The sequence below is a fragment of the Streptomyces sp. HNM0645 genome, assembly GCF_030056615.1.
GTDB lineage: Bacteria > Actinomycetota > Actinomycetes > Streptomycetales > Streptomycetaceae > Streptomyces > Streptomyces marianii.
Window position 1 is genome coordinate 1 of sequence record NZ_JASHLT010000044.1, and the last position, 57,671, is coordinate 57,671.

Annotated in this window: 42 protein-coding genes, 1 tRNA gene, 1 rRNA gene and 1 pseudogene (1 of these 45 running past the window's edge); 31 read left to right on the plus strand and 14 right to left on the minus strand. The window is 71.5% G+C overall.

Going from position 1 to position 57,671, the window contains the following annotated elements; translation table 11 throughout:
- Positions 1-2 precede the first annotated feature (2 nt).
- Both rrf and QMZ92_RS26565 read left to right on the plus strand, forming a co-directional pair.
- Positions 3-119, plus strand: a 5S ribosomal RNA gene (rrf, locus tag QMZ92_RS26560).
- A gap of 233 nt (positions 120-352) precedes the next feature.
- Positions 353-425, plus strand: a tRNA-Thr gene (locus tag QMZ92_RS26565).
- A gap of 58 nt (positions 426-483) precedes the next feature.
- Here the strand turns inward: QMZ92_RS26565 and QMZ92_RS26570 are convergent.
- Positions 484-3,138 carry a SpoIIE family protein phosphatase gene (locus tag QMZ92_RS26570; protein ID WP_283300030.1) on the minus strand — a complete coding sequence of 885 codons (2,655 nt, stop codon included), beginning with the start codon at positions 3,136-3,138 and terminating at the stop codon, positions 484-486.
- A 407-nt stretch (positions 3,139-3,545) separates the two neighbouring features.
- On the opposite strand from QMZ92_RS26570, the gene QMZ92_RS26575 reads away from it, so the two are divergent.
- From QMZ92_RS26575 to QMZ92_RS26620, 10 genes are all read left to right on the plus strand, one after another.
- Entirely contained in the window at positions 3,546-9,284 is a 5,739-nt protein-coding gene (locus QMZ92_RS26575; RefSeq protein WP_502962146.1) for a HAMP domain-containing protein, read from the plus strand.
- A 306-nt stretch (positions 9,285-9,590) separates the two neighbouring features.
- Positions 9,591-10,271, plus strand: coding sequence for a response regulator (locus tag QMZ92_RS26580; RefSeq protein WP_138052756.1), 681 nt, complete (start codon positions 9,591-9,593; stop codon positions 10,269-10,271).
- 549 nt (positions 10,272-10,820) lie between these two features.
- A complete protein-coding gene (locus tag QMZ92_RS26585) occupies positions 10,821-13,592 on the plus strand; it encodes a DNA translocase FtsK (protein WP_283300032.1) in 2,772 nt (923 codons plus the stop codon).
- A 187-nt stretch (positions 13,593-13,779) separates the two neighbouring features.
- On the plus strand, positions 13,780-14,601 hold the full coding sequence (locus QMZ92_RS26590) for a helix-turn-helix domain-containing protein (RefSeq protein WP_283300033.1): 822 nt from the start codon (positions 13,780-13,782) through the stop codon (positions 14,599-14,601).
- A gap of 105 nt (positions 14,602-14,706) precedes the next feature.
- The gene (rimO, locus tag QMZ92_RS26595) at positions 14,707-16,182 is read left to right on the plus strand and encodes a 30S ribosomal protein S12 methylthiotransferase RimO (RefSeq protein WP_283300034.1); all 1,476 of its coding nucleotides are present in this window, start codon (positions 14,707-14,709) and stop codon (positions 16,180-16,182) included.
- Positions 16,179-16,856, plus strand: a complete 678-nt coding sequence (gene pgsA, locus QMZ92_RS26600) for a CDP-diacylglycerol--glycerol-3-phosphate 3-phosphatidyltransferase (protein WP_283300035.1) — start codon at positions 16,179-16,181, stop codon at positions 16,854-16,856. The genes rimO and pgsA overlap by 4 nt, the downstream gene beginning before the upstream one ends.
- A gap of 16 nt (positions 16,857-16,872) precedes the next feature.
- Complete coding sequence (locus tag QMZ92_RS26605) at positions 16,873-17,385, plus strand: CinA family protein (protein ID WP_283300036.1); 513 nt, start codon at positions 16,873-16,875, stop codon at positions 17,383-17,385.
- A 109-nt stretch (positions 17,386-17,494) separates the two neighbouring features.
- Positions 17,495-17,875, plus strand: coding sequence for a helix-turn-helix domain-containing protein (locus tag QMZ92_RS26610; protein ID WP_017949992.1), 381 nt, complete (start codon positions 17,495-17,497; stop codon positions 17,873-17,875).
- Between the two features lie 120 nt (positions 17,876-17,995).
- The gene (locus tag QMZ92_RS26615; RefSeq protein WP_283300038.1) at positions 17,996-18,466 is read left to right on the plus strand and encodes a Dps family protein; all 471 of its coding nucleotides are present in this window, start codon (positions 17,996-17,998) and stop codon (positions 18,464-18,466) included.
- A 203-nt stretch (positions 18,467-18,669) separates the two neighbouring features.
- A complete protein-coding gene (locus QMZ92_RS26620; RefSeq protein ID WP_283300039.1) occupies positions 18,670-18,924 on the plus strand; it encodes a hypothetical protein in 255 nt (84 codons plus the stop codon).
- Here the strand turns inward: QMZ92_RS26620 and QMZ92_RS26625 are convergent.
- The 3 genes from QMZ92_RS26625 to QMZ92_RS26635 all read right to left on the minus strand — a co-directional run bounded on the left by QMZ92_RS26625 (position 18,872) and on the right by QMZ92_RS26635 (position 25,508).
- Positions 18,872-19,648: an SDR family NAD(P)-dependent oxidoreductase gene (locus QMZ92_RS26625; RefSeq protein ID WP_283300040.1), complete on the minus strand. Its 777-nt coding sequence runs from the start codon at positions 19,646-19,648 to the stop codon at positions 18,872-18,874. The two genes, QMZ92_RS26620 and QMZ92_RS26625, sit on opposite strands and share 53 nt — an antisense overlap.
- A 151-nt stretch (positions 19,649-19,799) precedes the next feature.
- A complete protein-coding gene (locus QMZ92_RS26630) occupies positions 19,800-20,633 on the minus strand; it encodes an Fpg/Nei family DNA glycosylase (RefSeq protein ID WP_283300041.1) in 834 nt (277 codons plus the stop codon).
- Between the two features lie 252 nt (positions 20,634-20,885).
- Positions 20,886-25,508, minus strand: a complete 4,623-nt coding sequence (locus tag QMZ92_RS26635; RefSeq protein WP_283300042.1) for an ATP-dependent helicase — start codon at positions 25,506-25,508, stop codon at positions 20,886-20,888.
- Positions 25,509-25,564: 56 nt separating this feature from the next.
- Between QMZ92_RS26635 and QMZ92_RS26640 the strand changes: the two genes are divergently transcribed.
- The 3 genes from QMZ92_RS26640 (at position 25,565) to QMZ92_RS26650 (ending at position 27,657) form a co-directional block, all read left to right on the plus strand.
- A complete protein-coding gene (locus tag QMZ92_RS26640) occupies positions 25,565-26,398 on the plus strand; it encodes an AraC family transcriptional regulator (RefSeq protein ID WP_283300043.1) in 834 nt (277 codons plus the stop codon).
- A gap of 165 nt (positions 26,399-26,563) precedes the next feature.
- Positions 26,564-27,352 (plus strand): AzlC family ABC transporter permease, encoded by a 789-nt coding sequence (locus QMZ92_RS26645; RefSeq protein WP_502962144.1) that lies wholly within the window; start codon positions 26,564-26,566, stop codon positions 27,350-27,352.
- On the plus strand, positions 27,349-27,657 hold the full coding sequence (locus QMZ92_RS26650) for an AzlD domain-containing protein (protein WP_283300045.1): 309 nt from the start codon (positions 27,349-27,351) through the stop codon (positions 27,655-27,657). Before QMZ92_RS26645 ends, QMZ92_RS26650 begins: the two co-directional genes overlap by 4 nt.
- A 58-nt stretch (positions 27,658-27,715) precedes the next feature.
- On the opposite strand, the gene QMZ92_RS26655 is transcribed toward QMZ92_RS26650, so the two are convergent.
- Positions 27,716-28,621, minus strand: a complete 906-nt coding sequence (locus QMZ92_RS26655; RefSeq protein ID WP_283300046.1) for a hypothetical protein — start codon at positions 28,619-28,621, stop codon at positions 27,716-27,718.
- A 78-nt stretch (positions 28,622-28,699) separates the two neighbouring features.
- Here QMZ92_RS26655 and QMZ92_RS26660 point away from each other — a divergent pair, with 78 nt between their 5' ends.
- The 4 genes and pseudogenes from QMZ92_RS26660 to recX all read left to right on the plus strand — a co-directional run.
- Positions 28,700-28,894: a DUF3046 domain-containing protein gene (locus QMZ92_RS26660; RefSeq protein ID WP_138052742.1), complete on the plus strand. Its 195-nt coding sequence runs from the start codon at positions 28,700-28,702 to the stop codon at positions 28,892-28,894.
- Positions 28,895-29,038: 144 nt separating this feature from the next.
- Positions 29,039-30,379 (plus strand): AI-2E family transporter, encoded by a 1,341-nt coding sequence (locus QMZ92_RS26665; RefSeq protein WP_502962145.1) that lies wholly within the window; start codon positions 29,039-29,041, stop codon positions 30,377-30,379.
- A gap of 283 nt (positions 30,380-30,662) precedes the next feature.
- Positions 30,663-31,799 (plus strand): recombinase RecA, encoded by a 1,137-nt coding sequence (recA, locus tag QMZ92_RS26670; RefSeq protein ID WP_283300047.1) that lies wholly within the window; start codon positions 30,663-30,665, stop codon positions 31,797-31,799.
- Positions 31,709-32,401: pseudogene (gene recX, locus QMZ92_RS26675) on the plus strand (recombination regulator RecX); the annotation flags it as partial. The gene recA and the pseudogene recX, both read left to right, overlap by 91 nt.
- A gap of 695 nt (positions 32,402-33,096) precedes the next feature.
- Here recX and QMZ92_RS26680 read toward each other — a convergent pair.
- The 5 genes from QMZ92_RS26680 to QMZ92_RS26705 form a co-directional block, all read right to left on the minus strand.
- A complete protein-coding gene (locus QMZ92_RS26680; RefSeq protein ID WP_283300048.1) occupies positions 33,097-34,701 on the minus strand; it encodes an FAD-dependent monooxygenase in 1,605 nt (534 codons plus the stop codon).
- A 174-nt stretch (positions 34,702-34,875) separates the two neighbouring features.
- Positions 34,876-35,808, minus strand: coding sequence for an amino acid ABC transporter permease (locus QMZ92_RS26685; RefSeq protein WP_283300049.1), 933 nt, complete (start codon positions 35,806-35,808; stop codon positions 34,876-34,878).
- A 139-nt stretch (positions 35,809-35,947) separates the two neighbouring features.
- Entirely contained in the window at positions 35,948-36,616 is a 669-nt protein-coding gene (locus QMZ92_RS26695; RefSeq protein ID WP_283300051.1) for an amino acid ABC transporter permease, read from the minus strand.
- An 84-nt stretch (positions 36,617-36,700) separates the two neighbouring features.
- A complete protein-coding gene (locus tag QMZ92_RS26700) occupies positions 36,701-37,552 on the minus strand; it encodes a glutamate ABC transporter substrate-binding protein (protein ID WP_283300052.1) in 852 nt (283 codons plus the stop codon).
- Positions 37,553-37,632: 80 nt separating this feature from the next.
- The gene (locus tag QMZ92_RS26705; protein WP_502962147.1) at positions 37,633-38,526 is read right to left on the minus strand and encodes an amino acid ABC transporter ATP-binding protein; all 894 of its coding nucleotides are present in this window, start codon (positions 38,524-38,526) and stop codon (positions 37,633-37,635) included.
- A 294-nt stretch (positions 38,527-38,820) separates the two neighbouring features.
- On the opposite strand from QMZ92_RS26705, the gene QMZ92_RS26710 reads away from it, so the two are divergent.
- Both QMZ92_RS26710 and QMZ92_RS26715 read left to right on the plus strand, forming a co-directional pair.
- Entirely contained in the window at positions 38,821-39,522 is a 702-nt protein-coding gene (locus QMZ92_RS26710; RefSeq protein ID WP_138052732.1) for a response regulator transcription factor, read from the plus strand.
- A gap of 15 nt (positions 39,523-39,537) precedes the next feature.
- A complete protein-coding gene (locus QMZ92_RS26715) occupies positions 39,538-40,932 on the plus strand; it encodes a sensor histidine kinase (RefSeq protein ID WP_283300054.1) in 1,395 nt (464 codons plus the stop codon).
- Between the two features lie 433 nt (positions 40,933-41,365).
- Here QMZ92_RS26715 and QMZ92_RS26720 read toward each other — a convergent pair whose 3' ends face one another.
- On the minus strand, positions 41,366-42,364 hold the full coding sequence (locus tag QMZ92_RS26720; RefSeq protein ID WP_283300055.1) for a TAXI family TRAP transporter solute-binding subunit: 999 nt from the start codon (positions 42,362-42,364) through the stop codon (positions 41,366-41,368).
- Positions 42,365-42,517: 153 nt separating this feature from the next.
- Here QMZ92_RS26720 and miaB point away from each other — a divergent pair, with 153 nt between their 5' ends.
- Together miaB and QMZ92_RS26730 are read left to right on the plus strand one after the other, a co-directional pair.
- Positions 42,518-44,008 (plus strand): tRNA (N6-isopentenyl adenosine(37)-C2)-methylthiotransferase MiaB, encoded by a 1,491-nt coding sequence (miaB, locus tag QMZ92_RS26725; protein ID WP_283300056.1) that lies wholly within the window; start codon positions 42,518-42,520, stop codon positions 44,006-44,008.
- Between the two features lie 192 nt (positions 44,009-44,200).
- A complete protein-coding gene (locus tag QMZ92_RS26730) occupies positions 44,201-44,917 on the plus strand; it encodes a class III extradiol dioxygenase subunit B-like domain-containing protein (RefSeq protein ID WP_283300057.1) in 717 nt (238 codons plus the stop codon).
- 121 nt (positions 44,918-45,038) lie between these two features.
- On the opposite strand, the gene QMZ92_RS26735 is transcribed toward QMZ92_RS26730, so the two are convergent.
- Both QMZ92_RS26735 and QMZ92_RS26740 read right to left on the minus strand, forming a co-directional pair.
- Positions 45,039-45,314: an antitoxin gene (locus QMZ92_RS26735; RefSeq protein ID WP_283300058.1), complete on the minus strand. Its 276-nt coding sequence runs from the start codon at positions 45,312-45,314 to the stop codon at positions 45,039-45,041.
- 23 nt (positions 45,315-45,337) lie between these two features.
- Entirely contained in the window at positions 45,338-45,586 is a 249-nt protein-coding gene (locus QMZ92_RS26740; RefSeq protein WP_283300059.1) for a hypothetical protein, read from the minus strand.
- A gap of 318 nt (positions 45,587-45,904) precedes the next feature.
- Here QMZ92_RS26740 and miaA point away from each other — a divergent pair, with 318 nt between their 5' ends.
- The 6 genes from miaA (at position 45,905) to hflX (ending at position 54,039) form a co-directional block, all read left to right on the plus strand.
- Entirely contained in the window at positions 45,905-46,843 is a 939-nt protein-coding gene (miaA, locus tag QMZ92_RS26745) for a tRNA (adenosine(37)-N6)-dimethylallyltransferase MiaA (RefSeq protein ID WP_283300060.1), read from the plus strand.
- Between the two features lie 105 nt (positions 46,844-46,948).
- Positions 46,949-47,401, plus strand: a complete 453-nt coding sequence (locus tag QMZ92_RS26750) for a hypothetical protein (protein ID WP_283300108.1) — start codon at positions 46,949-46,951, stop codon at positions 47,399-47,401.
- Positions 47,402-47,430: 29 nt separating this feature from the next.
- Positions 47,431-48,327, plus strand: a complete 897-nt coding sequence (gene dapF, locus QMZ92_RS26755) for a diaminopimelate epimerase (protein ID WP_283300061.1) — start codon at positions 47,431-47,433, stop codon at positions 48,325-48,327.
- A gap of 240 nt (positions 48,328-48,567) precedes the next feature.
- Positions 48,568-50,682, plus strand: coding sequence for a RelA/SpoT family protein (locus QMZ92_RS26760; protein ID WP_283300062.1), 2,115 nt, complete (start codon positions 48,568-48,570; stop codon positions 50,680-50,682).
- Positions 50,683-50,805: 123 nt separating this feature from the next.
- Positions 50,806-52,296, plus strand: coding sequence for a M1 family metallopeptidase (locus tag QMZ92_RS26765; RefSeq protein ID WP_283300063.1), 1,491 nt, complete (start codon positions 50,806-50,808; stop codon positions 52,294-52,296).
- 252 nt (positions 52,297-52,548) lie between these two features.
- Positions 52,549-54,039 carry a GTPase HflX gene (hflX, locus tag QMZ92_RS26770; RefSeq protein WP_283300064.1) on the plus strand — a complete coding sequence of 497 codons (1,491 nt, stop codon included), beginning with the start codon at positions 52,549-52,551 and terminating at the stop codon, positions 54,037-54,039.
- 568 nt (positions 54,040-54,607) lie between these two features.
- Here hflX and QMZ92_RS26775 read toward each other — a convergent pair.
- Positions 54,608-55,825 (minus strand): trypsin-like serine peptidase, encoded by a 1,218-nt coding sequence (locus QMZ92_RS26775; protein WP_283300065.1) that lies wholly within the window; start codon positions 55,823-55,825, stop codon positions 54,608-54,610.
- A gap of 384 nt (positions 55,826-56,209) precedes the next feature.
- Between QMZ92_RS26775 and QMZ92_RS26780 the strand changes: the two genes are divergently transcribed.
- Together QMZ92_RS26780 and QMZ92_RS26785 are read left to right on the plus strand one after the other, a co-directional pair.
- Positions 56,210-57,586, plus strand: coding sequence for a diaminobutyrate--2-oxoglutarate transaminase family protein (locus QMZ92_RS26780; protein ID WP_283300067.1), 1,377 nt, complete (start codon positions 56,210-56,212; stop codon positions 57,584-57,586).
- Between the two features lie 28 nt (positions 57,587-57,614).
- On the plus strand, positions 57,615-57,671 hold the 5' portion of the coding sequence (locus QMZ92_RS26785; protein ID WP_283300068.1) for an IucA/IucC family protein. Its footprint extends 1,929 nt past the window's final position; only the first 57 of its 1,986 coding nucleotides appear in the window; the start codon lies at positions 57,615-57,617; the stop codon falls past the right edge of the window.

The following is a 57,671-nucleotide window of genomic DNA, read 5'->3' on the forward strand; positions in this document are numbered from 1 at the left end:
GTTTCGGTGGTCATAGCGTTAGGGAAACGCCCGGTTACATTCCGAACCCGGAAGCTAAGCCTTTCAGCGCCGATGGTACTGCAGGGGGGACCCTGTGGGAGAGTAGGACACCGCCGAACAAATTTTGGGCCTCAACCCCCGAGTGGAAACTCGGGGGTTGAGGCTTTTTTTGCGTTCTGCCACTCCCACACCGTGTCCCCGCACATCCGGAGTCGGCCCTCCGGCCGGCGACGAGGACGCCCTGCAATCGCTGACACATACTCAGGGGCCCACCCGAGGTCGATTAGGAGCACACGTCAGTTCGGGGTATGCTTCACTGCGTTGCCGAGCGGGAGACCGCGAAGAGCAACAGGCCCCTATAGCTCAGTCGGTAGAGCGTCTCCATGGTAAGGAGAAGGTCAACGGTTCGATTCCGTTTGGGGGCTCCGAACGGAAGAAGGCCCCCGCCTCACGGCGGGGGCCTTCTTCGTATGTGCGCTTCCGTCAGCTCGCGTGGGGCTCCGGGACGCGCATCGCGAGGATCGCCATGTCGTCCGAGGCGGGCTCGGCAGCGAAGCGCTCGACAGCGCGGAGAACGCGTGCCGCGACCGCGCCGGCCGTCAGGCCCGTACACGTCGTCAGAACGTCGGTGAGACCGTCGTCGCCGAGCATGCGTGTGCCCTCACGGCGTTCCGTGACACCGTCCGTGACACAGAGGAGGACGTCCCCCGGGTCGAGGGTGACGGTCTGCTCGTACAGTTCCAGGTCGTCCATCACGCCCAGCAGCGGCTGTGGTTCGGCGGCGGGCTCCACGGAGCCGTCCTGGCGCAGCCGCAGCGGCAGCGGGTGTCCGGCGCAGACGACCTTCAGGAGTGCCGAACCGTCCTCCTGGGGCCAGAGCTCACCGTAGAGCAGTGTGAGGAAGCGGCTGCGGGCGCCTTCGTCGAGGATCGCCGCGTTGAGCCGCTCCAGCACCGCCGGACCGCCGAAGCCCTCCCGGGCGAGCAGGCGCAGGGCGTGCCGGGCCAGACCGGTGACCGCGGCGGCCTCCGGGCCCGTTCCGCAGACGTCACCGATGGCGAAGCCGTACGCCCCGTCGCGGATCGGGAAGAGGTCGTAGAAGTCTCCGCCGACCTCGTTGCCCTCGCCGGCTGCGCGGTAGATGACCTCCACCTCCACACCCGGCACCTGGGGCAGGCCCGGCGGCAGCAGACTGCGCTGCAGCGACTGGCTGATGGCCGTGCGCTCCGAGTAGAGCCTGGCGTTGTCCAGGGCGAGGGCGGCCCGGCGGGACAGGTCCTCGGCGAGTTCGAGGATCTCCTGGCGGAAGTGGTCGTCGGACGGCTTGCCGAGCGTCAGCATGCCGATGACGCGGTTCCGGGCGACGAGGGGGAGGACCACGGTCTCGCCGCCGACCGCGGAGGCCGTGGCCAGGGTCGTGCCGATGCCCGACGACACATGGGCGGCGCCGAGGCCGAGTTCACGCATGGAGGTGCGCAGCGCGGCCTGGTGCGCGGCCTCGGCCGGGGCGGTCCACACCCGCGCACCGGGCGTGGGGACCGGGTCCGGCGGGTCGATCTTGGCAAGCAGGGCCTTGAGGCCGTCGATGCGCTCCTCGTCCTCGTGCAGGACGTACGAGAGGTACGGCTCGGAGGACTGGTCGGAGATCGTGTACACGGCACACCAGGTGGCGAGCGTCGGTACTGTCATCTGGGCCATCAGCGCCAGGGTCTGGTCGCGGTCGAGGGTGCCGGCCAGCAGGTCCGAGGCCTCGACGAGGAAGCTGAGGGATCCCCGGCGCAACCTCTCCAGCTCGCCCAGGCGCGCTGACTCGACGGCGAGGGCGATGCGGTCGGCGGCGAACTGCAGGCGCAGCGCCTCCTCGTTTGAGTAGCGGCCCGAGGCCTCGGCGGCGACGCCCAGGGAGCCGGTGAGCCGGCCCTCGACCTTGAGCGGGACGGTGACCACGGAGCGCATGCCGGTGCCGCTGAGGAGGGGGATGGCCCCGGGGACCGCGGTGAGGTCCTCGTGGACGGCGGGCATACGGGCCGAGCCGTAGCGTCCCGTGCCGGCCTCGACCGGGACCCGGGCGAAGCGCTGGCGGGCCGAGGGGAGTCCGGTGCTGGCCCGTACCTCGAGCTCCGTCTCGTCGTCGGTGGCCAGCAGCAGGAACGCGGCGTCACCGTCGAGCATGTCGCGGGCGCGTTCGACCGTGCGCTGGAGGAGGCCGTCGAGGTCGTCGGGCGCCGGGGAGCCGATGAAGACCTCGAAGGGATCGGCGTTGCGGTTGTCGTGGCGAGCGCCGTCCGCGGCGGGTGCGCGCGTCGGCGTCTGGAGCACGGCCCGCTCGTAGTCGCGCACCAGGAGGCAGACGGTGGACGCCTCGCCCTGGGTGTCTCGTACGCGGAGGTGGGAGGCGTATACGGGAACGACGCGGCCGTCCGTGCCGCGGATGCCGTAGCTGCCCTCCCAGCGGGAGAGCTGGAGCGCCTCTGCGAGGCCGGTGCCGGTTCCCGGGGTGTGCGGCCAGGCGGCGAAGTCGCCGAGGGGCTTGCCCAGCACCTGGTCGGCCGCGTACCCGAAGAGGTGCTCGGCGTCGTCGTTCCAGGAGCCGATCGTGCCGTTGCGGTCGATCTGGAGCACCGCCACGCGGACGCGTTCGTCGGCCACGGGAAGCAGATCGGGCGGAAGGACCGGACCGGCGGAGCGGGTGCCCACCGCGCGCTGCGGCAGGTCGAGTTGGAACCAGACGTGCTTGTGGGTCGGTGCGTACTCGACGCCCCAGCGCGAGGCGAGCGCGGCGCAGAGCAGCAGTCCGCGCCCGTTCTCCCGGTCCGGGTGGACGACGGCCCTGGTGCCGCCCTGCATCGGGATCTCGCGTTCCGGATAGCGGTCGGCGACCTCGACCCGTACGCCCTCCCCGGTGCGCAGGCAGAGCACCTCCGCGGCGGTGCCGGCGTGGATCACCGCGTTGGTGACGAGCTCACTGGTGAGGACGACGGCGTCGTCGACGACGTCGGAATGCCCCCAGCCCTGGAGGGTGTCGCGGACGAACGCGCGCGCCGTGGCCACCGACCGGCCCACCGGTTCGAAGCTGGCAGCCGCCCGTGCGGTGATCTCGGAACTCCTCGTACGCGTCTCGACGCCAGGCTCGGCCATGGTCGATGTCCGCCCCTCCCGGTGCCCGGTCTGGTAGTCCTTGCGCCATGCCGCCCCCCGCCGGGCGACCGGGGCGGTTGGACAGCCGGATGCCAGGTTACTTACCTTCGCTGTCCGAGCGGATGCCGGTCACCGCCGTTTCCGCCTTCTAGGGGTGGGGACGCTATGCGAAGCTGCCGAACTGTTATGGCCTGGTTCGGCCGCGGTGAAACACTGGGCAAGCTTCCTGAGACAGCCTGAGCAACATGGTCAACCCCCGCGGGAGGGACACGGTGGAGTCTGGTGCAACGGCGCGTGGCGCCGGCACGCGCGCACAAGGCGGACAGTCCCGGAGGAATCAGTCACGCGGGGGAACGACCGCGGTGGACACCGCGGCTCTGAACCGGCTCCTGGCGGCCCTGTCGGCCATGCGGGACGGGAACTTCCGCAAGCGGCTGACGGTCTCGGGCGACGGCGTCATGGCCGAGATCGCGGCCGTCTTCAACGAGGTCGCGGACCGCAATCTGCATCTCACCGGAGAGCTCGCGCGGGTCCGGCGTGTCGTCGGCCGTGAGGGAAAGCTCACGGAACGGCTGGATCCCGGCGCCTGCGAGGGCTCCTGGGCCGCCGCGATCGAGGCGTCCAACGAGTTGGTGGACGACCTTGCGCGCCCGGTGTCCGAGGTTGGCCGCGTGCTGTCGGCGGTCGCGGAGGGCGATCTGGAGCAGCGCATGGAGCTCCGGTCGCACGCGGAGGACGGCTCGGACGGGGCGGTGCGGCCGCTGCGCGGAGAGTTCCTCAAGGTCGCGCGCACGGTGAACAACCTCGTGGACCAGCTGTCCGCGTTCACCGACGAAGTGACGCGGGTCGCACTCGAGGTCGGTACCGAGGGCAAACTCGGCGGGCAGGCCCAGGTGCGAGGTATGTCCGGTTCATGGAAAGATCTCACGGATTCCGTCAACACGATGGCGTACCGGCTGACGGCTCAGGTGCGTGATATCGCTCTCGTGACGACGGCGGTCGCCAAGGGTGACCTCTCGCGCAAGGTCACCGTGCATGTCGCGGGCGAGATGCTCCAGCTGAAGAACACCGTCAACACGATGGTGGACCAGCTGTCCTCGTTCTCCTCCGAGGTGACCCGGGTCGCCCGTGAGGTGGGCACGGAGGGCGAGCTCGGCGGCCAGGCGGTCGTGCCGGGCGTCGCCGGGGTGTGGAAGGACCTGACCGACTCCGTCAATACGATGGCGGGCAATCTCACCTCGCAGGTGCGGGGCATCGCCGAGGTCACGACGGCCGTCGCGAACGGCGACCTGTCGCAGAAGGTCACGGTGAGCGCGCGCGGCGAGGTCGCCCAGCTCGCCGAGACCATCAATCAGATGACCGAGACACTTCGGACGTTCGCGGACGAAGTGACCCGGGTGGCGAGCGAGGTCGGTGCCGAGGGTCTGCTCGGCGGCCAGGCGCAGGTGCCGGGTGCGGCCGGCACGTGGAAGGACCTGACCGACTCGGTCAACACCGTCTTCCGCAATCTCACCACCCAGGTGCGGGACATCGCGCAGGTGACGACGGCGGTCGCGAACGGCGACCTGTCGCAGAAGGTCACCGTCGACGTGGCCGGCGAGATGCTGGAGTTGAAGAACACCGTCAACACCATGGTGGACCAGCTCCAGTCGTTCGGTTCCGAAGTGACCCGGGTGGCGCGGGAGGTCGGAGTCGAGGGCCGGCTGGGTGGTCAGGCCGAGGTGCCGGGTGCGGCCGGTACGTGGAAGGACCTGACCGACTCGGTGAACACGGCGTTCCGCAACCTCACCGGCCAGGTGCGGGACATCGCGCAGGTGACGACGGCGGTCGCGAACGGCGACCTGTCGCAGAAGGTCACCGTCGACGTGGCCGGCGAGATGCTGGAGTTGAAGAACACCGTCAACACCATGGTGGACCAGCTCCAGTCGTTCGGTTCCGAAGTGACCCGGGTGGCGCGGGAGGTCGGAGTCGAGGGCCGGCTGGGTGGTCAGGCCGAGGTGCCGGGTGCGGCCGGTACGTGGAAGGACCTGACCGACTCGGTGAACACGGCGTTCCGCAACCTCACCGGCCAGGTGCGGGACATCGCGCAGGTGACGACGGCGGTCGCGAACGGCGACCTGTCGCAGAAGGTCACCGTCGACGTGGCCGGCGAGATGCTGGAGTTGAAGAACACCGTCAACACCATGGTGGCGCAGCTGTCCTCGTTCGCCGACCAGGTGACGCGCATGGCCCGGGACGTGGGTACGGAGGGCCGGCTCGGCGGTCAGGCGCGGGTCGACGGAGTCTCGGGCACCTGGAAGGAGCTCACCGACTCCGTCAACTTCATGGCCGGCAATCTGACCTCGCAGGTGCGCCAGATCGCCCAGGTGACGACGGCGGTGGCGCGCGGTGACCTGTCGCAGAAGATCGACGTGGACGCGCGCGGCGAGATCCTGGAGCTGAAGAACACCATCAACACGATGGTGGACCAGCTGTCGGCGTTCGCGGAGCAGGTGACGAGGGTCGCCCGCGAGGTGGGCACGGACGGGCGGCTCGGCGGTCAGGCGCAGGTTCCCGGAGTGGCCGGGGTGTGGCGTGACCTGACCGACTCCGTGAACGGCATGGCCGGGAACCTCACGGCCCAGGTCCGCAACATCGCCCAGGTCGCCACGGCGGTGGCGCGCGGCGATCTGTCGCAGAAGATCGACGTGGACGCGCGCGGCGAGATCCTGGAGCTGAAGAACACCCTCAACACGATGGTGGACCAGCTCTCGAACTTCGCGGAGCAGGTGACCCGGGTGGCCCGTGAGGTGGGCACCGAGGGCATCCTGGGTGGCCAGGCCGAGGTGCAGGGAGTCTCCGGCACCTGGAAGGACCTCACCCAGTCCGTCAACTTCATGGCGAACAACCTCACCAGTCAGGTGCGGAACATCGCCGAGGTGACGACGGCGGTCGCCAAGGGCGATCTGTCGAAGAAGATCACGGTCGACGCCAAGGGCGAGATCCTGGAGCTGGTCACGACCGTCAACACGATGGTGGACCAGCTCTCGAACTTCGCCGACGAGGTCACGCGGGTGGCCCGTGAGGTGGGTACGGAGGGCATCCTGGGGGGTCAGGCCCGGGTACGGGGTGTCACCGGCATCTGGAAGGACCTCAGCGACAACGTCAACCTGATGGCCAACAACCTGACCAGTCAGGTGCGGAACATCTCCAGGGTGTCCTCCGCGGTCGCCAACGGCGACCTGACCAAGAAGGTGACGGTCGAGGCGCGCGGCGAGGTCGCCGAACTCGCCGACACCGTGAACACGATGGTGACGACCCTGTCGTCGTTCGCGGCGGAGGTCACGCGGGTGGCCCGTGAGGTGGGTACGGAGGGCATCCTGGGCGGCCAGGCCCGGGTGCCGGGCGTCGCGGGCACCTGGAAGGACCTCACCGAGTCCGTGAACTCGATGGCGTCCAACCTGACCGGTCAGGTGCGCCAGATCGCGACGGTGACCACGGCCATCGCCAAGGGCGACCTCACCAAGAAGATCGACATCGACGCCCGCGGTGAGATCCAGGACCTCAAGGACACCATCAACACGATGGTCGACCAGCTGTCGTCCTTCGCCGAGGAGGTCACGCGGGTGGCCCGTGAGGTGGGCACGGACGGCATGCTCGGTGGCCAGGCGCGGGTCCGGGACGTCGACGGCACCTGGCGGGACCTGACGGAGTCCGTGAACGAGATGGCCGGGAACCTGACCCGGCAGGTGNTGCTCGGTGGCCAGGCGCGGGTCCGGGACGTCGACGGCACCTGGCGGGACCTGACGGAGTCCGTGAACGAGATGGCCGGGAACCTGACCCGGCAGGTGCGCGCGATCGCGGCCGTCGCCACCGCGGTGACCCGGGGCGACCTCAACCTCAAGATCGACGTGGACGCGGCCGGTGAGATCCAGGTCCTGCAGGACAACATCAACACGATGATCGCCAACCTGCGCGACACCACCCTCGCCAATGAGGAGCAGGACTGGCTGAAGGGCAACCTGGCCCGAATCTCCGGTCTGATGCAGGGCCGGCGGGACCTGGACGACGTCGCCTCGCTGATCATGAGCGAGCTCACGCCGGTGGTCTCGGCGCAGCACGGCGCGTTTTTCCTGGCCATGCCGACGGGCGGCGGGGACGAGCTGGCCCCGGGCGGCGAGAGCGTGTACGAGCTGGTGATGCGCGCCAGTTACGGCTACTCGGCCGGGTTGATGCCCACGTCGTTCCGGCCGGGGGAGACCCTGATCGGCACGGCGGCCGAGGAGAAGCGGACGATCCAGGTCAACGTGCCGCCGGGGTATCTGAAGATCTCGTCGGGGCTGGGCGAGGCCTCGCCGGCGCATGTGATCGTGCTGCCGGTGCTGTTCGAGGGGAAGGTGCTCGGTGTGATCGAGCTGGCGTCGTTCCAGCCGTTCACCCAGATCCAGCGCGACTTCCTGAACCAGATCGCCGAGATGATCGCCACCAGCGTCAACACCATCAGCGTCAACACCAAGACCGAGGTGCTGCTCAAGCAGTCGCAGGAGCTGACCGAGCAGCTGCGGGAGCGTTCGGAGGAGCTGGAGAACCGGCAGAAGGCACTGCAGTCCTCCAACGCCGAACTGGAGGAGAAGGCCGAGCTGCTGGCCCGGCAGAACCGCGACATCGAGGTGAAGAACACCGAGATCGAGGAGGCCCGGCAGGTGCTGGAGGAGCGCGCGGAGCAGCTCGCGGTCTCCATGCGCTACAAGTCCGAGTTCCTGGCGAACATGTCGCACGAGCTGCGGACCCCGCTCAACTCCCTGCTGATCCTCGCCAAGCTGCTGGCGGACAACGCGGACACCAACCTCACGCCGAAGCAGGTGGAGTTCGCCGAGACGATCCACGGGGCCGGATCGGACCTGCTGCAGCTCATCAACGACATCCTCGATCTGTCGAAGGTCGAGGCGGGCAAGATGGACGTCAGCCCGACCCGGATCGCCCTGGTCCAGCTCGTCGACTACGTGGAGGCGACGTTCCGGCCGCTCACGGCGGAGAAGGGGCTCGACTTCTCGGTCCGGGTGTCGCCGGAGCTGCCCGCGACGCTCCACACGGACGAGCAGCGGCTGCTGCAGGTCCTGCGCAATCTGCTGTCGAACGCGGTGAAGTTCACCGACACCGGCGCGGTGGAGCTGGTGATCAGGCCGGCGAACGCCGATGTGCCGCAGTCGATCCGCGAGCAGTTGCTGGAGGCGGGTTCGCTGCGCGACGCCGACGGGGACCTGATCGCCTTCTCGGTCACCGACACCGGCATCGGCATCGCGGCCAGCAAGATGCGGGTGATCTTCGAGGCGTTCAAGCAGGCCGACGGCACGACCAGCCGCAAGTACGGCGGTACGGGCCTGGGGCTGTCGATCAGCCGGGAGATCGCGCGGCTGCTCGGCGGCGAGATCCACGCGGCGAGCGAGCCGGGCCGCGGCTCGACGTTCACGCTGTACCTGCCGCTGCACCCCAGTGAACTGCCGCCGCAGGGCTACCCGCAGCTCGTGCCCGGCTCCGAGACGTCGGCACCCGCGATGGACGACGCGTCGGCGTCCGGGCTGCCGCCGGGGGCGCAGGAGCGGTCGGCGGCCGGGGAGGCGAACAACGCCCCCGGCACGCTCTTCCGGCGCCGCCGGAAGGCGCTGGGGGCCATGGACCTGCGGCACGCCCTGCCCGGGCAGCCCACGGCCGCTTCGGGTTCCGCGCAGGAGTCCTGGACGGGGCAGTCCCCGCAGGAGCCGGGGCCGGAGCCGCGCCGCACCTACGAGTTCCACAGCGAGAAGGTGCTGATCGTCGACGACGACATCCGCAACGTCTTCGCGCTCACCAGCGTGCTGGAGCAGCACGGCCTGTCCGTGCTGTACGCGGAGAACGGGCGGGAGGGGATCGAAGTCCTGGAGCAGCACGACGATGTGACGGTCGTACTGATGGACATCATGATGCCCGAGATGGACGGCTACGCCACGACGACGGCGATCCGCAGGATGCCGCAGTTCGCCGGGCTGCCGATCATCGCGCTCACGGCTAAGGCGATGAAGGGCGACCGGGAGAAGGCGATCGAGTCGGGCGCTTCCGACTACGTCACGAAGCCGGTCGACCCCGATCATCTTCTCTCCGTGATGGAGGAGTGGATGCGCGGAAAGTGACGATGGTTGCCTGCGTGCACATCACAGTCTGATTGCGGACCGTGCGGATTCTTCTGAATTGCTGACTGACTGTGTCCACAGGCGTGTGAGGGGGCGGGATCCGGGGAACCTTCTCGACTCCCACCGCGTTTCTGCTATGTGCACAGTGACATCGCGGTGACAGGGTGTGGCGACGGGCGGGGTGCGGCTACCATGACCGGCACAAGGACGGGCGGCGCAAGGGAGTCGTCCCTCGGGGCGGCGCCCGGTGTTTCCCCCGGCTCATCGAGCTGGGGAGACCCCAAGCCGGGGCGAGGAGGGCGAGGCATGGTGCAGAAGGCCAAGATCCTCCTGGTCGATGACCGGCCGGAGAATCTGCTGGCGCTGGAGGCCATCCTCTCTGCGCTCGATCAGACGCTGGTGCGGGCATCGTCAGGGGAAGAAGCGCTCAAAGCGCTGCTGACGGACGATTTCGCGGTCATTCTGCTGGACGTCCAGATGCCGGGAATGGACGGATTCGAGACCGCTGCGCACATCAAGCGCCGCGAACGGACCAGAGACATCCCGATCATCTTCCTGACGGCGATCAACCACGGCCCGCACCACACCTTCCGCGGTTACGCCGCGGGCGCGGTGGACTACATCTCCAAGCCGTTCGACCCCTGGGTGCTCCGGGCGAAGGTCTCCGTCTTCGTCGAGCTCTACATGAAGAACTGTCAGCTGAGGGAGCAGGCGGCTCTGCTCCGTCTCCAGTTGGAGGGCGGCGGACAAGGCGCGGGCGAGGCCAAGGAGCCGGCGGGCCTCCTCGCCGAACTGTCAGCGCGGCTCGCGGCGGTTGAGGAGCAGGCCGAGGCGCTCTCCAAGCAACTGGACGACGAGTCAGCGGACGCTGCGGCCGTCGCCACGGCGGCCCACCTCGAGCGCAAACTCACCGGACTGCGCAGGGCGCTGGACGCCCTGGAGCCGGGTGCGGGCACCGGTTCGCCGACGCTTCCGTCCCAGAGTTGAGGGCTGTCCCGCAGTCCCTGGGGGATCGGGGCGCGGCGTCGGATGCGGTGCATCGCAAGGCGGGGAGTCGTCCTCGTACTGGGTGTACTCGGATGATTCGACAACGCAGCGAGGCGCCGTAGGTGCCTCGCGCGCCCACCGGGGGTTGCGGGACAGCCCATGGTGCCGCGTCAGACAGCGTTCGTCCCGTCCCGTTGCGACGCCCGGCACGGCCGCTCGCGGCGTTGCCGAGTCAACCGAGTGGGCCCACGACGAGGTCGATGCGGTGCCTTGCCGTCCCTCGCCTCGGCCGGAGGGCCGGGGAGATCCATTGCACCGGCTGCCGCCGCTCGACGGGCGAACCCCGCCCGACACGGCACCAGGTCGTTGCGCAACCGGCGCTGACCGCCCGAAGAGTGGGCCGGGCGGGTGTTCCGCAACACGGCGAAGCTCGGGCAGGCGCCCGCCCACTGATTGGGCGTCAGCTTCCGGGCTCGGCCGGGCCGACACGAACGGGTGAACCGGTGGTCACGCGTGTGCCCCGCCTGTCGCACCGGTAACCTCACCATCATGGCCTCACGTACGTCCGGCAAGGGTTCCCAGGGCACGGCGGGCACCGCGAAGCCGCGCGCCGGCCGTACGACCGGCGCCGCGAAGAAGGCGGCGTCCGCCAAGAAGACCGCGGCGAAGACGCCCGCGGCAGGCAAACGCGTCCCCGCCAAGAAGGCACCCGCACGCAAGTCCGCGGCGAAGAAGACCGCGCCCAGGCCCGCACCGAATCCCACCGGGGGCGTGCTGTGGCTGATCCGTGCCGTGTGGCTCGGTGTCGCCCACGCCCTCGGCGCCATGCTCCGCGGCATAGGACGCGGCGCCAAGGGGCTCGATCCGGTGCACCGCAAGGACGGGCTCGCGCTGCTGCTGCTGGCCCTCTCGCTGATCGTCGCCGCGGGCACCTGGTCCAGTCTGCGCGGCCCGGTGGGCGATCTCGTCGAGATGCTCGTCACCGGCGCGTTCGGCCGGCTCGACCTGCTCGTGCCGATACTGCTCGTCGCGGTCGCCGTACGGCTGATCCTCTATCCCGAGCGGCCCGATGCCAACGGCCGGATCGTCATCGGGCTGACCGCCCTCGTCGTCGGCGTGCTCGGCCAGGTCCACATCGCCTGCGGTTCACCGGGGCGCGAGGACGGCGCCGAGGCCATGCAGGACGCGGGCGGTCTGATCGGCTGGGCCGCCTCCAAGCCGCTGGTCTTCATGATGACCGAGGTCCTCGCCGTACCGCTGCTGGTACTGCTCACGGTCTTCGGTCTGCTCGTCGTCACCGCCACGCCGGTCAACGCCATCCCACAGCGGACGCGCCGGCTCGGGGTCCGGCTCGGGATCCTGGAGGCGCCGCACGAGCCCGGTGAGGACGACACCGGGGAGCCGGGAGAGTACGACGAGTGGCGCGAGGCGCGGCCGGCGCGCCCCCGCACCCCCGCGCGCCGCGACGGCGAGGTGTACGACGCCGACAGGGCGGAGGAGGCGGCGCTGTCCCGGCGCCGACGCCGCGGGCCCTCCGCGCAGCCGGACGCCGGACGGCCGATGGACGCGGTCGACGTCGCCGCGGCCGCCGCGGCGGCCCTGGACGGGGCCGTCCTCAACGGCATGCCGCCGTCACCCGTCGTTGCTGGTCTGACCCGCGACCTCACCGCCGACCGGGAGCGCGCCGCCGGGCCGCTGCCCGGTGCGCGGACCGAGCGGTCCTCGGCCGCTCCGCCCACCGCGGAGGAGAGGCAGTCCCCGTCGGGTTCCGTGCCCGACCTGACCAAGCCCGCTCCCGAGTCGCAACCCCTCCCCCCGCGGGCCGAGCAACTGCAGCTCTCCGGGGACATCACCTACGGGCTGCCCTCGCTGGACCTGCTGGAGCGCGGCGGACCGGGCAAGAGCCGCAGCGCCGCCAACGACGTGATCGTCGCCGCACTCACGAACGTCTTCACGGAGTTCAAGGTCGACGCGGCGGTCACCGGATTCACCCGCGGTCCGACGGTCACCCGCTACGAGGTCGAGCTCGGCCCCGCGGTGAAGGTCGAGCGGATCACCGCGCTGACCAAGAACATCGCCTATGCCGTCGCGAGCCCGGACGTGCGGATCATCTCGCCGATCCCCGGCAAGTCCGCCGTCGGCATCGAGATCCCGAACACCGACCGGGAGATGGTCAATCTCGGCGACGTGCTCCGACTGGCGGACGCGGCCGAGGACGACCACCCGATGCTGGTCGCGCTCGGCAAGGACGTCGAGGGCGGCTACGTCATGGCCAACCTGGCGAAGATGCCGCACATCCTGGTCGCGGGCGCCACCGGCTCCGGAAAGTCCTCCTGCATCAACTGCCTGATCACCTCCGTGATGATGCGGGCCACTCCGGAGGACGTCCGGATGGTCCTCGTCGACCCCAAGCGGGTCGAGCTCACGGCCTACGAGGGCATCCCGCACCTGATCACGCCGATCATCACCAACCCCAAGCGGGCCGCCGAGGCCCTGCAGTGGGTCGTGCGCGAGATGGACCTGCGCTACGACGACCTGGCCGCGTACGGCTTCCGGCACATCGACGACTTCAACCGTGCCGTGCGCGGCGGCCGCGTCAAGGCACCCGAGGGCAGCGAGCGCGAGCTCCAGCCCTATCCGTACCTCCTGGTGATCGTCGACGAGCTCGCGGACCTGATGATGGTCGCCCCGCGCGACGTCGAGGACGCCATCGTCCGGATCACCCAGCTGGCCCGCGCCGCCGGCATCCATCTGGTCCTGGCCACCCAGCGGCCCTCGGTCGACGTCGTCACCGGGCTGATCAAGGCCAATGTGCCCTCGCGGCTCGCCTTCGCCACCTCTTCCCTCGCCGACAGCCGGGTCATCCTGGACCAGCCGGGCGCGGAGAAGCTGATCGGCAAGGGCGACGGCCTGTTCCTGCCCATGGGGGCCGGCAAGCCCACCCGTATGCAGGGCGCCTTCGTGACGGAGGAGGAGGTCGCGGCAGTCGTCCGGCACTGCAAGGAGCAGATGGCCCCCGTCTTCCGGGACGACGTGGTCGTCGGGACGAAGCAGAAGAAGGAGATCGACGAGGACATCGGCGACGACCTCGACCTCCTCTGCCAGGCCGCGGAGCTGGTGGTCACCACCCAGTTCGGGTCGACGTCCATGCTCCAGCGCAAGCTCCGGGTCGGCTTCGCCAAGGCCGGCCGGCTCATGGACCTCATGGAGTCCAGGAACATCGTGGGCCCCAGCGAGGGCTCCAAGGCGCGTGATGTTCTCGTGAAACCCGATGAGCTGGATGGAGTGCTCGCGGTGATCCGTGGGGAGTCTGATTCGTAAGGGAGGGCGGGGCAACCGTTTCCCTTGGTCGTGCGTCAAGTTGGATGGAGGGCGGGACATGCCCCGTGCTCCCGCTGTCCGGCCATTCCGATGGCGTACAAACTGCATCCGCCCGGTTGCCCCACCCTTTCGTACCACCCATAGACTGAACCTCCAGCAGGTGGCTACACGCTCGAAAGGCGCCCCCGTGTCCATCGGCAACTCCCCCGAAGACGCCCGTCCTTCTCTCGAAGACGACGGGCCTTCGATCGGTCGCTCGCTCCAGCAGGCGCGCACCGACGCAGGCCTGACCGTCGACGAGGTCAGTACTTCCACCCGTGTGCGCGTCCCCATCGTGCAGGCGATCGAGCAGGACGACTTCTCGCGCTGCGGTGGCGATGTGTACGCGCGCGGGCACATCAGGACACTGGCGCGCGCCGTGGGGCTGGATCCGGACCCTCTCGTCGCGCGGTACGACGCCGAGCACGGCGGCCGTCCCTCACCGACCCCGGCGGCCCCGCTCTTCGAGGCGGAACGTATCCGCCCCGAGCGCAGGCGCCCCAACTGGACCGCCGCGATGGTGGCGGCGATCGTCGCCGTCATCGGTTTCGTCGGCTTCACCCTCTTCGGCGGCTCCGACGGCACCAACGGCACCAAGCAGGTCGCCGAGGGCTCCGCGCCCGAGAAGACCAGCCCCAAGCCGCCCTCGGCCAAGCCGGTGGCGCCCAAGCCCGACGCCTCCGAGAGCGCGATCGCCGCCGTCCCGCAGGACAAGGTGACGGTGAAACTGACGGCGGTCGACGACAAGAGCTGGATCTCCGCCAAGTCCGCCAACGGCAAGCTGCTCTTCGACGGACTGCTCCTCGCGGGTGAGTCCAAGACCTTCCAGGACGACGAGCGGCTGGACCTCATTCTCGGCAACGCCGGCGCGATCGAGCTGTTCGTGAACGGCAAGAAGATCGAGGACAGGTTCGAGAACGGCCAGGTCGAGCGGCTGTCCTACGCCAAGGGCGACCCCGAGGCCGGCTGATCCGGAAGGGCCGGAACCGGCCGGATATCGACCATCCACCGCCCGTACCCCGGGCGGCAACCCTCGCGGACCGGGCGTGGGCCAGGACAAAGTAGTCTTGAGCCCATGCCCGAACGCCGTACCGTCGCCCTTGTCACTCTTGGCTGCGCCCGTAACGAGGTGGACTCGGAGGAGCTCGCAGGCCGCCTGGCAGCGGACGGCTGGGAGCTCGTCGAGGAAGCCGCCGACGCGGATGTCGCGGTCGTCAACACCTGCGGCTTCGTCGAAGCCGCCAAGAAGGACTCCGTCGACGCCCTGCTCGAGGCCAACGACCTCAAGGACCACGGGAAGACGCAGGCCGTCGTCGCGGTCGGCTGCATGGCCGAGCGCTACGGCAAGGAACTCGCCGAGGCCCTGCCCGAGGCCGACGGCGTGCTGGGCTTCGACGACTACGCCGACATCTCCGACCGCCTCCGGACCATCCTGAGCGGCGGCATCCACGCGTCCCACACGCCGCGCGACCGCCGCAAGCTGCTGCCGATCAGCCCGGCGGACCGCCAGGGCGCCGAAGTGGCCCTCCCCGGGCACGCCCAGGCCCCGCAGGACGCGCCCGCCGACCTCCCCGAGGGCCTGGCGCCCGCCTCCGGGCCGCGCGCCCCCCTCCGCCGCAGGCTCGACACCAGTCCGGTCGCCTCGGTGAAGCTCGCCTCCGGCTGCGACCGGCGCTGCTCGTTCTGCGCGATCCCGTCCTTCCGCGGGTCCTTCGTCTCCCGGCGGCCGAGCGACGTCCTGGGTGAGACCCGCTGGCTCGCCGAACAGGGGGTGAAGGAGATCATGCTGGTCTCCGAGAACAACACCTCGTACGGCAAGGACCTCGGCGACATCCGGCTCCTGGAGACGCTGCTGCCCGAGCTCGCGGCCGTCGACGGCATCGAGCGGGTGCGGGTCAGCTATCTGCAGCCCGCCGAGATGCGCCCCGGGCTGATCGACGTCCTGACGTCCACCGAGAAGGTCGCACCCTATTTCGATCTCTCGTTCCAGCACAGCGCCCCCGGCGTGCTCCGCGCCATGCGGCGTTTCGGCGACACCGAGCGGTTCCTGGAGCTGCTGGAGACCATCCGCGGCAAGGCCCCGGAGGCCGGTGTGCGGTCCAATTTCATCGTCGGGTTCCCGGGCGAGGGCGAGGCGGACTTCGCCGAGCTGGAGCGCTTCCTCACCGAGGCGAGGCTCGACGCCATCGGCGTCTTCGGCTACTCCGACGAGGAGGGCACCGAGGCCGCCGGCTACGAGCGCAAGCTCGACCAGGACGTCGTCGACGCGCGCCTGGCACATCTGTCCCGGCTCGCCGAGGAGCTGACCGCCCAGCGGGCCGAGGAGCGTATGGGGGAGACCCTGCACGTACTCGTCGAGTCCGTGGACGACGAGGACGGCGCCGTGGGCCGTGCCGCGCACCAGGCGCCCGAGACCGACGGGCAGGTGGTCTTCACGAGTGCCGTCGGGTTGGCACCCGGACGTATGGTCGAAGCAAAGGTCGTCGGTACGGAGGGCGTCGACCTCATGGCCGACGTGGTTTCGGAGTGTCGTGAGGAGGCGGGCAGATGACCGGAGCGCCGGCATCCGCAGCGGGCGGGACCGGAAGGCCGGCGCCCGGCGGGAAGCTGGGCGCTGCGGCCGTCGACCAGGCCAGCCTGTGGAACATCGCCAACATCCTCACCATGGTGCGGCTGCTGCTCGTCCCCGGGTTCGTGGTGCTGCTGCTCATGGACGGCGGACACGACCCGGTCTGGCGGGCCTGGGCCTGGGCGGCCTTCGCCGTCGCCATGATCACCGACGTTTTCGACGGGCATCTGGCGCGTACGTACAACCTGGTCACGGACTTCGGGAAGATCGCGGACCCGATCGCCGACAAGGCGATCATGGCCGCCGGCCTGATCTGTCTGTCGGGGCTCGGGGATCTGCCCTGGTGGGTGACCGGAGTGATCCTCTTCCGCGAGCTGGGGATCACCCTGATGCGCTTCTGGGTGATCCGCCACGGAGTGATCCCGGCAAGCCGCGGCGGCAAGCTGAAGACCCTGGCGCAGGGCACCGCGGTCGGCATGTACGTGCTCGTGCTGACCGGGCCGCTGGCCACGCTGCGCTGGTGGGTGATGGCCGCGGCGGTCCTCCTGACCGTCGTGACGGGGCTGGACTACGTGCGTCAGGCGGTGGTCCTGCGGCGTCGGGGCCTCGCGGCCGAGCGGTCCGCCGGGCGGGACCGCGCGGAGTCCTCTCGATGAGTGCGGGGTCGCCGCGATGAGCAGCAGTGCCGCCGAGGTGCTCGCCCTTCTCGGGGAACACGGTGAGACCCTCGCTGTGGCGGAGTCCCTGACGGGCGGACTCGTGGCCGCGGAGCTGACCTCCGTTCCCGGAGCGTCGAAGAGCTTCCTGGGCTCCGTGACGGCCTACGCGACCGGCCTCAAGCGGGATCTCCTGGGGGTCGACGGGGCCCTGCTCGCCGAGTACGGCGCGGTGCACCCGGAGGTCGCGGCCCAGATGGCCGCGGGCGTGCGGGCCCGGATGGAGGCCGCCTGGGGCATCGCGACCACCGGTGTCGCGGGGCCCGACCCCCAGGACGGGCAGCCCGTGGGCACGGTGTTCGTCGCGGTCGTGGGCCCCCGCGGCACCCGGAAAGTGGCGCGGCTGAGATTGAACGGCGGCCGCTCGGAAATCCGTAGAGAGAGTGTCCGGAGCGTGCTGGGACTGCTCGCCGGCGAACTCGCGGGTAAGGGGCGGGCACAGGATACGGAACAGAACGGGGGGAATTGATGTTTGCAGCCCTGAGTGAACACGACATCGCTCCCCGCACGGCCGCAGCGCGAGGCGGTACGGTGGGGCGTGAAGGATGCGGCTACGCGGTCCGAGGAGGGAGCCACCGATGATTCTGCTCCGTCGCCTGCTGGGTGACGTGCTGCGTCGGCAGCGCCAGCGCCAGGGCCGTACTCTGCGCGAAGTCTCCTCGTCCGCCCGAGTCTCTCTCGGCTATCTCTCCGAGGTGGAGCGGGGGCAGAAGGAGGCTTCCTCCGAACTGCTCTCCGCGATCTGCGACGCGCTTGACGTACGGATGTCCGAGCTCATGCGGGAAGTGAGCGACGAGCTGTCGCTCGCCGAGCTGGCCGAGTCGGCAGCGGCGAGCGAGCCGGTGTCGGCGCCGGTGCGGCCGCTCAATTCCGTGTCCGTGACATCGGTCGCGGGCGTGCCGACGGAACGGGTGACGATCAAGGCACCGGCGGAAGCGGTGGACGTCGTCGCCGCCTGATCTCCACGTGTGAGCCCCGGTCGGGTGGGTACCCGACCGGGGCTTCTCTTATTTCCCCGAATAACCGTTTTGTTCCATCTATGCCATGGTGGAGAACGGTGTCACCGAACGGAGGTCGCTATGTCTGCGGTGAAGAGCCCGCTGCCCGAGGACGCGCGCAAGATCACCGGCGAGGCCCTGCAGGGCGCGCTGGTCGACCTGATTGATCTGGGGCTCGTGGCCAAGCAGGTCCACTGGAACGTCGTCGGGCCTCGCTTCCGCTCCGTTCACCTCCAGCTGGACGAGGTCGTGGCCACGGCGCGGCAGCACTCCGACGTCGTGGCCGAGCGCGCCTCCGCCATCGGGGTCGCACCCGACGGCCGTGCCTCGACCGTCGCCTCGGCCAGTGCCCTCGGCAAGGTCCCGGACGGCTGGATCAAGGACACCGACGTGGTCAGCACCATGGTGAAGTCGCTGATCGCGGTGATCGAGCGGATGCGTGAGCGCATCCAGGCCACGGACGAGCCGGATCCGGTGAGTCAGGACATCCTCATCTCGCTCACGGCCGACCTCGAGAAGCACGCGTGGATGTTCCAGGCGGAGAGCGTCTAGCCGTGGGTATACCCGGAGCCTCCTCCGGGGCCGCCGCCGCGGCCGGACGGAACATCACGACGGGGCGGATGCGCGGGCGCACGGTCCGGAGCACGGACCTCTGGGACGTCTGGCGCATACGCTGCGGGCGCGCCGTGTGTGCAACCGGTGCGCCCTCCCGCCGCGTGATCGGTCCGGTCTAGCGTCGACCGGAGGAGGCGGCCATGGTGAGGCGATGGGTCCTGCTGCCGGCGCTCGCACTGGGCGCTCTGTGGTGGTGGGCCGTGCTGCGGCTGGCGCTGGTGCCGGAGCACGCGGGACTCGTCGAGGGGGCAGTGGCGGCAGGCGGGTGGGGGCTCAGCCTGTTGCCGGTGCATGTTGCGTCGCGGTCCGGGGGCGCCGATAGGGCCGGGGGAACGACCACGGCTACCACGGCATCGCGACGCCCCCGTTCGGCCGGAGGATCTGGCCCGTCGTGAACGACGACGCGTCGGAGGCGAGGTGCAGTACCGCATGGGCGATGTCCGCGGGCTCACCGACCCGGCCGAGCGGTGAGATCCTGGCCATGGCCGCCTCCGCCCGCCGTTGCGAGTCGGCGTCGTGGCGGTCCGTCATGGGGGTGCGCACCCAGCCCGGCGCGACGGCGTTGACCCGGATCGCATGCCCGCCGAGTTCGGCGGCGAGGGTCTTGGTGAGCTGGACGACGGCCGCCTTGGCGGCGCTGTAGCAGAGCAGGCCCGGATTCGCGGCGTCGACGGCACCGGACGCCATGGTGATGATCGATCCCGGCACACCGGCGTCGATCATCGAGCGGGCGGCGGCCTGGCAGGCGTACAGAACGCCCTTGAAGTTGACCGCGAGGACCCGGTCGAGGTCCTCTTCCCTGGTCTCCAGGACCGGGCTGGAGTGCATGATGCCGGCGACGGCGGCCAGAACGTGCGGGGGGCCGGAGGTCGAGACGGCGGCCGCCATCGCCGTGTCGAGCGCGGCGCGGTCGCTCACGTCGACGACGTGGGGGTGTGCCGTGCCGCCCGCGTCCTCGATCGCCGTAAGGGTCTGGGTGAGGTCCTTCTCGGCCACGTCCGCACAGTGCACGGTGGCACCCGCCTCGGCGAGCAGAACGGCGGTGGCGCGGCCGATGCCGCTCGCGGCACCGGTGACGAACGCGGTGCGGCCGGTGAGGTCGTACGCGGTGACGGGCATGCCGGGACGGTACGACCGTTCCTGACGGTCCGTCAATTCGCTGCCTGGTGTGGGACCGTGCGTGCGGTGGCGTTCTCGGGCGGCACCGGGCGCCCCGCGCGGGCGGCGGGGCGGTGGTGGGGAGTCACCAGGTGAGGGCGGTGGCGTGCCGTCAGGGTGTGGGCCCGGACTGGCAGCCCGGGCACCAGTAGGAGACCCGGTCGTCCCGGCCGGCCCCGCGGATCGCGGTACCGCAGCGCAGACACGGATGGCCTTGGCGCCCGTACACGAACAGGCGCTGCTCGCCCGGACGCAGCGGGCTACGGCGCCGGTCGTCCCCGGGACCGTCGGCGTTTCCGCCGGGCGTGGTGCGCCGGTCGAAGGTGTCCTTGTTGAGCTCCAGCAGCCGCCGGGCCGTGGTGACGAGGCGCTCGGGAACGCCCGAGGGCAGGTCGCCGATCGGGAGCCACGGAGTGACCCGGGCGAGGAAGGCCAGCTCCGATTTGTAGACGTTGCCGATTCCCGCAAGGTTGCGCTGGTCGAGGAGTGCCTCGCCGATCGGGCGCGCGGGGTCGGCGAGCAGGTTGCGCACGGCCGTCCCCGGATCCCAGTCGGAGCCCAGCAGATCCGGGCCGAGATGGCCCACGGCCCGGTCCTCGTCCCGTGTGCGCAGCAGTTCCAGCACGGGAAGGCGGTAGCCGACGGCCGTGCGGTCGGCATTGGCGAGGACGGCCCGGATCTGGTGGTTCGGTCCGCCGCGCCAGCGCTCGCCTGCGTCGAAGACGCGCCAGGAGCCGTCCATCCGCAGGTGGGAGTGGAGGGTGAGCCCGCCCTCGATGCGTGTGAGCAGATGCTTGCCCCGGGCCGTGACGTCCAGCACCTCCCGGCCGGTGAGATCAGCGGTGGCGAACCGGGGCACCCTGAGGTCGGAGAGGGTCAGCGTCCGTCCGGCCAGGGCGGCGTGCAGCTTCCGGGCGGTCAGCCAGACGGTGTCTCCTTCGGGCATGTCTCCATGATGCGCGACGGGGGTCACGGCGACGCCGCGGCGTCATGGGCCTGCGCTTGTGCCGGCCGCCCGAGCGGGCGGCCCCGGCGGGCCGGGAGCAAGACCGGGCGCTCTCGTCGTGCGCGTGGACGGTGCACGCCGACGGGGGAGCCCGGCGGGTCCGTCCGCCCTTGGCCGTCTTTGTGCGCGGGTCGGAGCCCCCTGGGCAGGCGGCCGTGGCGACCCGGTCCGCCGCGGTGTCCGTATCCGGTGTCAGGCCCGTATGCGCAGGCCGCGGGGAGTGGCGTGGAAGCCGGTCTCCTCCAGCGGGCGGGCGAGCGGCGAGGTCAGTGCCGCCGCGCCGTTGATCCGCTCGACCGTGATCGTGCCGAGCATCCCCGCCCTGCCCGCTTCGGCGAGAGCCTCCGCCGCCGCACGAAGTGCCGGAGCATCCGGATCGGCGGGCCAGGACAGCAGGGTCTTCCCGCCGCGCTCCATGTAGAGCGTGAGCTCCCCGTCGACCAGTACGACGAGTGACCCCGCCTTGCGGCCCGGTTTGTGGCTCGCGCCGTCGGGCGGCTCGGGCCAGGACAGCGCCGCCCCGTACGCGTTGGCCGGGTCGGCGGCCGCCAGGACCAACGCACGCGGAGCGGTGTGTCCGTCGGCGCGCTCGCGGGCGCCGGCCGCGGCCCTCAGCCGGTCCACCGCACCGTCCATCGCGAACTGGGCGGCCCCGAGTCCTTCGACGACGTAGCCGCGCCGGGCCTGCCCGCTGTCCTCGAAGGCGGACAGGATGCGGTACGTCGCCGAGAAACCGCCCTCCACACCCTCCGCGGCGACCGCGCCCCGGGTGACGACGCCATGGCGGTCCAGCAGCGTACGGGCCAGGGCGTGGGCGCGGTGCGTGGGGTCGGGTTCCTGCCCGGGAATCAGGGACCAGCGTCCGGAGACGGTGGGCGGACCGCTTCGCGACGCGGTTCTGGCGGCCGCCGTCAACGAGCCGTACCGTCCGCGCGGCACCGTGCGCCGGGCGCGGTGGGCCGTGGAACCCGCCGTGCGGCCGGAGCCCAGCAGCGAGCGCAGCGGCGCCAGGGTGTCGTTGGTGAGCCGGCCCGACCAGGCCAGGTCCCACAGGGCATCGGCCAGCTCGGGGTCGGTGGCCTCGGGATGCGTCGTCGCCCGCACCCGGTCCGCGATCTGTCGGAAGAACAGGCCGTAGCCTCCGGAGAGGGCCGAGAGCACCGACTCGTGCAGTGCCGCCGGCTCCAGCGGGTGGGGTTGCGGCAGCAGCAGCGGGGCGGTGTCCGCGAGATAGAGCGAGACCCAGCCGTCCTTGCCGGGCAGCGCTCCGGCTCCGGCCCACACCACCTCGCCCGTCGTGGTCAGCTCGTCGAGCATGCCCGGTGAGTACCCGACCACCCGGGACGGGAGGATCACCTTCTCCAGCGCGGAGGCGGGCACGGGGGCGCCCTGGAGCTGCTCGACGGCCCGGGCAAGCCCGTCGATGCCGCGGAGGCTGTTGTTCCCCAGGTGCTGCCACTGGGGCAGGAACGTCGCGAGCGCGGCGGGTGGCACCGGCTCCAGTTCCTCGCGGAGCGCGGCGAGGGAACGGCGCCGCAGCCGACGCAGCACCGCGGCGTCGCACCACTCCTGACCGATGCCCGACGGATGGAACTCGCCCTGGACGACCCGCCCGTCTCCGGCCAGCCGCTGCAGAGCCCCGTCCGTGACGGCCGTGCCCAGCCCGAACCGTGCGGCCGCCTGCGACGAGGTGAACGGCCCGTGTGTGCGGGCGAAACGGGCCAGCAGATCGCCGAGCGGATCCTTCACCGGCTCCGTGAACGCCTCGGGGACGCCCACCGGGAGTGCCGTGCCCAGTGCGTCCCTGAGGCGCCCCGCGTCCTCGACCGCCGCCCAGTGGTCGGCACCGGCGATCCGTACCCGGATGGCGCGGCGGGTCCCGGCGAGCTCCTCGGGCCAGTGGGGGTCGGCGCCGCGTCCGGCCAGCTCCTCGGTCGTGAGCGGCCCGAGCACCCGCAGCAGGTCCGCGACGCCCTCCACGTCCTTGACCCGGCGGTCGTCGGTGAGCCACTGGAGCTCCTGCTCCAGCTCGCTCAGGACGTCCGCGTCGAGCAGTTCGCGCAGTTCCGCCTGGCCCAGCAACTCGGCGAGCAGCCGGGAGTCCAGCGAGAGTGCGGCGGCCCGGCGCTCTGCGAGGGGGGAGTCCCCCTCGTACAGGAACTGGGCCACATAGCCGAAGAGGAGGGAGCGGGCGAAGGGGGACGGCTCGGGGGTGGTGACCTCGACCAGCCGCACCTTGCGGGACTCGATGTCGCCCATCAGCTCCTCGAGCCCGGGGACGTCGAACACGTCCTGGAGGCACTCCCGCACTGCCTCGAGGACGATCGGGAACGAGCCGAACTCACTGGCCACCTGGAGCAGCTGGGCCGCGCGCTGACGCTGCTGCCACAGGGGCGTCCGCTTGCCGGGGTTGCGGCGTGGCAGCAGCAGGGCGCGTGCCGCGCACTCACGGAAGCGGGAGGCGAACAGCGCGGATCCGCCCACCTGGTCGGTGACGATCTGGCCGACCTCGCCCTTGTCGAAAAGGGTGTCGGCGGCGGCGACCGGAGCCTGGTCACCGTCGTACGAGGTGTCGAGGTGGACCGGATCCTGGTCCAGGAGGTCCAGGCCCATCAGCTCGGCGTCGGGGAGGCGCAGCACGATCCCGTCGTCCGCGTGCATGACCTGGGCGTCCATGCCGTACCGCTCGGAGAGGCGTGCACCCAGCGCCAGCGCCCAGGGGGCGTGGACCTGGGCACCGAACGGCGAGTGCACCACGACCCGCCAGTCGCCCAGCTCGTCACGGAACCGCTCGACGACGATCGTGCGGTCGTCGGGCACATGCCCGCAGGCCCGGCGCTGCTCGTCGAGGTACGACAGGACGTTCGCGGCGGCCCACTCGTCGAGGCCGGCGGTCATCAGCCGCAACCGGGCGTCGTCCTCGGGAAGTGATCCGACCTCGCGGAGGAAGGCGCCCACCGCGCGGCCCAGTTCGAGCGGCCGGCCCAGCTGGTCGCCCTTCCAGAACGGCAGCCGGCCGGGAACCCCGGGCGCGGGGGAGACGAGCACCCGGTCGCGGGTGATGTCCTCGATCCGCCAGGAGGTCGTGCCCAGCGTGAAGACGTCGCCCACCCGGGACTCGTAGACCATCTCCTCGTCGAGCTCGCCGACCCGGCCGCCGCCCTTCTTGGGGTCCGCCCCGGCCAGGAACACGCCGAACAGCCCGCGGTCCGGGATCGTGCCGCCCGAGGTGACGGCGAGCCGCTGGGCTCCGGGACGCCCCGTGACCGTCCCGGCGACCCGGTCCCACACCACACGGGGGCGCAGCTCCGCGAACGCATCGGACGGATACCGTCCGGCCAGCATGTCCAGCACCGCTGTGAACGCCGACTCCGGCAGCGAGGCGAAGGGTGCGGCGCGTCGCACCACGGTCAGCAGGTCGTCGAACTGCCAGGTGTCGAGGGCGACCATGGCGACCAGCTGCTGGGCCAGCACGTCCAGCGGATTGGCCGGGATGCGGAGCGACTCGATCGAACCCGTGCGCATCCGCTCGGTGACGACGGCGGCCTGGACCAGATCTCCCCGGTACTTGGGGAAGACGACGCCCGTGGAGACCGCGCCCACCTGATGCCCGGCGCGGCCGACCCGCTGCAGACCGGAGGCGACCGACGGTGGGGACTCGACCTGGACGACCAGATCCACCGCGCCCATGTCGATACCCAGCTCCAGGCTGGACGTCGCGACGACGGCGGGTAGCCGGCCCGCCTTCAGGTCCTCCTCGACGAGGGCACGCTGCTCCTTGGAGACCGAGCCGTGGTGCGCGCGGGCGAGCAGCGGCGGCGCGCCCTGCGCCGCTCCGGACTGCGCCATGATCTCCGCCGGCGGTGCGCCCTCGGGCAGCGGCTCTCCCAGCGCCCGCTCGTACGCGATCTCGTTGAGGCGGTTGCACAGCCGCTCCGCGAGACGCCGGGAGTTCGCGAAGACGATCGTCGAGCGGTGCGCCTGCACCAGATCGGCGATCCGCTCCTCCACCTGAGGCCAGATCGACGGTTTCTCGCCGGGGCCGTCCGGCTGGGATGCCGGGGAACCGCCGAGCTCGCCCATGTCCTCGACCGGGACGACGACGGACAGGTCGAACTCCTTGCCGGACGGCGGCTGGACGATCTCCGCCCTGCGCCGCGGCGACAGATAGCGCGCCACCTCGTCCACCGGCCGGACGGTCGCCGAGAGGCCGATCCGCCGGGCCGGCCGGGGGAGCACCTGGTCCAGCCGCTCCAGGGACAGCGCCAGGTGCGCGCCGCGCTTGGTGCCCGCGACCGCGTGCACCTCGTCCACGATCACCGTCTCGATGCCGCTCAGCGCCTCGCGGGTGGACGACGTGAGCATCAGGAACAGCGACTCGGGGGTGGTGATCAGGATGTCCGGCGGACGGGTCGCCAGCGCCCGCCGCTCGGCCGCGGGTGTGTCACCGGACCGGATGCCGACACGCACCTCGGGCTCGGGCAGCCCGAGCCGCACGGCCTCCTGCCGGATGCCGGTCAGCGGGCTGCGGAGATTGCGCTCGACGTCGACCGCGAGGGCTTTGAGCGGCGACACGTAGAGCACGCGGCAGCGCTTCTTCACGTCCGCCGGCGGTGGGGAGGACGTCAGACCGTCGAGGGCGGCCAGGAACGCGGCGAGGGTCTTGCCGGAACCGGTCGGGGCGACGACCAGCACGTCCGAGCCGCGGCCGATCGCCTGCCACGCACCCTCCTGGGCCGCGGTGGGCGCGCTGAAAGCCCCCCTGAACCAGCCGCGGGTCGCGGGGGCGAAGCTGTCGAGTGCACTGCCGGCCATGACACCCATCGTGCACCGCCCCACTGACAAGTGCCCGGACCTGCGAGAATGTGGACATGGCCGAGGGCGAGTGGGCGCGGTACTGGCAGCATGAGCGCCTGCCGGGAATCGATCTGCTCCGAGCCCGGTACGTACGGCACACCTTCCCCCGCCACAGCCACGAGGGCTACGTCTTCGGGACCATCACGCGCGGCGTCGAGGACGTCGGGCTCCCGGGCGGTGTGGTCCACGCCGGGCCCGGCACGGTCGTGATGATCAATCCGGAGGTCCCGCACACCGCCAGGGCAGGAGCGGCGGAGGGCTGGGTGTACTCGACGCTCTACCCGTCGTCCCGGGTGGTGGCCGAGATAGCGGCGGAGACGACGACGATCAGGGGCACGGCCGGCTTCGCTGAGACCGACGTGGTCGACGAGCAGGCGGCCCGGCTGATCCGCGAGGTGCATCGCGCGGCCGAGGAGGGCAACGCGCTGGCCGCCGACAGCCTGCTGCGGATCATGGTGGCGCGCCTGTTGCGGAGCCATGGGAGCAGCCTCCCGGCGCGCGAACCGCGCACGGCGGGCGCCCGCAACGCGGCACGCGCCCGGGCGGTGCTGGAGGAGCGGATGGAGGACCCGCCCACCCTCCAGACCCTCGCCGCGGAGCTGGGCACCAGCCCCTTCGCCCTGCTGCGGGCCTTCCGCGACCACTACGGAATGCCACCGCACACCTGGCTCACCGACGCCCGCGTCCGCCGGGCCCGGCGGCTGCTGGACGTGGGCGCGCCCCCGGCACAGGCCGCCGCCGCCGTCGGGTTCGCCGATCAGCCGCACCTCAACCGGCACTTCACCCGGATCGTAGGAGTGCCCCCAGGCGCCTACCAGCGGGGACGAGGCGTCGGCGGACGGCGGTGAGGCCGGTCCCGCGGCGGGAGGAGCGGCCGGGCACCGCGACGGGCACGGGCCGCGTCGGCGGGCACGGTGGCGCGGTGAGCGGGAACGGGGATCGCGAGGGGGACGAGGTGGCGGGTGCAAGAACGTACAAGACCTCGAACCCTCCGGTCCCGTACCGTCCCTGACGTGCCAGAACAGACAGCATCAGCAGAAATACCCCTGGACGGCGAATCGTGCGCCGCGGCCGGCGGGACCGGGTCGCGGACGACCGCGGACGCACCGGTGAAGGCCGACTCCGCCGTCGTACGGGACGCCCTCGGCGTGGGCGTCGCCGTCGGCCTGTCCGGCTTCGCCTTCGGCGTGACGGCCGCGGGCGCGGGGCTCGACGTCCTGCAGATCTGCGCCCTCAGCCTGCTCGTGTTCACCGGCGCCTCGCAGTTCGCCCTGGTCGGCGCGCTCGCCGCAGGCGGCAACCCGTTCACCGCGGCGGCCGGCGCCTTCTTCCTCGGGACCCGCAACGCCTTCTACGGCCTGCGGCTCTCCCAGCTCCTCGCGGTGCGCCGCGCCGTGCGGCCGTTCGCCGCCCACTGGGTCATCGACGAGACCACCGCGGTGGCCCTGGCCCAGCCCACCCGCCGTGCCGCCCGCATCGGTTTCACCGTCACCGGACTCACCCTCTACGTGCTGTGGAACCTCACCACACTCCTCGGGGCGCTCGGCGCCGAGGCCATCGGTGACACGAACGCCTGGGGACTGGACGCGGCGGGGCCCGCGGTCTTCCTGGCACTGCTGGCGCCCATGCTGCGCACGACGACCGAACGGGTGGTCGCCGGTGTCGCCGTCGTCCTCGGCCTCGCGCTGCTACCGGTGCTCCCCGCCGGAGTGCCGGTGCTCGTCGCGGCTGTCGCGGCGCCCGCCGTGCTCTGGTGGCAGGGCCGAATGACCGCCATCAGGCGGAAGGGAGCGGAGCGTTGAACATCTGGATCGCGATCGGAGCGACCGCCGCCGCCTGCTACCTGGTCAAACTGGCCGGCCTGCTGGTGCCGGCCGGGGTGCTCGAGCGCCCGCTCGTCCAGCGGCTCGCCGCCCTGCTCCCGGTCGCCCTGTTGGCGGCGCTCACCGCCCAGCAGACGTTCAGCGCGGGCGACGCACTGGTGCTGGACGCCCGGGCAGCAGGACTGGCCGCGGCCGCGGTCGCGCTGCTCCTTCGGGCGCCGTTCCTCGTCGTGGTCGCCGCCGCCGTGGCCGTCACCGCGGGGGTGAGGGCGTTCGGAGGCTGAGCCGGCACGCGCCCTCGCGCCGGACCCCCCATGAGTCCGGCGCGAGGGGCGTCCCGGCTCAGCGCAGCACGCGTCCGTGTGCCCGCAGCGTTCGCAGCGCCTCGACCGTCACGACCGGACGCCACTCCAGGGCGGTGCTCGGCGCCCACTGGCGCCACCGGACCGGCCAGCCGCCGTCCTCCTGCTGCTCACGGGCGAGGTGGTCCAGCGACCGGTCCATCTCCTCGTCCGTGAACCAGCGCCGCGCCAGCGAACCGGGTACGCGGGCGAAGTCGTGGGGGTAGTGGTACTCGCCCGGCGCATAGCCCGCGGCGACCGGGTACTCGTCGGACCGGTCCGGGTCGAGCACCACGAGACGCTGCTCGCGCACCAGTCGCCCGAGCCGGTCGGCGGCCTCCTCGGCACGCGACCGGTCCGGGACGCCGTCCAGGAACGCCACCGCCGCCTGGATCTCGTACGGGTGCGACTTCCGCAGCCCCTCCACCGCCGCCCAGCAGAAGTCGGTCGCGCGGAACAGCCACGCGTGCCACACCTGGTTGCGGTGCAGCAGACCCACCACGGGCCCGGTGGCAAGCAGCTCACTCGGCGGATCCGCCACGATCGGGATGAACGGTGCCGTCGGGTAGCCCCGCTGCGAGGGATGGATCACGGGCAGCGCGCCCTCCCGCGTCGCCACGTTCGTCAGGTAGCGGCAGATCCGCTCCGCCCGCAGCCCGCCGCAGCGCCCGATGGAGTCCAGCACGCGCAAGGCGTGCGCCGTGTGCAGCGGCTGGCTCGCGGGGCCGCGGAGATCGGGCTCCAGGGCGTGGCCGTAGCCGCCGTCCTCATTGAGGTACGCGGTCAGCGCGGCCTCGACCGGCTCCGCCGCCGCACCCAGGAAGTGATACGCGAACCGCCGCTGTTCGAGCACGCGAGCCGTGAGCCAGACGAAGTGCTCGGCGCGTGCCAGAGGTGTTCCAGCCATGCTCCGACGGTAGGGGCGAACGGGCTCCGCACAAGGCCGACGGACGGCTCTCACCCTCAGGGGGCGGATACTGGTGCCATGCGGTTGACGATTTTCTGGGAGCGGATGGAAGAGCACTTCGGTGCGGCGTACGCCGACTCCTTCGCGCGCGACCATGTGATGACGGAACTCGGAGGCCGGACGGTGTACGAGGCGCTGGCCGCCGGCTGGGAGACGAAGGACGTCTGGCGCGGGGTCTGCGCCGCGGTCGGCATCCCGGCGGACCAGCGCTGAGTCCGGGATCCGAGCGGTCGTCCCGCCGGTGGGGACGCCGGGCCGACCCGCGCCGGTGACGCCGGTGCCGTGCAGGTCCGCCCGCCGGCAGGGCGTCGTCCGCAGGCAGTCCCGGTTGTCACCGCGGTAGGCGAGACTTGCTCCGTGGCACCGAATGACGAGACCACCCAGGACCAGAACCGCCCGACCACCCAGTGCGCGGAGGCCGGGCGGCCCGATGACGACGCCGGGGCCGGCCCGGCGGGGGCCGGGGCCCGGTTCAGGGTCCCCGCGCCCGCAACCGCGCCCGACGGCGGCGACGGGGCCGGCGGGACCGCCGTCACGGCGGTCGTGTCAGAACGCATGCCCCGTTGGCTGCCCCGCGCCATGGTGCTGGCGCTGGCGCTCTACGGCTGCTTCCAACTCGGCAGCTGGGCCTTCCACCAGCTGATCGGTCTGCTGATCAACGTGCTGATCGCGTTCTTCCTGGCGCTCGCGGTCGAACCGGCGGTGGGGCGGATGGCGGCCCGCGGAGTGCGGCGCGGCATCGCCACGTTCCTCGTCTTCATCGCGGTGCTGGCCGTGAGCGTGGGCTTCGTCGTGGCGCTCGGCTCGCTGCTGGCCGGCCAGATCGTCGAGATGGTCGAGGACTTCCCGCAGTACCTGGACCAGGTGATCAACTGGATCAACAAGACCTTCCACAGCGAACTGTCGAGAGTCGCGATCCAGGACAGCCTGCTGAGTTCCGATTGGCTGCAGAAATACGTGCAGAACAGCGCGACCGGCGTGCTCGACGTCTCGGCCACGGTGCTCGGCGGGCTGTTCAAGCTGCTGACGATCTTCCTCTTCTCCTTCTACTTCGCGGCGGACGGGCCGAGGCTGCGGCGCGCGCTGTGCTCGGTGCTGCCGCCGTCGAAGCAGGCGGAGGTGCTGCGGGCCTGGGAGATCGCCGTCGACAAGACCGGTGGGTACCTGTACTCGCGCGGGCTGATGGCGCTGATCTCGGGTGTCGCCCACTACGTGCTCCTGGCGACGCTGGACGTGCCCTACGCCCCGGCGCTGGCCATGTGGGTGGGGCTGGTGTCGCAGTTCATCCCCACCATCGGCACGTATCTCGCGGGAGCCCTGCCGATGCTGATCGCCTTCACGATCAACCCCTGGTACGCGCTGTGGGTGCTGGGATTCGTGCTGGTCTACCAGCAGTTCGAGAACTACGTGCTGCAGCCGAAGCTCACCGCCAGGACGGTGGACATCCATCCGGCGGTGGCGTTCGGCTCGGTCATCGCCGGCACCGCGCTGCTGGGGGCGGTCGGCGCGCTGATCGCGATTCCGGCCGTCGCCACTCTGCAGGCGTTCCTCGGCGCGTACGTGAGGCGCTACGCCGTGACCGAGGACCCGCGGGTCCACGGTCACCGGAGACACGGCGAGGCGGTCCTCGCCCGGGTCCAGCGGGCCCTGCGCAGCAAGAAGGACGGGACGGCGGCCGACGGGGAGGCGGGCGCCTGACGGTTCCTCCGGGCCCCGACCGTCCTCGGGCGACCGTGTCCGCACCGCTGCGGCGGCCCGGCCGCGGTCTTCCGGCGCCCCTCGGGGGCGCCGGTGCGGCACGGGACGCGCGGTGCGCTTGACACGAAAATCGAACATCCATTCTCATGGGGGTCCGGCCTTGGAATCCCGGGGTCCTCACCGGGTTGTCCACAGGTTGGAGGGACGTCGGGGCGCGTTGTCAGTGGCAGGGGTTAGCGTCTTTGACGTGAAGCGATCGACTCAAGCAAACCGGGTGGAACCCATGGCAGGAACCGACCGCGAGAAGGCGCTCGACGCCGCGCTCGCACAGATTGAACGACAGTTCGGCAAGGGCGCCGTGATGCGCATGGGCGAGCGGTCGAAGGAGCCCATCGAGGTCATCCCGACCGGCTCGACGGCGCTTGATGTCGCGCTGGGCGTCGGTGGCCTGCCGCGCGGCCGTGTGGTGGAGATCTACGGCCCGGAGTCCTCCGGCAAGACGACTCTGACCCTGCACGCCGTCGCCAACGCGCAGAAGGCCGGCGGCCAGGTCGCCTTCGTCGACGCCGAGCACGCCCTCGACCCCGAGTACGCGAAGAAGCTCGGCGTCGACATCGACAACCTGATCCTGTCCCAGCCGGACAACGGCGAGCAGGCGCTCGAGATCGTCGACATGCTGGTCCGCTCCGGCGCGCTCGACCTCATCGTCATCGACTCCGTCGCCGCGCTCGTGCCGCGGGCGGAGATCGAGGGCGAGATGGGCGACTCCCACGTGGGTCTCCAGGCCCGGCTGATGAGCCAGGCCCTGCGGAAGATCACGAGCGCGCTCAACCAGTCCAAGACCACGGCGATCTTCATCAACCAGCTCCGCGAGAAGATCGGCGTGATGTTCGGCTCGCCCGAGACCACGACCGGTGGCCGTGCGCTGAAGTTCTACGCCTCGGTGCGTATCGACATCCGCCGCATCGAGACCCTGAAGGACGGCACCGAGGCCGTCGGCAACCGCACCCGCTGCAAGGTCGTCAAGAACAAGGTCGCGCCGCCCTTCAAGCAGGCCGAGTTCGACATCCTCTACGGCCAGGGGATCAGCCGCGAGGGCGGCCTGATCGACATGGGCGTGGAGCACGGCTTCGTCCGCAAGGCCGGCGCCTGGTACACGTACGAGGGCGACCAGCTCGGGCAGGGCAAGGAGAACGCGCGGAACTTCCTGAAGGACAACCCCGATCTCGCCAATGAGATCGAGAAGAAGATCAAGGAGAAGCTGGGCGTCGGAGTGAGCAGCACCGAGGTCCCGGCGGTAGAGCCCGGCGCGGACGCGGCGAGCGCCGCTGCCCCGGCCGACGCTCCCGCCAAGTCGGTGTCCGCGCCCGCCACCAAGGCGGCGAAGGCCACCAAGACGGCCACGGCGGCCAAGGGCTGACCGGCACCGTGCCCGACCCGAGCCCGCGGCGTACCGCGGATTGGCCGGGCGGCAGCTCCGCATCGTCGAGGGCCGATGACGGGCTGCCGCCCCAGGACCCTGAAGAGAGGGCGCGGGCGATCTGTCTGCGCCTGCTCACCGGTACCCCCCGGACCCGGAAACAACTCGCCGAGGCGCTCCGCAAGCGCGAGATCCCGGACGAGGTCGCCGAAGAGGTGCTGTCCCGCTTCGAGGACGTCGGGCTCATCGACGACGCGGCGTTCGCGGGCGCCTGGGTGGAGTCACGGCACCACGGCCGCGGACTGGCCCGCCGTGCCCTCGCGCGCGAGCTGCGCACCAAGGGCGTCGACTCGGCGCTGATCGACGAAGCGGTCGGCCGGCTCGACTCCGACCAGGAGGAGGAGACGGCGCGCGAGCTGGTCGCCAGGAAACTCCGCTCCACCCGAGGCCTCGACCGGGACCGCCGGCTCCGCCGTCTCGCGGGCATGCTCGCCCGCAAGGGATACCCGGAGGGCATGGCCCTGAAGGTGGTCCGCCGGGCTCTGGAGGAGGAAGGCGAGGACACCGAGGGCCTGGACGGTCTGGAGGACGGTCTGTCCTGACCGGCCGCAGACGAGGACAGTTCATGGACCGGTCGATGCGGGGCGCCGAGCCGGCCACGGGCGGGTCGGTACCGCGGTGGGCCCCACCCGAGGGTGCCGGGCACAGGGCCCGTCCGAGTCCGGTCTCGTCCACGACTTTCCATCTGCCTCGGCGGCCTCGGCCGGCCTGGGCACATGCTTCTCTCCCCGCCACCCGGAACCGTCCGGGTGTTCACCGGGGGGCGAACGCCGTGCTTTTGGCGCCGGCCACGAAGGCCGAGGCCCATCAGGACCACCGAAGCGGACGGTGTCCACGGAGGGGAAGGGGCGAGGGGAACCACGTCCCGGGACACCGGTCCGCTTCGGTGCCGACTGAGGTGTGCCACGTCAGCCGACCGTGGGTCGGTCGGCTGACCGACGCACGCCCGCATCGGTACGTCGCCGGCCCACCGGCCGGCGACTCCCGGCACCGAGCGCGCGCCGGTCGCAGGTCGCACACCTGTACTGGCCCGCGCGACCGCTATTCCGCCGTCCCCGTCACCCGCACCGGCAGCCCCGAGCGGGGTCAGCAAGACCGTTCGACACACGCAGCCCGCATAGCGGTGCAGGTCCATGTGGACCCTCCGCCACAGGCGCACATCGGTGTCGGTCACGTCCCGGACGTGCACCATGTGCGCCCGCGCCGGTCAACGGATGTCCGCAGTGCGGGCGGATGCTCAGTCCGACCGGGCGGTCGCGTGCTCGGCGCGGGCCTCCGAGGCCCCGGGCGCACCTCCGCGCACCGTGTCGGCCGCGGCGTACAGTTCGGCCGGGCGCACGCCGCCGAAGGCCGCCACGAGGTGCCCGTCCGGCCTGACCAGCAGCACCGTGTGCGCCGATGCACCCGGATAGGACTCGGCGACGAGCAGCTCCGCCCGGGCGGGCAGCTCCGACACCGCCGAGGTGAGCCGGGGCATGACGCCCGCCGTCACCCAGTGGCGCCGGTCCCACACGCCCGTGCCGGGGGCGATCAGGACCACGAGCAGCCGGGCCCGGCCCAGCCGGTCCCGCAGCCGGGCGGCCGTCCCCTCGGGCGTCGTCACGGCGACGTCCGCAACCGGAGCACCGACCGGGGTTCCGACTGCGGTGTGCGCGTCGGCGTGCGGAGGCGTGAGGGGGGAGTACGGGTAGGCAGGGGGCGCACCCAGCGCGCCGAGCCCCAGATGCCCGTCCGTCAGGAGCGTGTCGTGCCCCCGCGTGGCGCCCGGCAGATACGTCCGCAGACCACCGGTGCCGCGCAGTATCGGCAGGGACTGGTCCGCGGCCCGCAGCCGTGCGGCAACCGCCGTGCGCCGTTCGGCCTGGTAGCTGTCGAGCAGGGTGTCGGAGGCACCGTGGTGCCAGGCCTGGGCGAGCTTCCACGCCAGGTTGTCGGCGTCGCGCATGCCCTCGTCCACGCCCTGGGTGCCGACCGCGCCGAGGAGATGGGCCGCGTCCCCGGCGAGGAAGGCGCGGTCCACACGCCAGCGCCGGGCCAGCCGGTGGTGCAGGGTGTGGACGCCGGTGTCGAGGAGGTCGTACTGCGGCGGCCCTTCGCACCAGCCGGCCAGCGTGTCCCGGACCCGTGACACCAACGCGTCCGGCGTCACCAGTTCGCCGCGCGCGGGCAGCAGCCAGTCCAGCCGCCAGACGCCGCCGGGCAGCGGTCGCGCGGTCACCTCGTCGCCGACCGCGCGCCACGGCGGCAGCCGGTGCAGTACGCCCTCGCCGGGCCAGGGCAGTTCGGTGCGCAGGGCGGCGACGGCGTGGCGCTCCACGGCGGTCCGGCCGGGGAACCGGACCCCGAGGAGCTTTCTGACCGTCGACCTGGCCCCGTCGCAGCCGACCAGGAAACTCCCGCGCCACCAGGTCGCCCCGGGCCCGCGCGTGTGCGCGGTGACACCGCTCCCGTCCTGTTCCAGCGCGTCGAGACGGCTGTGCGTGGCGACCCGCACCAGGTCCGCCGCGTCCACGGCGTCCCGCAGCCCCCGCACCAGGGCGTGCTGGGGCATGTGCACGGGAGCCGGCAGATCCTGCCCGTGGAACTCCACCCGGCGCAGTTCATGCTTGCGCCGCAGCGAACGCCAGCCGGCCCAGCGGGCTCCTTCGTCACGGATCGTGGCGCAGCCCAGCCGTTCGGCGAGTGCCGCGGTGTCCGCGCGCAGGAGGACCGTACGTGCGGGGCGCGGCTCGTCCTTGCCCTCGCCCTCGTCGAGGACCACCGAAGGGACTTCCTGAGCGGCGAGGGCGAGGGAGAGCGCGAGCCCGACCGGACCCGCGCCGACGACGATCACCGGGTCCACGGCACTGCTCCTGAGACCTGCCGGGACGGAGTGAACAGGGGGAGTGGGCCGGCTGGCACCCGGTGTGCGATCACAGAACGTATGCAACCCACTGCCGGTGTCCCCGTCAAGCGACGAAGGGCGGCGGACGCCTTCGCGCCGCCGCCCTTCGGGGGTTCCTGCCCCGTCGTGAGGTCAGCCCCCGCCCCCGGGGCCAGACTTGAAGTCGCCCTCCGTGGAGACACCGCCGGCGGGCCCCACCGTCTCCAGACCGCCGCCGGGAGCGGCGTGGACGACGGCGCCCGTGCTCTTCTTGCCGCGCCGCAGCTTGCGCTCCAGCCACCCCGCCGCGGAGGTGAGGGCGAAGTTCAGCGAGACGAAGATGACGGCGACGACGGTGAAGCAGGCGATGGTGTTGGCGCCGTAGTTGGCGCTCATCGGCCGTACGGAGGAGAGCAGTTCGTTGAAGGAGAGCATCGCGCCGCCGAGGGCGGTGTCCTTCACGATGACGACCATCTGGCTGACGATGGCCGGCAGCATGGCCGTCACCGACTGCGGCAGCAGTACGTGCCGCATCGTCTGGCCCTTGCGCATGCCGATCGCCTTGGCGGCGTCCGTCTGGCCTCGCGGCAGCGACTGGATGCCGGCCCGGACGATCTCCGCCAGGACCGAGGCGTTGTACAGCACCAGGCCGGTGACCACCGCGTACAGCGGGCGCACATCGCTGCTGATGTCGGTGAAGTCGGCGTAGGCCGCGTTGGCGAACAGCATCAGGATCAGCACGGGGATGGCGCGGAAGAACTCCACGACCGTGCCGGCGACGGCGCGGACCGAACGGTGGTCGGAGAGCCGGGCGATGCCGAAGACAGCACCGAGCGGCAGTGCGATGACCAGCGCGAGGGTCGCGGCGATCAGGGTGTTCTGCAGTCCGGGCCAGAGGTAGGTGGCGTACGGCTGGGAGCTGGTGAAGAACGGCTCCCACTTGACCCAGTCGAGCTGGCCCTTGGAGTTCAGGCCGTCGTAGACCCACCACACGACCAGCGCGAGCACGGCCAGGAACAGGACGGTGTAGCCGATGTTGCGCCGCTTGGCACGCGTGCCCGGGGCGTCGTAGAGGACGGAACTCATCGCTTCACCGCCACCTTCCTGCTCACCCAGCCGAGCACCAGTCCGGTCGGCNCCAGCGCGAGCACGGCCAGGAACAGGACGGTGTAGCCGATGTTGCGCCGCTTGGCACGCGTGCCCGGGGCGTCGTAGAGGACGGAACTCATCGCTTCACCGCCACCTTCCTGCTCACCCAGCCGAGCACCAGTCCGGTCGGCAGCGTGAGGCAGATGAAGCCGAACGCGAAGACCGCGACGATCGGGATCAGGGCGGCGTACGTCTCGATCCACTCCTTCATCAGGAGCGAGGCCTCCGCGACGCCGATCACCGCCGCGACGGTGGTGTTCTTGGTCAGTGCGATCAGCACGTTGGCCAGCGGGTTGACGACCGACCGGAAGGCCTGCGGAAGGACGATCAGCGTCAGCACCTGGGTGAAGCTCAGGCCCAGGGCGCGCGCCGCCTCCGCCTGTCCGACGGGCACGGTGTTGATGCCGGACCTCAGCGCCTCGCACACGAAGGCCGCGGTGTAGGCGATCAGACCGAGCACCGCCAGCCGGAAGTTGACCACCACGAATTCGTCTCCTCCGCCCAGGGTGACGCCCAGCGTCTGGAAGAGACCCAGCGAGGTGAAGAGGATGACGACGGTGAGCGGGATGTTACGCACGACGTTCACGTACGCGGTGCCGACGGCCCGCATCAGCGGTACCGGGCTGACCCGCATGCCGGCCAGCAGCGTTCCCCATATCAGGGAGCCTATGGCCGAGTAGACGGTGAGTTTCACCGTCACCCAGAAGGCGCCCAGCAGGGCGTCCATATCAAGAAAGTCGAACACGATCTCCCGCGCTTCCGCGTCTGCGAGTGGGAAGGACTCGGCGCGCCGCCGCCGTCAGCGGCGGCGCGCCCGGTCGGCCAGGGGTTACTTGACGATGTTGCCGATCTTCGGGGCGGGCTCGTTCTGGTAGCCGGCCGGGCCGAAGTGGGCCGCAACTGCCTTGTCCCAGGACTTGTCCTGGACCATCTTCTCCAGCGCCTTGTTGATCTTGTCCTTGAGCTCGGTGTCGCCCTTCTTCAGGCCGATGCCGTAGTTCTCGTTGCTCATCTTGAAGCCGGCGAGCTTGAACTTGCCCTTGAAGGCGTCCTGCGCGGCGTAGCCGGCGAGGATGGAGTCGTCGGTGGTCAGCGCGTCGATGACCTTGTTCTCCAGGCCGGTGAGGCACTCGGAGTAGCCGCCGTACTCCTGGAGCTGCGCCTTCGGGGCGAGCTTGTCCTTGACGTTCTGCGCCGAGGTCGAGCCGGTGACCGAGCAGAGCTTCTTGTCGTTCAGGTCCGCCGGGGACTTGATGGAGTCGTCGTCGGCGCGGACCAGGATGTCCTGGTGGGCGAGCAGGTACGGGCCGGCGAAGTCCACCTTGGCCAGGCGCTTGTCGTTGATCGAGTAGGAGGCGACGATGAACTTGACGTCGCCGCGCTCGATCGCGGTCTCGCGGTCGGCGCTCTTGGTCTCCTTGAAGACGATGTCGCCCTCTTCGTAACCGAGCTCCTTGGCCACGTACTTGGCCACGTCGACGTCGAAGCCCACGAACTTGCCGTCGGGGGTCTTCAGGCCGATGCCCGGCTGGTCGACCTTGATACCGATCGTGATCTTGTCGCCGCCGCCCGCGGAACCGCCGCCGGCCGCGTCGTCCTTCTTGCCGGAGCCGCAGGCGGTGACGGTGAGAGCGAGCGCGACTGCGGCGGCCGCGGCGGCGGAGGTCTTACGGAGCTTCATGTGAACTTCCCTTGGTTGGACGTGATGTGTGCGATCAGCAGAACCTGCCCGGGGCCAACGATGCCCAGGAGCGGACCGGTTCAGTGGTGCAGGATCTTCGAAAGGAAGTCCTTGGCCCGGTCGCTGCGCGGGTTGCTGAAGAATTCCTCCGGCGTGGCCTCTTCGACGATCTTGCCGTCGGCCATGAAGACGACGCGGTTGGCGGCGCTGCGCGCGAAGCCCATCTCGTGGGTGACGACGACCATCGTCATGCCGTCCCGGGCCAGCTGTTGCATGACCTCGAGGACCTCGTTGATCATCTCGGGGTCCAGCGCCGACGTGGGCTCGTCGAACAGCATGACCTTGGGGTTCATCGCCAGTGCCCGGGCGATCGCGACGCGCTGCTGCTGGCCGCCGGAGAGCTGCGCCGGGTACTTGTCGGCCTGCGAGCCGACGCCCACCCGGTCGAGCAGTCCGCGCGCCTTCTCCTCGGCGGCCTTCTTGTCCGTCCTGCGGACCTTCAGCTGGCCCAGCATGACGTTCTCCAGCACCGTCTTGTGCGCGAAGAGGTTGAACGACTGGAAGACCATGCCNGAGCCGACGCCCACCCGGTCGAGCAGTCCGCGCGCCTTCTCCTCGGCGGCCTTCTTGTCCGTCCTGCGGACCTTCAGCTGGCCCAGCATGACGTTCTCCAGCACCGTCTTGTGCGCGAAGAGGTTGAACGACTGGAAGACCATGCCGACGTCGGCGCGCAGCCGGGCCAGCGCCCTGCCCTCGTCGGGCAGCGGCTTTCCGTCGATCGTGATCGAGCCGGAGTCGATCGTCTCCAGCCGGTTGATCGTGCGGCACAGCGTGGACTTTCCGGACCCGGAGGGCCCGATGACGACCACGACCTCGCCGCGCGCGATCGTCAGGTCGATGTCCTGGAGCACATGCAGCGCGCCGAAGTGCTTGTTGACGTTGCTCAGTACGACCAGGTCCGTCGTGGCCGGCACGGCGTCCTCGGCGCCCTTGGTCACTGATACTCCGCTCATCGGCTTCTTGCTCCGTCCTCCTCGATTGGGAGGACCTTAATGAGGCACTGCGACCACCGTCATTACATCTGAGCGGAAATTGAGCATAACGATCCGGCTGCAACCGGACACACAGGGTGAACGGGACGGCGGTCGCTGTACCGGGTGGGTAACGAAAAACCCCAGGTCGCCGGTATCCCTCTTGACTCATGGTGGGCCTATCGGTCTTTATGCCCTGGTAACAACGCGAGAGCTACGCCCGCGAGGGGGGGCCACATGAGACTTCTGCTTGTCGAGGACGACGACCACGTCGCCGCGGCCCTGTCCGCGGTGCTCGCACGCCACGGTTTCCAGGTCACCCACGCCCGCAACGGCGAGGAGGCGCTGCAGGCCGTGCTCCCGGCGGCCGCCGAGGGCAGGACTCCCTTCGGGGTCGTCCTGCTCGATCTGGGGCTGCCGGACCAGGACGGCTACCAGGTGTGCGGGAAGATTCGGAAGCTCACCACCACGCCGGTGATCATGGTCACCGCGCGGGGCGACGTGCGCTCGCGCATCCACGGGCTGAACCTCGGCGCCGACGACTACGTCGTGAAGCCGTACGACACGGGCGAGCTGCTCGCCCGCATCCACGCCGTCAGCCGGCGTACCGCGCCCGGCGAGGAGGCCTCACCGGCCTCCGACAGCGCGCTCAGGCTCGGCGCGGTCACCATCGAACTGCCCACGCGCCGGGTCAGCGTCGAAGGGGCGGACGTCCAGCTGACCCGCAAGGAGTTCGACCTGCTGGCGCTGCTCGCGCAGCGGCCCGGTGTCGTCTTCCGCCGAGAGCAGATCATCAGCGAGGTGTGGCGCACCAACTGGGAGGGGACCGGCCGGACGCTCGAGGTACACGTGGCGTCGCTGCGTTCCAAGCTCCGCATGCCCGCCCTCATCGAGACCGTGCGCGGCGTCGGCTACCGCCTTGTCGACCCCGTCGTGTAAAGGCCCGCCCTCCCCTTGCGTACCCGTCTCCTCCCTCTCCTCATCGTCCTCATGGCGGGGGTCCTGCTCGCCCTGGGCTTCCCGCTCGCGGTGAGCCTGGCGGCCGCCGAGCAGCAGCAGGTGGTGGTCGACCGGCTGGACGACACGGCACGGTTCGCCGCCCAGGCCCAGTTCGTCACGGAGGGCGTGCCGGGCCGGGACGAGCGCCACACCACCCTCGAGGAGGAACTGACCCGCTACAACGACGTGTACGGGATCCACGCGGGCGTCTTCCACCGCAGCGGTGCCGCGATGGCCCGGGCCCCCTGGTACTGGGAGGTCCCGGACGCGGGGGTGGGCCGCCAGGCGTTCGCCGAGGCCCTGCTCGGCCGCCGCAGCCACGATCCACCGCAGGTCTGGCCCTGGCAGCAGGACGGCCGGATCGTCGTCGCCTCACCGGTGGTGCGCGACGGCGACGTCGTCGCGGTCGTCGTCACCGACTCGCCCACGGGGCAGCTGCGCTCGCGCATCCTGCGCGGATGGCTGATCATCGCGGCCGGCGAGTCCGCGGCGATGCTCGTCGCCGTGGGCGCGGCGTTCCGGCTCACCGGCTGGGTGCTGCGGCCGGTGCGCATCCTCGACGCCGCCACCCACGGCATCGCGACCGGCCGGATGAACTCCCGGGTAGCCGCTGCCGGGGGCCCGCCGGAACTCCAGCGACTGGCCCGGTCGTTCAACGAGATGGCCGACAACGTCGAGCTGGTGCTGGAGCAGCAGCGCGCGTTCGTCGCCGACGCCTCGCACCAGCTCCGCAACCCCCTCGCCGCCCTGCTGCTGAGGATCGAGCTCCTCGCCCTCGAACTGCCCGAGGGCAACGAGGAGATCGCCTCCGTGCGCACGGAGGGCAAACGGCTCGCCCGGGTCCTGGACGATCTGCTCGACCTGGCCCTGGCCGAGCACGCCTCCGCCGACATCCGCCTCACCGACATCGGTGAGCTGGCGGCCGAGAGGGTCGCCGCCTGGCGCCCGCTCGCGAAGGAGAAGGGCGTCCGGCTCAACGGACACGGTCCTGCCGTAACCGCCTGGGCCGACCCGATCGCGCTCTCCAGCGCCCTGGACGCCGTGATCGACAACGCGCTGAAGTTCACGCCCGAGGGGGAGGAGGTCACGGTCACGGCCTCGGCGGACGGCACGACCTCCACGGTCGTGGTCGCCGACGGCGGCCCCGGGCTCACGGAGGAGGAGCTCGCCCGGATCGGTGACCGCTTCTGGCGCAGTGGCCGCCACCAGAACGTGAAGGGCTCCGGCCTCGGACTCTCCATCACCCGCGCGCTGCTCTCGGCGGGCGGCGGCTCGATCGCGTACGCGCACAACGAACCGCGCGGACTGCGGGTGACGGTCACACTGCCGCGCCATCCGCCGACGGCCTGAGGCGGGGACCGGGCGGTCGGTGAGGGGCCGGCCGGCTGGCGAAGGGGGCGTGCTTCCCGGGGCCGGGCCCGGCTTGCGGGATACGACGGACCGGCGGTCCGTACGGGGCCGACTGCGGCAACGGGGGAACCGGCCTGCCGCCCGTGGACCGGCTCGCGTCCAGGCCGGCCGCTCCCGCGCCACCCCCTTGATCGTGTCGTGGTCGACGCCGTGCACGTTGCTCGGGACGTCGCCCTTGCCCGGGGCGGTCAGGACGGCCTTGTCGATACCGGGGCGGAGATGCTCCGACGGGCCCTCGCGGTCCCGCCACCTGCCCGGGTGGTCCGCGCCGCCCCTCAGCCCCGAGGGGACGGACGTCGGCCGGCGACACGGTGGAGCGTCGCCCCGCCGCGGCCGCCCTCGGCGGCCGGACCCGTGCCCCTGGCGCCTCGCCCTACGGCTTCACCGAGCTGTAGTAGCGGCGGGCCCCCTCGTGGAGCGGCAGCGGGTCCGTGTAGATCGCCGTCCGCAGGTCCACGAGCTGCGCCGGGTGGACCTCACGGCCGATCCGGTCCCGGCTCCTGATCACGGTCCGGGTGAACCGCTCGGTCAGCTCCGGGTCCGCCCGGTCCGTCGTGACGAGCAGATTGGCCACGGCGACGGTCTGCACCGGGGATTTGGCGCCCATCTGCGGATAGGCCTCGGCCGGGATCACCGCCGAGTGGTAGTGGCGCGTCGCGTCGCCCGTCGCGTGGACGCGGCTGATGAGCTTGTCGCCGACCGGGACCAGCCGTACGGGGAAACGTTCCGACAGCTTCTGGATCGTGCCGGTCGGCAGGCCTCCCGACCAGAAGAAGGCGTCCAGTTCGCCCCGCTCCAGCCGTCCCGGCAAGGTGTCGAGGCCGGCGGCCACCGGTTCGATGTCCCGGCGGGCGTCCAGGCCCGCGGCCGTGAGCACCCGGTCCGCTATGAGGCGGACACCGGAGCGGTCCTGACCGACGCCGACCCGCTTGCCGCGCAGGTCGGCCGGGGTCTCCACGGGTGAGCCCTGGGGCACGACGAGCTGTACGTAGTCGTCGTACAGCCGTGCGCAGCCGCGCAGCCGGTCGGCGCCGGTCCTGCCGTCGCGCCGGTACTTCGCCACCGCGTCGGCGGTCGCGATCGTGAAGTCGGCCTCGCCGCTCGCCACCCGGGCGAGGTTCTGCTGGGAGCCCTCGCTGTTGCGGAGCTCTATCGCGACCTTCGGCAGATCGTGGGCCAGGGCGTTCTTGAGGAGGTTTCCGTACCGCTGGTACACGCCGCTCTGCACGCCCGTGCTGAACGTGAGCCGGCCGCTCGGGCTGCTGTCGTCCATCGGCAGCAGCCACCACAGCAGCAGCCCGCACACGACGGCCAGCGCCGCGGAGCCCTGCAGGGCGCGGCGCCGGCTGATTCGGGACAGAGCGGGGAGCATGGCGCGATCCTGCCAGTTCACGCGCGGTGCTGGCCAGGCCCTCCCTTCGCCGCGCATGATCGGCTCTCCGTGTCCCGCCCACGGCTCTCCCCTCTCCCGCCCGGGCAACACGGGGGCGGGAGACGGCCGTCACCCCGTACCCTGGTGTGCGAGATGAGCGCGAAGACTTACGAGGTGCGCACCTACGGGTGCCAGATGAACGTCCACGACTCCGAGCGGCTGTCCGGCCTGCTGGAGGACGCCGGCTACGTCCGGGCGCCCGAGGGCACGGGTGAGGGAGAGGCGGATGTCGTCGTCTTCAACACCTGTGCGGTCCGGGAGAACGCCGACAACAGGCTGTACGGCAACCTCGGGCGGCTCGCCCCCATGAAGGCCCGGCGGCCGGGGATGCAGATCGCCGTCGGCGGCTGCCTCGCCCAGAAGGACCGCGACACCATCGTCGCGAAGGCGCCCTGGGTCGACGTCGTCTTCGGCACGCACAACATCGGCAAGCTGCCCGTCCTGCTGGAGCGCGCCCGAGTCCGGGAAGAGGCGCAGGTCGAGATCGCCGAGTCGCTGGAGGCGTTCCCCTCCACGCTGCCGACGCGCCGCGAGAGCGCGTACGCGGCCTGGGTGTCCATCTCCGTCGGGTGCAACAACACCTGCACGTTCTGCATCGTGCCCGCGTTGCGCGGCAAGGAGAAGGACCGCCGCCCCGGCGACATCCTCGCCGAGGTCGAGGCGCTGGTCGGCGAGGGCGTCTCGGAGATCACGCTGCTCGGCCAGAACGTCAACGCCTACGGCTCCGACATCGGCGACCGCGAGGCGTTCTCCAAGCTCCTCCGCGCCTGCGGGAGGATCGAGGGCCTCGAGCGGGTCCGCTTCACCTCCCCGCACCCGCGCGACTTCACCGACGACGTGATCGCCGCGATGGCCGAGACGCCGAACGTGATGCCGCAGCTGCACATGCCGCTCCAGTCCGGCTCCGACACGGTGCTCAAGGCGATGCGCCGTTCGTACCGGCAGGAGCGCTATCTCGGAATCATCGAGAAGGTCCGCGCCGCGATCCCGCACGCCGCCATCTCCACCGACGTCATCGTGGGCTTCCCCGGCGAGACCGAGGAGGACTTCGAGCAGACGCTGCACGTCGTGCGCGAGGCCCGCTTCGCCCAGGCCTTCACCTTCCAGTACTCGAAGCGGCCCGGCACCCCGGCCGCCGAGATGGACGGGCAGATCCCGAAGGAGGTCGTCCAGGCGCGCTACGAGCGGCTGGTGGCCCTCCAGGAGGAGATCTCCTGGGAGGAGAACAAGAAGCAGGTCGGCCGGGTTCTCGAGGTCATGGTCGCCGAGGGCGAGGGCCGCAAGGACGGTGCCACGCACCGGCTGTCGGGCCGTGCGCCGGACAACCGGCTGGTCCACTTCACCAAGCCCGCGGACGAGGTCCGTCCGGGCGACGTGGTGACCGTCGAGATCACGTACGCGGCCCCGCACCACCTCCTTGCCGAGGGCGAGACGATCTCCGTGCGCCGGACTCGCGCCGGTGACGCCTGGGAGAGGCGCAACGCCGCGCCGCAGCAGCCCGCCGGCGTGATGCTCGGCCTGCCGACGGTCGGCGTCCCGGCTCCGCTGCCCGCCCCGACGGGTGGCTGCTCGGCGGTCGGCTGACCCGGCAGGAACGCGGCGGGGCCGTGCCGCCGGGCGCCGTCGCGTCCGGCGGGCCCGGTAACCCGTGAGGCGCCCCGGAGCCCGTCGTGGCCGCCGCCGGGTGTCCGGGGCCGCGCGGGGCACGCTCACCGGTGCCGCGCCGGGCGTCGCGACGGCGCGAACGTCGGTCTGTTGCGGCACTAGGCTGCGATCATGCTTGTCGCCGCCGCCGTCTGCCCCAGCCCTCCGCTCCTCGTGCCCGACGTGGCCGCGGGCGCCGCGCCCGAGCTCGACGCGGCCCGGCACGCTTGTGCCGACGTGCTGGGTGTGCTGGCCGCCTCCCGTCCCGAGGTGCTGTTCGTGGTGGGCGCCGCGAGCCCCGGCGAGCGGCCCGGCATCCATGCCCCGGGGACGCCCGGTTCCTTCGAGGGCTTCGGCGTCGCCTCGCACGTGCGGCTGGGCGTCCCCGACGGGCCCGCGCCGGAGGGACGGCTGCCCGTGGCGCTGGCCGTCGGGGCCTGGCTGCTGGAACGTGCGAACTGGTCCCTCGCCCCGGTGGAGGGTCTCGCCGTGGACACCGGCCTCGCAGCCGCCCGCTGCGTGGAGACCGGCCGGGAGCTCGCCGCGCGGGCCCGGCGGGTCGCATTGCTCGTGATGGGCGACGGCAGTGCCCGCCGCACCCTCAAGGCACCGGGATACCTGGACGAACGCGCGGCGCCGTTCGACGCGGAGGCCGCCCGGGCGCTCGGAGCGGCGGACACCGCAGCGCTCGCCGGGCTCGACGAGTCCCTCGCGCGGGAGCTCCAGGTGGCCGGACGCGCACCGTGGCAGGTCCTCGCGGGAGCCGCCGAGGACGCCGGCCTGACCGGGCAGCTCCTCTACGAGGACGCCCCGTACGGCGTCGGGTACTTCGTCGCCGCCTGGTCCTGACACCGCGCGCCCACGCCGTCGGGGACGACCGCACCGGTCGGGGCGGCGGCCGACCGGTGCGCGCCCCGAGGCGCCGGAGCACTCGGACACCGCGACCGGGTGGCCGTCCGCCGTCGCACTCTCAGGAAGCCGGCGGCGGGGTGCCTTCGCCGCCCTTGTGCGTGCCGTCGTCCTTGTGCGTGCCGTCGTCCTTGTGGGTGAGGCGGCCCAGGGCCTCCTTGGCCTTGCCGGTACCCGACTCGATCTTGTCGCTGTACTTGCCCTTGGTCCGGTGGTCGACCGTCCGTGCGGCCTTGTCCAAACCGTGCTCGATCTTGTGCCCGTGGTGGTGGGCGAGGTCGGAGACCTTCTCCCTGGCGGGGGCGAGCTTGGCCTTCAGCGTGTCCATGATGCCCATGGGTCACCTTCGCTCATCAGGATCTACTTGCGGGCGCCTTCACCGGCTCCGTTGTCCGCGGCCTCGTCGACGGACTGCTGCTTCGGGATCTCGACCTGATCCGCCCCGGAGGACCCGTCCGACGGTCCGGCCCCGCCGGCCGCGCCGAAAGCCGCCGGAGCCTCCTCGGTGCCGGGCCCGGCACCGGTTGTGGCTTCGCCGTCGTCCGCACCCTTCTCGGACTCCACGGAGCCGGTGGCCTCGTCCGCCGACGCTTCCACTGGCTCCTTCACCTGCACAGCGTCCTTGGCAGGTTCCCCGGGGGCGCCTTCCTCGGCGCCGGCCGTCACACGGCCGGCCGTGCCTTCCTCGGACGGCGCCGCCACGGCCTCTTTGGCCTTCCGGCGAAACCTTGCAAAAACGCCCATATCTACTCCATAGCCTACTCGTGTGGGCGAGATTCCGCGTCGTCCGGGGCGTCCCATCGCTCCGCCCCGGCGGCGCCGGTTCAGTGACCGGCGACAGGAACCTCGCAACAGGCAACGACCCCGTGCAGGTGCCGTCACGTAGCTCGTTCGGGGACGGGCTGGGTCGTTTGCGAGACTGGGGCGGTGAGAAGCGCAGCCCCCGCACCGCGGGTCATCGCCGTCGTCGGTCCCACCGCGGCCGGCAAGTCCGATCTGGGCGTCCATCTGGCCCGGCAGCTCGGCGGCGAGGTCGTCAACGCCGACTCGATGCAGCTCTACCGCGGGATGGACATCGGGACCGCCAAACTGACGGAGGGGGAGCGCGGCGGGGTTCCGCACCACCTCCTCGACATCTGGGACGTCACCGAGGCGGCGAGCGTCGCCGAGTACCAGAAGCTGGCCCGTGGGGAGATCGACCGGCTGCTCGCCGAGGGTCGTACGCCCGTCCTCGTCGGGGGATCGGGGCTGTACGTGCGCGGTGCGATCGACGCGCTGGAGTTCCCCGGCACCGATCCCGAGGTCCGCGCCAGGCTCGAGGCCGAGTTGGAGGAGCGCGGCTCCGGGGTGCTGCACGCGCGCCTGGCCGGGGCCGACCCGGACGCTGCCCGTGCGATCCTGCCCAGCAACGGCCGGCGGATCGTCCGGGCCCTGGAGGTGATCGAGATCACCGGCCGGCCCTTCACCGCCAATCTGCCCGGCCACGACGCCGTGTACGACACCGTGCAGATCGGCGTCGACGTCGCCCGCCCCGAGCTCGACGAACGCATCGCGCTGAGGGTGGACCGGATGTGGGAGGCGGGTCTCGTCGACGAGGTACGGGCCCTGGAGGCCCAGGGGCTGCGGGCCGGGCGCACCGCGTCGCGCGCGCTCGGGTACCAGCAGGTCCTCTCGGCGCTCGCGGGGGAGTGCACCGAGGAGGAGGCACGCGCCGAGACCGTACGCGCCACCAAGCGTTTCGCGCGCCGCCAGGACTCCTGGTTCCGCCGGGATCCGCGCGTGCACTGGCTGAGCGGTGCCGCCGCGGATCGCCGGGAACTTCCGGGGCGCGCTCTCGCGTTGGTCGAACGACCGGTTACAGCCTGATCACGTGATGGCATCGGGACGCCACGGCCGTCATCCCGGTGCCTCGGGCCGTGCCATCATCGAGCATCGATCGACGAGTGGTCCGAGTTGGGAGGGCGCGTGGCGATGGAGGCCGGCCCTCGCGACAGAGAACAGCGGGCACGGAACGACCTGTCCCGGCTGAGCCCCGACGGTCCGGACGAGACCGTGGACCTGCTCGCGGACGACTCGGGAGCCGACGGAGCGGTCGAGGTGGAGCTGCGACCGCCCCGGCGCCTCAGGATCTGGCAGCTCGCGCCCATCGTGGGCCTCGCCGCCGTCGGTTCGCTGATGTTCGCGTTCCCGCTCGCGTTCGGTTCCGGGGACGGCGGTGCGGTGGTCGCCATGCTCGGTCTCCTGATCAGCTGCTGCGCCGCGGGCTGGGGCATGATGGCCGCCCGCCGCGTAGGCCACACCTGGCCGGGCCTGCCCGAGCGGAGCTCCGGAGAGCGCCCCGACTGGCGTGTGATCGCCCTGTACGTCGTGGTGGCCGCCGCCCTGGTCGCCCTCGCCGTCTGGCGTGTGGCCCGGCTCCGCTGAGTGTCCGGACCGCCCCTTACGATGGTCGGGTGACCAGCCACGCCACCCCGACCACGCCGTCGCTCTCGCCGATCGCCTTCCTGAAGGGCCACGGGACCGAGAACGACTTCGTGATCGTCCCGGACCCCGGCAACGAGATCGAGCTGCCCGCCTCCGTGGTCGCCGCGCTCTGCGACCGCCGCGCGGGCATCGGAGGCGACGGGCTGCTCCATGTCGTGCGCTCCGCCGCGCACCCCGAGGCGCGTTCCCTGGCGGGCGGGGCCGAGTGGTTCATGGACTACCGCAACGCGGACGGTTCGATCGCCGAGATGTGCGGCAACGGAGTGCGGGTGTTCGCCCGCTATCTGCAGCGGGCTGGCCTCGTCGGAGCCGGTGACCTCGCGGTGGCCACGCGCGGCGGCGTCAAGCGGGTGCACATCGACAAGGACGGTGACATCACCGTCGCCATGGGCCGGGCCCGGCTCCCCGAGGACGGTGTCACCGTCACCGTCGGCGGCCGCAGCTGGCCCGCCCGGAACGTGAACATGGGCAATCCGCACGCGGTCGCGTTCGTCGAGGACCTCGGCCACGCGGGCGGACTGTTCTCCGCCCCGCCGTTCACCCCGGCCTCGGTGTATCCGGACGGAGTGAACATCGAGTTCGTCGTCGACCGGGGCCCGCGCCACGTGGCCGTGCGGGTGCACGAGCGGGGCTCCGGCGAGACCCGATCGTGCGGCACCGGCGCCTGCGCCGTCGCCGTCGCGGCCGCGCGCAGGGACGGCGCCGACCCGGCCGTGACCGGTGCCCCCGTCACGTACACGGTGGATCTCCCGGGTGGCCGGCTGGTGATCACCGAGCACCCGGACGGCGAGATCGAGATGACCGGTCCCGCCGTGATCGTCGCCGAGGGCCACATCGACCCCGCCTGGCTCGAGGTCTCGGCCTGACCGGCGCTCCGCCGCGCCCCGCGGCCCGGGCCTCCGGCCGCGCTCCACGGCGTCTCCCACAGCACGGGTCGAACCGTCGACAGGAACGCACATCGCCTGAACCATCGCTCGAATGGGTGATCCGATTCACGCTGAGCGAGAGGTGAACTCGGCTACGTGGTGGGCTCGGTAGCATCAAGCACCGGCAGGGAGGGCACACCTGCTCCGCCCACCGCCGGTCGACGCTGCCGGAGGTGCCCCATGAGTGCAGAGGCCACCAACCCTGGTGCTCCCAGCCGCCGACGCGCCCGCTCCAGGCTCGACCTCCGTCGACTGGGCAGAGCCGCGCTGCTCGGTCCGACAGCACGGGACCGGGTCCCCGACGCCATCGGCCATGTCGCGGAGGCTCACCGAGCCCACCACCCCGACGCCGATCTGACGATCCTGCGCAGGGCGTACGTCCTCGCCGAGTCCTCGCACCGAGGGCAGTTCCGCAAGAGCGGTGAGCCGTACATCACGCACCCGCTCGCCGTGACGTTGATCCTCGCCGAACTCGGCGCGGAGACCACGACCTTGACCGCCTCACTCCTCCACGACACCGTGGAGGACACCGATGTGACACTCGACCAGGTGCGGGCGGAGTTCGGCGAGGAGGTCTGCTATCTCGTCGACGGCGTCACCAAACTGGAGAAGGTGGACTACGGCGCTGCCGCAGAGCCGGAGACCTTCCGCAAGATGCTCGTCGCCACCGGCAACGACGTCCGGGTCATGTCCATCAAACTCGCCGATCGGCTGCACAACATGCGCACCCTCGGCGTGATGCGCCCCGAGAAGCAGGCACGCATCGCCAAGGTCACCCGCGACGTGCTGATCCCGCTCGCCGAGCGGCTCGGCGTCCAGGCACTCAAGACCGAGCTGGAGGACCTGGTCTTCGCGATCCTCCACCCCGAGGAGTACGAGCGCACCCGTGCGCTCGTGGTGGAGAACGCCGACGCGGGTGACGCCCTGGCCGCCGTCGCCGAGAGTGCCAGAGCCGTCCTGCGGGACGCGGGCATCCCGGCCGAAGTCCTCGTCCGGCCACGGCACTTCGTCTCCGTGCACCGCCTGCGGCTCAAGCGCGGCGAGCTCTCCGGCACCGACTTCGGCCGCCTCCTCGTCCTCGTCGCCGAGGACGCCGACTGCTACGCCGCCCTCGGCGAACTGCACACCTGCTTCACGCCGTTGATCTCCGAGTTCAAGGACTTCATCGCCGCCCCCAAGTTCAACCTGTACCAGTCGCTGCACACGGCGGTCGCGGGCTCCGACGGCGCCGTGGCCGAAGTCCTCATCCGCACGCACCAGATGCACCGCGTCGCCGAGGCCGGTGTCGTCGCCCTCGGCAACCCGTACACGGCGGTGGACACCGCGGACGGAGGCGCTACCGCGGGCGACGCCTCCGGCGGGGCGGACGGCGAGCGGGCCGACCCGACCAGGCCGGGTTGGCTCTCCCGGTTGCTGGAGTGGCAGGAGTCGGCCCCGGACCCCGACACCTTCTGGACCTCGCTGCAGGCGGACCTCGCCGAGGACCGCGAGATCACCGTCTTCCGCGCGGACGGCGGCACCCTCGGTCTCCCCGCCGGGGCGAGCTGTGTGGACGCCGCCTACGCGCAGTACGGCGATGCGGCGCACGCCTGTGTCGGCGCCCGTGTCAACGGCCGGCTCGCCGCGCTGGCCACCCGGCTGGGAGACGGCGACACGGTCCAGCCGCTGCTCGCCCAGGACGCCGCCTCCGGACCCTCGCCGGACTGGCTCGACCACGCCCGTACGCCCGCGGCCCGGATCGCGATCACCAGCTGGCTCGCCGAGCATCCCGAGGCCGCCAAGCCGCAGGCCGCCGCGCCCCGGACGCCCGCGTCCCCCGGCGGGGGCCGGCGCGCCGCCGTGGACGCCGTGGCCGAGGCGCCGGGCATGCCCGACGCCACCGTCCGGCTCGCCGGGTGCTGCACCCCGGTGCCGCCCGACGTGGTCACCGGATTCGCGGTCCGCGGCGGCGCGGTCACCGTGCACCGCGGTGAGTGCCCGGGTGTGTCCCGCATGCGCGCCATGGGTCGGGAGCCGGTCGAGGTGCGCTGGGGCCGGGCGGCGGAGTGCCGCGTCACGCTGGTCGCCGAGGCGCTCGGCAGGCCCCGCCTCCTCGCGGATCTCACCGAAGCCATCGCCGCGGCCGGCGCGGCGGTCGTCTCCGCCACCGTCGAGCCGCCCAGCGAACAGCGCGTACGCCACACCTACACGCTCCAGCTCCAGGACGCCGCCGGGCTGCCCGCGCTGATGAGGGCGATGCGCGAGGTGGCGGGGGTGTACGACGTGAACCGCGCCCAGCACCCTGCCTCCGCCTGAGTCGCCCGCCGCCGTCCCCTCCGGGCCGGGGCGACGGCGCTGCTCCGGGCGCCTGACCCCTTTCGGGTGTGCGCGGAGCGTGCCGCCGCGGTCCGCGTTCCCCGCGCTGGTAGCGGTGATGACATGCTGATCACCTCACGACGCCTGCGGGCGGCATTGCTCGTCGCCGCCTCGGCCACGCTGGTCGCCGCCGTACTGCCCGGCCCCGAACCGCTGGGTATCGGGGATCCGCTGTTCCCGCACCTGGGCAACCCCGGGTACGACGTGCTCACCTACGACATCGCCTTCACCTACCGGGGCGTCAACAGCAGGCCGCTGGATGCCGTGACGAAGATCGACGCACGGGCCACGGAGCGTCTGGAGCGGATCAACCTCGACTTCACCAGCGGCACCGTACGGGCGGTCGAGGTGAACGGCAGCAGTGCAGAGTTCACGACCGCCGGCGAGGATCTGGTGATCACCCCGCGACAGGCCGTGGACGCGGGCACCCCGCTCGCCGTCACCGTTACCCACACCAGTGATCCGAAGGGCGGGGAGGCGGGCGGCTGGGTGCGCACGACCGACGGCCTGGCGATGGCCAACCAGGCCGACGCCGCCCACCGCGTCTTCCCCTGCAACGACCACCCCGCCGACAAGGCGCACTTCACCTTCCGCATCACGGCACCGGCAGGGCTGACCGCCGTGGCCAACGGCCTCCCGGTCCCGACCGGTGCCGCGAAGCCCGCCGCCGAACCCGCCACCAGGACCTGGGTCTATCGCACCCGGCACCCCATGGCGACCGAGCTGGCCCAGGTCAGCATCGGGAAGTCGGCCGTCGTCCGCCGCGAGGGCCCGCACGGCCTGCCGCTCCGGGACGTCGTCCCCGCGGCACAGCGGGCGCGGCTCGAGCCCTGGCTCAGGAAGACCCCCGCGCACATCACGTGGATGGAGAACAAGGTCGGGCGCTACCCGTTCGAGACGTACGGAGTGCTCCTGGCGCAGGCCGAGACCGGGTTCGCCCTGGAGACCCAGACGCTGTCGCTCTTCGAGACGTCGATGTTCACCGACACCCGGTACCCGAAGTGGTACGTCGAGTCGGTCATGGTCCACGAACTCGCCCACCAGTGGTTCGGGAACAGCGTCACGCCGCGGACCTGGTCGGACCTCTGGCTCAACGAGGGGCACGCCACCTGGTACGGCTCGCTGTACGCGGAGGAGCACGCCGAGCAGCCGCTCGAGGAGCAGATGCGCGAGGCGTACGTGCGGTCCGACGGCTGGCGCGCCGCCGGCGGGCCCCCGGCCGCCCCGAAGCCCGCGGCACCCGGCCGGCAGCTCGGGCTGTTCCGGCCGATCGTGTACGACGGCAGTGCGCTGGTCCTCTACGCACTGCGACAGGAGATCGGCAAGAAGGCGTTCGAGACCCTGGAGCGGGCCTGGGTCGCCGAGCACCGGGACGGCACGGCGACGACGGCGGACTTCACCGCCCTCGCCCAGCGGGTCTCGGGCCGGGACCTGACCGGTTTCTTCCGGGGCTGGCTCTACGGGGCGAAGACCCCCAGGATGCCCGGGCACCCGGACTGGCGCAGTGAGGTCCCGTCGGTCCAGCGGAATGCCGCGCCCGCCGCGAAGCACTGAGTCTCCACGGCCCTCCCGGAGCCCGGGGGAGCGGTGGGAAAACCGGGGTGACGGCCGCGGCGGCGCCGTGGGACCATCGACGGGTCGGCGGCGTCGCCGGGTACGGCTCCCCGGAAGGGGACGGACCCGCCCGGTTTCTCCGTCCCGACGCGGCAGACCGGGAATGTTCCGGGGCCGTGACGCGTTGTGACAGTCGCGGGGCATGCCGAGCGCATACGGTCCGCACCAGCTTTCCATCGACGTAAGGATCCAATGACCTCCTCTTCATCCACTTCCCAGGACGCGCAGAGCTTCGCGGAGACCACCCGCACCGAGAGCCTTCGGGCCGATGCCCTGATGGAAGAGGACGTCGCCTGGAGCTACGAGATCGACGGAGAGCGGGACGGCGACCAGTTCGACCGCTCCGACCGTGCCGCGCTGCGGCGTGTGGTGGGCCTCTCCACCGAGCTCGAGGACGTCACCGAGGTCGAGTACCGGCAGCTGCGCCTCGAGCGCGTCGTGCTCGTCGGCGTGTGGACCTCCGGGACCGTCCAGGACGCGGAGAACTCTCTCGCTGAGCTGGCCGCCCTCGCCGAGACGGCGGGAGCCCACGTGCTCGACGGCGTGATCCAGCGCCGCGACAAGCCGGACCCGGCCACGTACATCGGTTCGGGCAAGGCCGACGAGCTGCGCGACATCGTGCTCGAAAGCGGGGCCGACACCGTCGTCTGCGACGGTGAGCTCAGCCCGGGCCAGCTGATCCACCTCGAGGACATCGTCAAGGTCAAGGTGGTCGACCGGACCGCCCTGATCCTCGACATCTTCGCGCAGCACGCCAAGTCCCGGGAGGGCAAGGCGCAGGTGGCCCTGGCACAGATGCAGTACATGCTGCCCAGGCTGCGGGGCTGGGGCCAGTCGATGTCCCGGCAGATGGGCGGCGGCAGCGGCGGCATGGCCACCCGAGGCCCCGGTGAGACCAAGATCGAGACGGACCGGCGCCGGATCCGCGAGAAGATGGCGAAGATGCGCCGGGAGATCGCGGAGATGAAGACCGGCCGCGAGATCAAGCGGCAGGAGCGGAAGCGGCACAAGGTTCCGTCCGTGGCGATCGCGGGCTACACCAACGCGGGCAAGTCCTCGCTGCTCAACCGCCTCACCGGCGCCGGTGTCCTGGTGGAGAACGCGCTGTTCGCCACTCTGGACCCGACCGTGCGACGGGCCGAGACCCCGAGCGGCAGGCTCTACACGCTGGCCGACACCGTCGGATTCGTCCGGCACCTTCCGCACCACCTCGTCGAGGCGTTCCGCTCCACGATGGAGGAGGTCGGCGAGTCCGACCTCATCCTGCACGTGGTTGACGGCTCGCATCCCGCGCCGGAGGAGCAGCTGGCCGCCGTGCGCGAGGTGATCCGGGACGTCGGCGCGGTGGACGTACCGGAGATCGTCGTGATCAACAAGGCGGACGCGGCCGATCCGCTCGTGCTGCAGCGCCTGCTCCGCATCGAGCGGCACGCCATCGCCGTCTCGGCCCGTACGGGCGCGGGGATCGACGAACTCCTCGCGATCATCGACGCCGAACTGCCGCGCCCGCAGGTCGAGATCGAGGTCCTGCTGCCGTACACGCAGGGAGCGCTCGTCTCGCGCGTCCACGCCGACGGCGAGGTGCTGTCGGAGGAGCACACCTCCGAGGGCACGCTGCTCAAGGCGCGGGTGCACGAGGAGCTCGCGGCCGCGCTGGGGCCGTACGTCCCGGCGGCGCGCTGAGCCGACCGAGGTCCGCACCGCACGCCATACGAAGGCCCGCCCCGGGAGGGGCGGGCCTTCGTATGGCACGGGGCGCGTGTTCCGGTGCTGCCCTTCGGGGTGGGGCGTGGCCTCGCGCCGGACAGCGCGGCCCGAAGGCCGGCGGATCACCTGCCCGCGACATTCGCGCTCATCGTCGTGTGGCTCCCCTTCGCCGGGGCGGGGTCCCGCGTGCAGTCTGCCATCAGGGCCGGGCCGGCCCTCTGCGCGGAGGCTCAGCCACCGACGCGGGAAGCCCGCGACTTCAGTCGTGGGTGGAGTCACGAACGTGTCGCACGCCTGGGCGCGCCAGAACGCGGTCCTCCGGTGGACCGCCTCCCCGTGCTGCGAACCTCTCTCGGGGCGGCCCCTCCGCGCGGCCGGGCCATGCCCGCCACCTGCACGGAGTCTCCACGCGTGAGCCGCGGGGAGCTTCCGCCCGCGCCGGCCGCCGACGTGGCCGAACCGCCGTCACCGCTTCGAACGAGGCACCTTCCACGGCCGTGCCGGAAGGGCCCCGGAGAGTCCGGGGCCCCGCGGCCGCACGCGACTACCGCCCCGCGAACTTCCTGCTGACCGCGTCGTAGACGCCCTTGGCCTCCTCGCCGAGGCGCGGTCCGGCGAGCCAGCCCGCCGTCACCGGTCCGATCGAGGTGTTCGAGACCAGCGCGGGCTTGCCGTTCTTGCCGGCCGCGACCCAGCCACCGCCGGACGAACCGCCGGTCATGGTGCAGCCGATGCGGTACATCGTCGGTTCCTCGGCCTTCAGCGACAGCCGGCCAGGCTTGTCCTCGCACTGGAACATCCGCTCGCCGTCGAACGGCGGCGCCGCCGGGAAGCCCGTCGCCGTCATGCTGCCCACCTTCGGCACGGCCGGAGCGTTGAAGTCGACCGGAAGTGCCGAACCGACCGTCTCCTCGAGGGACTTGCCGTTGGCGCCCCTCTCGGGCGTCACATGGATCACGGCGAAGTCGTACGGCGCGCCCCGGCCGCCCGTGGACGCGCCCTGCGAGATCCACTGCTCGGAGGTCTGCGCCCAGTCGCCCCACCACACGCCGTAGGGGGCCATCTGCTCCTTCGAGTCCCCCTTGGTGGAGGTCTTCGCGCCGTTGTTGTACGAGGGGACGAAGGCGATGTTGCGGTACCAGCCGCCCTCCTTGCCCGCGTGGACGCAGTGGCCCGCGGTCCACACCAGGTTGGACTTGCCGGGGTTGGCCGGGTCCTCCACGACGGTCGCGGAGCAGACCATCGAGCCCTTGGGGCCGTCGAAGAAGACCTTCCCGGCCTCGGGGGCGTTGCCGTGATAGGGCGCGGCGACCGCCGCGGCCTCGACCGGCTGCGGCGTCGGGTCGGTGACCCCCTCGTCACCGGAGATGTCCTCCTCCTCGACCGGCTTGCCGGGCTCCTCGGCCTCGCGCATCCGGTCCGGGTCCCAGAGGTCCTCGATGATCGGGTTGACGAAGTCCTTGGCCTCGCGGAGCCAGGTGTCCTTGTCCCAGTTCTTCCACTCGCCGTTGCGCCACTTGTCCAGGTCGATCCCGTGCTCCTTGAGCCGGTCCTTGAGATCGTCCGGGATCGTGATCTTCCCGTCGGCGGTACCGTCGGCCGCCGCCGGGGCGCTGGGCTTGTCCGCCGCGTCGCCCTCGCCGGGGCCGCAGGCCGTTGCCGTCAGCGCGAGCGCGGCCGCGAGCGCGCCCGCCGCGAGTATCGGCCTGCGAGCGGCCTTCCCCCCACGGCGTGCGGCGAAGATCGGGCGATTGGGTCGCATGTGGTGATCCCCCTGGNGAGTATCGGCCTGCGAGCGGCCTTCCCCCCACGGCGTGCGGCGAAGATCGGGCGATTGGGTCGCATGTGGTGATCCCCCTGGGACTTCATCAGTTGCGTGCGTACGGAACGAGATTGCCTGCGCACATCCCGGCGACGCCGCCGGTGTCGCAATGCGGCCCCCACTATGCCGGTGCCGCTGGGGACGGTGAGCGGCAGGGCCGTGGTTCCCGGGCCGAAGGATCTTCCGGAATGACCGTGATCCCCCGCTTCCGGCGTCGTTGGTACGGACGGGGGACGCAGGCCTTCAGCGTTCACCGTCGTGCCGCGGCGGTCGACCGCCGTACCGAGGCGCGACACAACCGTGACAGTCGGAGGACGAACAACCGTGGCCGTGACCGAACCCGCTCCGCCGGCACAGCCCGTCGCGCACGAAGGCATCCTGCGCCGCCAGTCGCTCCGTGAGTCGGCGGCACGGACCTACGCCCGTTCGCTGCCCATCGTCCCGGTACGGGCCCGGGGGCTGACGATCGAGGGGGCGGACGGACGGCGGTATCTCGACTGCCTCTCGGGCGCCGGGACCCTCGCCCTCGGCCACAACCACCCCGTCGTACTGGAAGCGATCAAGAAGGTGCTCGCCTCAGGAGCGCCGCTGCACGTCCTCGACCTCGCCACTCCGGTCAAGGACGCCTTCACCACCGAACTGTTCGCCACGCTGCCGCGGCCGCTCGCCGACGACGCCCGTATCCAGTTCTGCGGGCCGGCCGGTACGGACGCCGTCGAAGCCGCCCTCAAACTGGTCCGCACCGCGACGGGGCGCACCGGACTGCTCGCGTTCACCGGTGCGTACCACGGCATGACGGCCGGGGCCCTCGACGCCTCGGGGGGCGCGCCGGACGTCCGGGTGACGAGGCTGCCCTATCCGCAGAACTACCGCTGCCCCTTCGGGGTCGGCGGCGAAAGGGGCGCCGAGCTCGCCGCCCGCTGGGCCGAGAGCCTGCTGGACGACCCCAAGGGCGGTGTCCCGACGCCCGCCGGCATGATCCTCGAACCGGTGCAGGGCGAGGGCGGTGTGATCCCGGCCCCCGACGGCTGGCTGCGACGGATGCGCGAGCTCACCGCTTCCCGTTCCATCCCGCTGATCGCCGACGAGGTGCAGACGGGGGTGGGCCGCACCGGAGCCTTCTGGGCGGTCGAGCACAGCGGGACCGTCCCCGACGTGATGGTGCTGTCCAAGGCCATCGGCGGTTCCCTCCCGCTCGCAGTGATCGTCTACCGCTCCGATCTGGACGTCTGGCAGCCCGGTGCCCACGCCGGCACCTTCCGGGGCAACCAGCTCGCCATGGCGGCTGGTGCGGCCACTCTGGCCTTCGTACGGGAGAACCGGCTGGCGGAGCGGGCAGCAATCCTCGGCACACGCATGCTGGGGCAGCTCGAGGGCCTCGCCGCCACCCACCGGTCCATCGGCGACGTACGCGGCCGGGGGCTGATGATCGGTGTCGAACTGGTGAATCCCGACGTCGACGACCCGCAGGCCGACGTCCCGCCGGCCGACCCCGTCCTCGCCGCCGCCGTGCAGCGGGAATGTCTCCGCCGTGGGCTGATCGTCGAACTCGGCGGACGCCACTCCGGGGTCGTCCGTCTGCTGCCTCCCCTCACGCTCACCGACGAACAGGCCCAGGCGGTCCTCGACCGCTTCGCCGACTCCCTGGAAGCGGCCGTGTGCGCGCCGCACCGCCGCAACGACACCGGGCCGTCTCTGTGATCCCGGACGACACCACAAGGAAGTCCCCGTGAACCCCATCCCCGCTGCCGACACCCCAGAGCCCGACGCCCGTCCCGCCGCGGAC

What these genes read in the sequence shown, in the direction of transcription:
- QMZ92_RS26580 (WP_138052756.1), top strand. Translation starts at nt 9,591, where the DNA reads ATGGTGCAGAAGGCCAAGATCCTCCTGGTCGATGACCGGCCGGAGAAT.
- QMZ92_RS26750 (WP_283300108.1), top strand. Translation starts at nt 46,949, where the DNA reads ATGGAGGCCGGCCCTCGCGACAGAGAACAGCGGGCACGGAACGACCTG.
- QMZ92_RS26605 (WP_283300036.1), top strand. Translation starts at nt 16,873, where the DNA reads ATGAGCAGCAGTGCCGCCGAGGTGCTCGCCCTTCTCGGGGAACACGGT.
- QMZ92_RS26700 (WP_283300052.1), bottom strand. Translation starts at nt 37,552, where the DNA reads ATGAAGCTCCGTAAGACCTCCGCCGCCGCGGCCGCCGCAGTCGCGCTC.
- QMZ92_RS26625 (WP_283300040.1), bottom strand. Translation starts at nt 19,648, where the DNA reads ATGCCCGTCACCGCGTACGACCTCACCGGCCGCACCGCGTTCGTCACC.
- QMZ92_RS26765 (WP_283300063.1), top strand. Translation starts at nt 50,806, where the DNA reads ATGCTGATCACCTCACGACGCCTGCGGGCGGCATTGCTCGTCGCCGCC.
- recA (WP_283300047.1), top strand. Translation starts at nt 30,663, where the DNA reads ATGGCAGGAACCGACCGCGAGAAGGCGCTCGACGCCGCGCTCGCACAG.
- hflX (WP_283300064.1), top strand. Translation starts at nt 52,549, where the DNA reads ATGACCTCCTCTTCATCCACTTCCCAGGACGCGCAGAGCTTCGCGGAG.
- miaB (WP_283300056.1), top strand. Translation starts at nt 42,518, where the DNA reads ATGAGCGCGAAGACTTACGAGGTGCGCACCTACGGGTGCCAGATGAAC.
- QMZ92_RS26640 (WP_283300043.1), top strand. Translation starts at nt 25,565, where the DNA reads ATGGCCGAGGGCGAGTGGGCGCGGTACTGGCAGCATGAGCGCCTGCCG.
- QMZ92_RS26710 (WP_138052732.1), top strand. Translation starts at nt 38,821, where the DNA reads ATGAGACTTCTGCTTGTCGAGGACGACGACCACGTCGCCGCGGCCCTG.
- QMZ92_RS26730 (WP_283300057.1), top strand. Translation starts at nt 44,201, where the DNA reads ATGCTTGTCGCCGCCGCCGTCTGCCCCAGCCCTCCGCTCCTCGTGCCC.
- QMZ92_RS26620 (WP_283300039.1), top strand. Translation starts at nt 18,670, where the DNA reads ATGGTGAGGCGATGGGTCCTGCTGCCGGCGCTCGCACTGGGCGCTCTG.
- QMZ92_RS26610 (WP_017949992.1), top strand. Translation starts at nt 17,495, where the DNA reads ATGATTCTGCTCCGTCGCCTGCTGGGTGACGTGCTGCGTCGGCAGCGC.
- QMZ92_RS26660 (WP_138052742.1), top strand. Translation starts at nt 28,700, where the DNA reads ATGCGGTTGACGATTTTCTGGGAGCGGATGGAAGAGCACTTCGGTGCG.
- QMZ92_RS26630 (WP_283300041.1), bottom strand. Translation starts at nt 20,633, where the DNA reads ATGCCCGAAGGAGACACCGTCTGGCTGACCGCCCGGAAGCTGCACGCC.
- QMZ92_RS26760 (WP_283300062.1), top strand. Translation starts at nt 48,568, where the DNA reads ATGAGTGCAGAGGCCACCAACCCTGGTGCTCCCAGCCGCCGACGCGCC.
- QMZ92_RS26655 (WP_283300046.1), bottom strand. Translation starts at nt 28,621, where the DNA reads ATGGCTGGAACACCTCTGGCACGCGCCGAGCACTTCGTCTGGCTCACG.
- QMZ92_RS26585 (WP_283300032.1), top strand. Translation starts at nt 10,821, where the DNA reads ATGGCCTCACGTACGTCCGGCAAGGGTTCCCAGGGCACGGCGGGCACC.
- QMZ92_RS26720 (WP_283300055.1), bottom strand. Translation starts at nt 42,364, where the DNA reads ATGCTCCCCGCTCTGTCCCGAATCAGCCGGCGCCGCGCCCTGCAGGGC.
- QMZ92_RS26635 (WP_283300042.1), bottom strand. Translation starts at nt 25,508, where the DNA reads ATGGCCGGCAGTGCACTCGACAGCTTCGCCCCCGCGACCCGCGGCTGG.
- QMZ92_RS26570 (WP_283300030.1), bottom strand. Translation starts at nt 3,138, where the DNA reads ATGGCCGAGCCTGGCGTCGAGACGCGTACGAGGAGTTCCGAGATCACC.
- QMZ92_RS26685 (WP_283300049.1), bottom strand. Translation starts at nt 35,808, where the DNA reads ATGAGTTCCGTCCTCTACGACGCCCCGGGCACGCGTGCCAAGCGGCGC.
- QMZ92_RS26775 (WP_283300065.1), bottom strand. Translation starts at nt 55,825, where the DNA reads ATGCGACCCAATCGCCCGATCTTCGCCGCACGCCGTGGGGGGAAGGCC.
- pgsA (WP_283300035.1), top strand. Translation starts at nt 16,179, where the DNA reads ATGACCGGAGCGCCGGCATCCGCAGCGGGCGGGACCGGAAGGCCGGCG.
- rimO (WP_283300034.1), top strand. Translation starts at nt 14,707, where the DNA reads ATGCCCGAACGCCGTACCGTCGCCCTTGTCACTCTTGGCTGCGCCCGT.
- QMZ92_RS26735 (WP_283300058.1), bottom strand. Translation starts at nt 45,314, where the DNA reads ATGGGCATCATGGACACGCTGAAGGCCAAGCTCGCCCCCGCCAGGGAG.
- QMZ92_RS26615 (WP_283300038.1), top strand. Translation starts at nt 17,996, where the DNA reads ATGTCTGCGGTGAAGAGCCCGCTGCCCGAGGACGCGCGCAAGATCACC.